Source organism: Amycolatopsis sp. 2-15 (assembly GCF_030285625.1).
GTDB classification, from domain to species: Bacteria; Actinomycetota; Actinomycetes; order Mycobacteriales; family Pseudonocardiaceae; genus Amycolatopsis; species Amycolatopsis carbonis.
In genome coordinates this window covers 4,033,509-4,091,179 of the sequence record NZ_CP127294.1, presented here as the reverse complement: position 1 = coordinate 4,091,179, position 57,671 = coordinate 4,033,509, and the positions used below count along the sequence as shown (strand labels likewise).

Here is a 57,671-nt window from a genome sequence, read left to right as displayed (position 1 = left end):
GCGGGCCGGAGAACCTCACGCAGCTGCACCGGTTCCTGTCCGACACGCTGCTGCTGACCGGCGACAGCTTCGAGCCGCCCGCGCAGCTGCCGTCGTGGGGAGTCCTGGAGCGTGCTTCTTCGGGTACCGCCGACGGGCCGGTGGTCGGGATCCTCTACTACCGCGCGCACCACCTGTCCGGGAACACCGCGTTCGTCCACGCGCTGGGCGACGCGATCGAGGCCGCGGGCGGGCGGGCGCTGCCGATCCACTGCGCGTCGCTGCGCAACCGCGAGCCGGAGATGATGGCCGAGCTGGGCCGCGCCGACGCGCTGTTGGTCACCGTGCTGGCCGCGGGTGGCACCCGCCCGTCGGAAGCCGGGGCCGGTGGCGACGACGAGGCCTGGGACGTCGCCGAGATGGCCGGGCTCGACATCCCGATCCTGCAGGCACTGTGCCTCACCAGCGACCGCGCGACGTGGTCGGCGAGCGACGACGGCCTGTCGCCGCTGGACGCCGGCAACCAGATGGCCGTACCTGAGTTCGACGGCCGGCTGATCACGGTGCCGTTCTCCTTCAAGGAGTTCGACGAAGACGGCCTGCCCCGGTACGTCGCGGACGCCGAGCGCGCCTCGCGGGTGGCCGGGATCGCGCTGGCGCACGCGCGGCTGCGCCACACGCCCCCTGCGTCGCGGCGCATCGCGTTGATGCTCTCGGCGTACCCGACGAAGCACTCGCGGGTGGGCAACGCCGTGGGGCTGGACACGCCGGCGTCGGCGATCAAGCTGTTGCGGCTGATGCGTTCGCAGGGTTACGACCTGGGCGCCGACGCGTTCCCCGGCGTCGAGCCGACGGGCACCGACCAGCCGGACGGCGACGCGTTGATCCACGCGCTGATCGCCGCCGGCGGGCAGGACCCGGAGTGGCTGACGGAGGAACAGCTGTCGGGCAACCCGATCCGCGTCCCCGCGGCGCGGTACCGCGCGTGGTTCGCCGCGTTGCCCGCGGAGCTGCGCGAGGCGATGGAGGAGCACTGGGGGCCGGCGCCGGGTTCGCTGTATGTCGACACATCGGCAAATCCCGAGGGCGACATCGTGCTGGCGTCACTGCAGTCGGGCAACGTCGTGATCATGATCCAGCCGCCGCGCGGCTTCGGCGAGAATCCCGTGGCGATCTACCACAATCCCGATCTGCCGCCGAGCCACCACTACCTCGCCGCGTACCGCTGGCTGGAGGAGGAGTTCGGCGCGCACGCCGTGGTGCACCTGGGCAAACACGGCTCGCTGGAGTGGCTGCCGGGCAAGACGGCGGGCCTGTCCGCGTCGTGCGCGCCCGACGCCGTGCTGGGCAACCTGCCGCTGATCTACCCGTTCCTCATCAACGACCCGGGCGAGGGCGCGCAGGCGAAACGGCGGGCGCACGCCACGATCGTCGACCACCTCATCCCGCCGATGGCGCGCGCCGAGTCCTACGGCGACCTCGCGCGGCTCGAGCAGCTCATGGACGAGCACGCGAACATCGCCGCGATGGACCCGGCCAAGCTGCCGGCCATCCGCGCCCAGATCTGGACCCTCATCCAGGCGGCGAAGCTCGACCACGACCTGGGTGTCGCCCAGCGTCCGCACGACGCGGAGTTCGACGACTTCCTGCTGCACATCGACGGCTGGCTCTGCGAGGTCAAGGACGCGCAGATCCGCGACGGGCTGCACATCCTCGGCGAGGCCCCCGTCGGCGAGGCGCGCGTGAACCTCGTGCTGGCGATGCTGCGCGCCCAGCAGATGTGGGGTGGCAAGCAGGGCGCGGTGCCGGGGTTGCGTTCGGCGTTGGGGCTGAAGGAGAACTCCGACGCCCCGATGTCCGAAGTGGACGCGATCGAGGCTTCCGCGCGTTTGCTGGTCTCCGCGATGGAGACGCGTTCCTGGGCTGTTTCGGCCGTGCCTGCCGTGGTTTCCGAGGTGCTGGGCGCTGCGGACGCGGAAGTCTCGCGGGTGCTGACCTTCGCGGCTTCCGAGATCGTCCCCCGGCTGGCGGGTACCTCGGGTGAGATTTCCGCGGTGCTGCACGCGCTCGACGGCGGTTACATTCCCGCCGGTCCGAGCGGTTCGCCGTTGCGGGGCCTGGTGAACGTGCTGCCGACCGGACGGAACTTCTACACCGTCGACCCGAAGGCCATCCCGAGCCGCCTGGCGTGGGAGACCGGCCAGGCGCTGGCCGACTCGCTGCTGCGCCGCTACCGCGAGGACACCGGCTCGTGGCCGACGTCGGTGGGCCTTTCGGTGTGGGGCACCTCGGCGATGCGCACCTCCGGCGACGACGCCGCGGAAGTGCTGGCGCTGCTGGGCGTGCAGCCGGTGTGGGACGAGGCTTCGCGGCGCGTCACCGGGCTGGAAGCCATTCCGCTGGCCGAGCTGGGGCGTCCGCGCATCGACGTCACCGTGCGCATCAGCGGCTTCTTCCGCGACGCTTTCCCCCACGTGATCACTTTGCTGGACGACGCCGTCCGCCTGGTGGCTGCCTTGGACGAGCCTTCGGACCAGAACTTCGTCCGGGCCCATGTGGCGGCGGACTTGGCCACGCACGGTGACGCTCGCCGCGCGACCACTCGCATCTTCGGCTCCAAACCGGGTGCCTACGGCGCCGGCCTGCTGCCGCTGATGGACTCCGGCAACTGGCGCGACGACAAGGACCTGGCCGAGGTGTATGCGGTGTGGGGCGGCTTCGCCTACGGCCGCGACCTCGACGGCCGCCCCGCACGCGAGGACATGGAGAGTTCCTACAAGCGCATCGTCGTGGCCGCCAAGAACACCGACACGCGCGAACACGACATCGCCGACTCCGACGACTACTTCCAGTACCACGGCGGCATGATCGCCACCGTTCGCGCGCTGACAGGCTCCGCGCCCGCGTCGTACATCGGCGACAGCACCACCCCGGACGCCGTGCGCACCCGCACCCTGGGCGAAGAGACGGCCCGCGTGTTCCGCGCCCGCGTGGTCAACCCGCGCTGGCTCTCGGCCATGCGCCGCCACGGCTACAAGGGCGCCTTCGAACTCGCCGCCACGGTGGACTATCTCTTCGGCTTCGACGCCACCGCCGGCGTCGTGGGCGACTGGATGTACGAGAAGCTGTCCGAGTCGTACGTGCTGGATGCGGAGAACCAGGAGTTCCTGCGTCAGGCCAACCCGTGGGCCCTGCGCGGCATCATCGAGCGCCTCACCGAAGCCGCCGACCGCGGCCTCTGGTCCGAGCCCGACCCCGCCCTGCTGGCCCAACTGCGCGACGTCTACCTCACTCTGGAAGGCGACCTCGAAAGCCAGTAACCCGCTCCACCGCGGCCCCGACGGTGCGGCCCTCACCTACCGCTCCGTCGGGTCTGGCCGGACCGCCGTCATTCCCGGCGGCCGATCACCCAACTCGCCCATCCTCCGCGCCTGGCCGGACCGCCGTCATTCCTGGCCAGGCCGATCACCTGACTCGCGCATCCTCCGCGCCTGGCCCCGGACCGCGTCGATCATGACCCCGCTCGATTGCCGGCAGTTCGCGCTTCACCGTGTCGCGCAACCAAGCCCCGCACTCCACTTCCCAGTCCGCCTTGGCGTTCGCGATCTTGCTCGCCGTGCGTCGCGGTCTTCCCGCCGGGCAGGCGCCTCCGTCGCACCCGCGTGCCCAAGGCGCGCCACCTCGGAATGGTGCGCGCTGTCCGCAGTGGACCAGCGGGGCGGTTGGTCCGCGTCCGGTCGGGGTGGGCGCGTTGGGCCGCCAGGGTGAACACTGGCGGCCGATCCCGGCATTTCGCCCGTAGTGGCCCGCCGATCGTCGGGTGGTGACTTGACTACGCATTGGTCTAGTCCAATGCTGAGCGCACCCCGCTCGTCAGCTGGAGGACAGATGCAACGAAGCAGACTGGCCGCCGTCGGGCTCGCCGCCGCCGTGCTCGGGACAGCCGCGACCCTGGCCGCCACGGCCGACGCCCAGCCCGCGGCCGCCGCGGCCCTGAGCAACAACTGGTACGCCTCGGCGCCGTACCTCATGCCCGTGAGCAACAACCCGCCCGACCCGGTCACGGTGATGAACGCGACAGGGCAGAAGGCGTTCCAGCTGGCCTTCATCCTCGCCCCCGACAGCGGTGGCTGCAGCCCGACGTGGGACGGCAAGTCGGCCGTGTCGTCCGACACCGCGGTCGCCGGCGTCGTGAACCGCTTCCGGGGCAACGGTGGTGATGTCTCGGTGTCCGTCGGCGGCTACGGCGGCACGAAGCTGGGCCAGACGTGCGGCACCGTCGACGCGACAGCCGCCGCCTACCAGCAGGTGGTGACCAAGTACGGCCTCAAGGCCATAGACTTCGACCTCGAAGAACCCGAGTACGAGAACACCGCGGCGGTCGCCAACGAGCTCGGCGCCGCGAAGAAGCTGCAAGCCGACAACCCGGGCCTGTTCGTGTCCGTCACGATGCCCGGCACCTCCGCCGGCACCGGCTGGTTCGGCACGCAGCTGCTCGACCAGGCCAAGTCCATCGGCTTCACGCCCGACAACTTCTCGATCATGCCCTTCGACGGCGGCTTCAACGGCTCCTCGGCGCAGGTCTCCGCGCTCGAGAACTTCCACGGCCTGTTGGAAAGCCACCTCGGCTGGGACAGCGCCACCGCGTACTCGCACGAGGGCTTCTCCGGCATGAACGGCCGCTCCGACAACGCGGAGATCTTCACCCTCGCCGACTTCCAGACCGTCTACGACTACGCGACCGGCCACCACCTCGGCCGCTTCACGTACTGGGCCGTCAACCGCGACCGCCCCTGCACCACCACGACCGACAACGCGGTGTGCTCCAACGTGACCCAGAACGACTGGGACTTCACCAAGTTCACCACCCGCTTCGCCGGCGCGACGCCTCCCCAGACCGGCCCGCCGACGAGCCCGCCCACCAACCCGCCGGGCACCTGCACCGCGCCCGAGTGGCAAAAAGCATCGGTCTACGTCAGCGGCAACTCCGTCTCCCACAACGCCCACAAGTGGACCGCCAAGTGGTGGACCCAGGGCGAAGAACCGGGCACGACCGGCCCCGACGGGGTCTGGTCCGACAACGGCCCCTGCTGACCGCGTTCCCTCTGCCGCCGGGTGGTCCACGGTGAATCCACTGTGGACCATCCGGTGTTCCACGTTCGGTGGTGGGGTCAGGGGCGGATGCCGGGCAGGTGGGTGTTGGCGCGGCGGACCTCAGCGGCCAGCGCGGGCACCTCGACGACCTTGCGGCCCGCGGCGGCGAGGAGTTCGACGCCCTCGGCCTCGACGAAAAGGGAAGGCTCACGCCAGGCGATGACAACGCGCGGGATGGGCGTTTCGAGGATCAGCTGCGTGCAGCTCTTCGGGTGCGACGCGCGGGAGCTGCACGGCTCGAGTGAGCTGTACATCGTCGCGGTGGCCAGGCGCGGGTCGTCCGCGCGGAGCTTGGCCAGGGCGGCTTCCTCGGCGTGGTTGTGCGGCTCGCCCTCGCCGGAGTGGCCGGTGGCGAGCACCGTGCCGTCGGGCGCGGCGATGACGGCGCCGACGCGGAACGTCGAGCTGGGCGGGCATTCGTCCGCCAGCGCGATCGCCTGGCGCAGGCGCAGGACGTCGATCGGCGTGGGCTCGGCGGCCGCGCGGTAGTGGAGGACGGCGACGTCGCCGAGCTGGCGCAGTTCGGCCAGCTCCAGCGGCCGCGGGAACGCGCCGGGGCCGAGGAAGCGCGGCGCGCGCGGGTCGCCGACCACCAGGGGCGCGATGGCGAGGCGCAGCTCGTCGGCGAGGCCGGCTTCGAGGAACTGCGTGTGGACGGCGCCGCCGCCCTCGACGAGGAGCTGGCGGACGCCGCGTTCGCCGAGGTCGTCGAGGATGCGCTCGAGCCGGGGCGGGGTGCCGGCGTCGATGATCGTCGCGACGTCGCGCAGGCCGTCGACCGCGACCGGCGGCGCGTAGACGAGCTTCGGCGCTTCGCCGACTGTGAAGAAGCGCGAAGCCGGATCCAGCTTGCCGCTGCTCGTCACAGTCACCTTGATCGGCTGCTCCGGCCGCCCGGCGGCGACGCGCTCGCTGCGCAGGTCCGCCGAGCGCACGAGCAGCCGCGGGTTGTCCGCACGCACCGTGTTGGCGCCGACGAGGATCGCGTCGGCGTCGGCGCGCAGGCGGTCGACCTCGGCGAAATCGTCCTCATTGGACAGGATCAGCCGGGTGGTGCTCGCGTCGTCGAGATAGCCGTCCAGCGACTGGGCGGCGGACAACACAACGTGGGGACGGCTGCTCATGCGGGTTGGACCGCGTACTGGCGCACATACAGGTCGGTGTAGGTCACCGGCCCGCGCGGCCCCGGCACGCGGTCGAGGTTGATCCCGGTCTCGGGCACGGCGAGCAGCTTGAAGCCGTCGAGCAGCCGCGTCGGCGCGTTCCAGAAGACGCCCGTGCCGGTGTAGCCGTCGAAGAACGCGCCGGCCGCCGCCTCGTCCTCGGTGGCGATGCCCGCCGCGAGGCCCGAGGTCCGCTCGTTCGCGATCTCCACGGCCTCGTCGAGCCCGCTCACGCGCTCGACCGTGACGGTCGCCTCGCGGTCGGAGTCCAGCGCCCACTCGTAGCCGATGGCGTGCTCGTGCGGCGCCAGCGACGCCGTGACCCCGCGCTCGGCCAGCGCGGCGGTGATCGACGGCCACACTGCGTCGTGCACGTCGTCGTGGATGAGCAGCAGGTTGAGCCGGTTGCACACGCCGAGGCGGTCGAGGCTCGCGGACACGAGGTCGCGCACCTTGCCGGCGTCGGCCGCCGCGTCGACGTACAGCACGCCGCCACCATCTGCGTGCGCCAGCGTGCGCACGCCGTGCACGGCCGCCTCGGTGGCCAGCGCGCGCGTGCTGTCGCCGCTGCCGCGCAGGATCACCAGCGGCACGAGCCCCGGCAGGCGCACCAGCGCCGACGCGGCCTCCCGCTCCACGCGCGGCACCAGCTGCACCACATCCGGGTCGATCCCGGCCTCGGCCAGCGCCGGCGCGATCACCGTGTTGCGCAGCCGCTGGGCCGAGCCCAGTGCGGCCGATCCGGTGCGCAGCACCCCGGCGTTGCGCGACTTCACCAGCTGAGAGGCGACGTCGACGGTCACGTTCGGCCGCGCCTCGTAGTTCGCGCCGATGACACCCACGGGACGGCGCCGCTCGATCAGCCGCAGCCCACCGTCCAATGTGGACACCTCAACGGACCGCTCCTGATGCGGCGCGCCGGCCAGCAGCCGCAGCTGCTCGGCCATGCCGTCGAGGCGCTCGGGCGTGATGGTGAGCCGGTCGAGCAGGCCCGCGCTCATCCCGTCCGCGCGCGCCTTGGCGACGTCGGCCCGGTTGGCGTCGAGCACCTCCTCGCGGTGCGTCTGCAGGCGCTCGGCCATGCCCAGCAGCGCCGCGTCCACGGCCTCCTCGGTGGCCCTGGCCAGCGACGGCGCGGCCAGCTTCGCCGCTCGCGCGCACTCCTCGACGGCCTTCGCGACCTCGTCCATCGTCGTCTCCCTCCGCGCGTTCGGCAGAGGACCAGTTTGCCGCACCGCCCACATCGGAGGACGGCGGGCTCACCCCTCGGGACGCCCGTCACACACCCGCGGCCCATCCCCAGGGCGCTCAGGCGACAACCGGCTCCAGCAGCCACAGCGCACCGGCCAGCAGGCAGCTCACCGTGAGCACCACGAACACCAGCACCCACAGCACGGCGGGCACCGCGGTCAGCCGGCTGAGCTGGTCGGCGTCGGAATCGCGCGCCTGGCCACGGTGGCGCTTGACCTGCAGCTCCACCACCGGCCGGACACCCCCGAACAACAGGAACCACGTCAACAGGTACGCGAACGGCGCCTGCACCACCGGCGGCGCGACCAGCGCCACCAGCCCCAGCACGACCGCGCTCGCGACCACGGTGAACACGCCATACACGTTGCGCACCATGATCAGCACGCCCAGCAACAGCAACGCCACCAGCACCAGCACCGCCGTGATCAGGTCCTGCCCGACCAGGCCCGCGAACAGCAGCCCCAGCACCGACGGCGCGACATAGCCCGCCAGCGCCGTGAACGCCATGCCCGGCCCCTCCGGCTTCCCGCGCGACACGGTGACGCCCGAGGTGTCCGAGTGCAGCTTGATCGACCGCAACCGCCGCCCGACCAGCACCGCGGCCAGCGCGTGGCCCGCCTCGTGCACGATGGTCACCACGTTGCGCGCGAACCGCCACGGCGCGCCGCCCACCAACACCACCAGCAACGCCACGCCCCCGGTGACCAACGTGATCGCCGCCGGCGTGTTCGCCTGCGTGAGCGCCACCTCGACACTCCCGGGCGCGCCGACCGCACGCCCCCACCCACCAGCCACGGCTTGGCCGGCGACCACGGACGAGACGTCGAACACACGCGAAATCACGCGCACACCTCACCACAAGCGACATCTGGCCACTGTTAGTGCCCGTTGCTGGGTGAAGTGGTTGGGGTCGGTATGGCGGGGTCAGTTCATGGGATCTCCTTTCTTCGTCTTCAGTATCTGTTGCATGGGACGCGGCGCTGTTGGCCGCCGTTGACCACCTCCTTCACTTGGCCGCCACTGCACGGCGAGGACTGAACGGGCTTGCGGCTCCGGCTACGCCGCCCGCCGCGGCCGGCCCGGCCCGGCACCGGCCGCGACACGGCCTGGCCCACAGAGCACGCCGGCAGACGACCCCTACGCCAGCGGGGCTGCCTATCCTCCGGCGCAGGGCGCGCCGTTGGACCCCGCAACCGACTGAACGTGGCTGACTGCAATGAGCCAGGCCGCCACCAGGGGCCAGCTCGGCGACTACCTCCCTTCCGAGCGCATTCGCGGCGCCCTGGCAAGCCACCAGCGAGCACCGGTCCCCTTACGTCCGGGCCGAAAGCGAAAGCGATTGCGGCAAGACCAAGCCCAAACCCGGCTCCGGTGCGGAGCCAGGAAACGCCTGCACGCCGGGCCGCACAGCTGTAAAGGAACGGCCACACGAACCCCCCCGCAGATCGCCCTCCGCCGAGCAGCACGGCACCACCACCGCCAGGCGCCATTCCGTGGCCGAGCCGTGGCCGACCTCCGGGCAGATCGGCACAGCCGCCGAAGCCGCATTTCCGCGCGCGCCACGTCCGTCGGGCACGCACAGCCAGGCGTCACACCTCAGCCGAAAGCCTCGACATCCATTCGCTCGGCGTTGCAGCACCATCGCAGCCAGCCGTCGCTCAGCGCCCGAGCCGACAGCCACCTCGTCGCCAGACAGCAACCCCGCTGGAGCGGCACACTCCGCGAGGCCGCAGCCCACTGGGCACGCACAGCCAGGCGTCACCCCTCAATCGAAGCAGCCTCGACATCCAGCGGCACAGCGTCGCAGCACCAGCACGGCCAGGCCTCGGCCGACACCCGAGCCGCCAGTCACCTCCCCCGCCAAATGGCCCAGCCACAGCCGGATCGCCGCATCCACGCGTTCGACGTCGCGAGCCGCAGGCAGCCGGGCACGTGCGGCGTCGGATCGGGCCGGCGTCACTGTGCGGCCGCAGCCGTGACCACCTCCTCGGCCAGGGAAGCCGCGTCGGGGTCAAGTGAGACGGCGTCGAGGGTGGCGCGGAACAGCAAGGCGATCCAGCTGCGGTAGGGGCGCCAGTCGTCGGCCAGGGGGATAAGTTCGGAGGCGGGGGTGGTGGCGGGGAGGGAGTAGGCCTCGCGCATGGATTGGTGGAGGCGGCCGTCGGCGAGGGGGAAGAGGTCGGGGTGGCCGGCGCCGCGCAGGAGGATTTGTTCGGCGGTGAAGGCGCCGATGCCGGGGATGGTGCGGAGGTGCGCGAGGGCGTCGGGGATGGGGAGGGCACGGAGTGCCATCGGGTCGAGGCGGCCGTCGGCGGCGGCTTGGGCGATGGCCCGGAGGCGGGCGACGCGGAAGTCGGCGAGGCCGTCTTCCGACGCCAGTTCGGCGAGAACCGCGGGGGCGGGGAACGAGACCACTTGGTACTCGCCGACGTCGATGATGGCGCCGTGGCGTTCGGCGAGCAGGCGGCGCCGCCGCACGGCCGTGGTGAAGCGCATGCCTTGGGAGAGCGCCGACCAGCAGGCGGCTTCGTAGGGCGAGGAAAAGAGCACGGGGCGCAATCCCGGGTGCTCGGCACGCAAGCGGGCGGCGGCGGAGTCGCGCAGGTCGATGTCGGGCAGACCCGAGGCATCGACGTCGAGGGACAGCATGCGGCTCACCTGCCCCATCACGCGCGCGGCGAGCTCGACCGGTGCGCAGACCTCGACTTCCACCGTGCCGGGCGATCTCTGCCGGATGGCGGCGCCGGCGTGGGTCCACACTCCGTCCACGGGAAAAGCGAGGCGCAGCACGCCCGGCTCCGAGGCGGCGTCGGGCCGCGCGGCGGGGCCGAAGCCGGCCAGGTAACGGCTCGCGGCGGACAGGTCGAACGGTCCGCGCACGGCGATCTCGCCGGTCGGCACGTCGATGGGCAGCAGGATCGGTGCGGTCATCGGGATGTCCCTCCTCTACGGACTCCGCGGGTCGGAGAACCGTGGCAGCGACGTTAGGAAGGGGGGCCGACAATCCGGGGCCTCGAACGCGTGATCGGCGAGATCTTCACCCGATCGTGGAAGACGGAGCTTTGGCATACTGCCGGTAGACCTGAAGGGGGAGAAAACCGGTGGTCGAGCACCCGACAGCCCAGGACCGTCTCGCCGAGCTGCTCGACGCGCCGGCCAAGACCACGGGCGCCGGCTACCTCGACGTCCTCGGTGACGCACCGCAAGCCGGTCCCACCACGGGAATCACCCAGCGCGTGATGCGCACGACACTGCTCCCCCAGGTCTACGAACGCTTCTGGCGCCCCGCGTTCGGCCGGCTGTTCAAGGGCCCGTTCGGCCCCGGCATGGCCGGCGAAATCCGCCGCGCCACGGAACTCCTCGCACTCGAACCGGGTCGGATCGTGCTCGACGTCGCCTGCGGCACCGGCCGGTTCACCCGCACTTTCGGTGCGGCAACAGGAAACCACGGCCTGGCCATCGGCCTCGACGGCGCGCCCTCGATGCTCGCCCGAGCTGTCACCGAAACAACAGGAACCCACGAAGACGGAGTCGCCTACCTCCGCGCCGACGCCGTCGAACCACCCTTCCCACCCTCCACAGTGGACGCCATCTGCTGCTTCGCCGCCCTGCACATGTTCGCCGAGCCCGAACGCGCACTGGACTCGTTCGCGCGGATCCTGCGCCCCGGCGGTCGCGTCGTGCTGCTCACGAGTGCTCGCCGCGACTGGCAACCCGCGCGAGTCGTCGACACGGCGGGCGGGATCCTCAGCGGACAGCGGATGTTCGACCGCGGCGAGATCGCGGCCGCCTTGCGCGCCCGGGGTTTCCGCATCGTCGCCGAGCGGTTCGCGGGCGTCACCCAGATCGTCGCCGGCGAGCTGGCCGGGGCGAACTGATCCACTTTGTCGGTGCCCGGGGATAGCATCCCCGCATGACCGACGCCGCTCCCGTCCCACCCGACGACTCCCACCTGCGCGCCCTGATCGAAGCCACGGCCGAAGCCGTCGCGGCCGCCGAACCCCTCGGCTCCGACCACACCGGAGCCGAGTCCGGCGTGCGCGCGGCCGTGGAACGAGAAGTGCTGGCTCGTGCCGGCGAACTCGTTGCGCTGAGCCAAGACCTGCACGCCCACCCGGAAGAGGGCTTCACCGAGCACCGGTCCGTCGGCGCGCTGGCGGAGCTCCTGCGCGCCCACGGCCACGAGGTCACGGTCGGCCTCGGCGGCCTCGACACGGCGCTGCGCGCGAGCACGCCGGACAACGGCGGGCCGCACATCGCGGTGCTGTCGGAGTACGACGCGCTGCCCGGGCTCGGTCACGCGTGCGGGCACAACGTCATCTGCACCGCCGGCGCCGGCGGCTTCCTGGGTTCCGCGGCCGTCGCCGAGCAGGTCGGCGGGCGCGTGTCCCTCATCGGCACGCCCGCGGAAGAGGGCGGTGGCGGCAAGGAGACGCTCGCGCGCGCCGGGGTGTTCGACGACGTCGATGCCGTGATCATGCTCCACCCGTTCAGCCACGACATCGCGCTGCACCCGTTCCTCGGCCGGCGGCAGCTGGAGATGGTGTTCCACGGCGTCGGGGCCCACGCGTCGGCGCAGCCGTTCATGGGACGCAACGCGCTCGACGCCGCCGTAGCGGCCTACCAAGGCGTGTCGATGCTGCGGCAGCAACTGCCGTCCACCGACCGCGTGCACGGCGTCTTCACCGACGGCGGCGCCCGGCCCAACGTGATCCCCGAACGCGCAGCGCTGCTGTTCTACCTCCGCTCGGCCGACCCCGAGACGTTGCGCGACCTCGCGAAGCGGATGACCGCGATCGCCCACGGCGCCGCCGAGATGACGGGCTGCGGCGTGGAGCTGACGTGGGACTCGCAGCCGGCGTACCTGCCGATCCGCTTCAACACCACGCTCGCCGGCCGGTGGTCGGTGAACCAAGCGGACACGGGCCGCAAAGCGCTGCCGCCGGGCATCGTGCCGGAGTTCCTCACCGGGTCGACCGATCTCGGCAACCTCTCCTACCGGATGCCCGCGCTGCACCCGATGATCGCCGTCTCCGGGCCGACGGTTGCCTTGCACACCAAGGAATTCGCCGAAGCCGCCGGCTCGCCCTCCGGCGACAAGGCCGTGGTCGACGGCGCGCTCGGCCTCGCCCTCACGGCCGCCGACTACCTCGCTGACAAGGCGCTGCGCCAAGCCGTGCACGACGAGTTCGAAGCCTCCGGAGGTGCCCTCGACGTCCCGAAATTCTTCGACTGAAAGCCACCAGCCCAGGCTGAGGAAGGCCTGAGGATTCTCAGCTGATTATTCTCAGCAAAGCCGAAGGGATTTCCACAGGGTTCTCACAACCACGGCCGCGAACCTGGTGTCATGACCGAGAACGCGAGTCGGCCCGGCCCCGCCTCACCCGGTGGGCACCAGCCGCACCAGACCCACCCGATCGCTGCTCAGCAGAACGCCCAGCAACACACCCAGCCGCAGTACGGCCCGTACGCCCAGCACGGGCAGTACGGGCAGTACGGCCACCAGCACCAGGCCGCGCCGAACCCGCTCTTCACGCAGCAGCCGCAGGCCCAGCAGGCGACGCAGCCGAAGCGACGGGGCGGCAAGCTCGCCGCCGTCGTCGGCGCGACCGCGCTGGCCGCGGCGCTCGTCGGCGGGGGCGCCGGTGCGGCGATCGTCGGGCTGACCACCACGTCGGTGGCCTCGCCCGCGTCGTCCTCCGCGATCGCCGGGCAGACGGTCAGCAACACGACCTCCACCGGCGACGTCAGCACGGTCGCGGCGAAGGTCCTGCCGAGCGTCGTGCAGGTCAACGTCGACACCGGCCAGGGCGAAGCCATCGGCTCGGGCGTCATCCTGACCTCCGACGGCCGGGTCCTCACCAACGCCCACGTGGTCGACGGCGCGGTCGGCGACGTCACGATCACGACGGCCGACGGCAAGAAGTACCAGGCCAGCGTGGTCGGCGCCGACACCAAGGGCGACATCGCGGTGCTGCAGGCCAAGGACGCCAGCGGCCTCACCGCCGCCACCCTCGGCGACTCGAGCAAGCTCGTGGTCGGCCAGGAAGTGATCGCCATCGGCTCGCCGGGCGGGCTGCAGAACACCGTGACCACCGGCATCGTCAGCGCGCTGAACCGGCCGCTGTCCGACGTCGGCGGGGGCGAGCAGCAGCAGTCGCCGTTCAGCCGCACGTCGAGCCAGGCGGACAACGGCCCCAGCTACACCGCGATCCAGACCGACGCCTCGATCAACCAGGGCAACTCCGGCGGCGCGCTCGTCGACGCCCAGGGCCAGGTCATCGGCATCAACTCCGCCCTCTACAGCCCGTCGGCCTCGGCAGGAGGCTCCGCGGGCAGCGTCGGGATCGGCTTCGCGATCCCGGTCAACGACGCCAAGACGATCGTGAACCAGATCGTCAACGGCTGACCCGGTCGCGGACGGACCGCGGTCGGGGCGGCCCGTCCGACTTTCCTCGCTCGTAATCGGGGTGACGGGGAAATCACGGTGAAAGCCGCTCTCCCAGGGTTTCGGGGCCCTGAGAGAGCGGCTTTCACACTGCCGGGAGCTCGTAGGTCAGCGTGAACGTGTGGTTGCCGGCCTCGTCCTGTGTGATGGCGGCGGAGCCGGAAATGCCGGTCAGCTCTCCTGATCCGGAGCCCGCGAGGATCAGCAGCGACAGGCCTTCGTCACCCGCGGTGTGCCGCAGCACGAACGAACCCTTGCGCCCGTCGACGGACACCGACAGGCGTTCGAAGGCGACGTACGCGCGCGAAGTGGGATTCGACGCCGTCAGCATCTCGACGGTGCTGGCGCCCTCCACCGCACCCGTGAACGTCTTCGCGATGGCCACCCGCGCGAACTCGGTGCCACCGGTTTCGTCCTGGGCCTGCGGCTCCCACTTGTCCAGCTCGAACGTGGCGGTCGCGGTGCTGGTCATGACTCGTCCCTTTCGATCGGATGCCCTCAGCCTGCCCGCCATACCTGCCAACTCGTGTCAGGTATTTCTCACCGCCGGCGGTTGCCGAACAGCCCCCGCGTGATCTCCCGCCCCAACGCGGACGCGGCCGAGCGCATGAACGACTTCACCGCCGGGTTGCTCATCGCCTGCGAGATCAGCCCGGGATCCTTCTTCTCGGCCTTCCCCGCCTGAGCCGGAGCCGGGGCCCCGGCCGGAGGCGGCGCGTCGGCCGGCGCCGCGACCCGAGCTGCCAGCTTCTCGTACGCCGACTCCCGGTCGATCGTCTCCGAGTACTTCGTGTGCAGGTCGGACAACGCGACCGCCGCGGCCACCGCCTCGTCCCCGATCGAGCCCATCTTCGACCGCGGCGCCCGCAGCCGCGTCCACGCGACCGGCGTCGGCGCACCCCGCTCCGACAGCACCGTGACGACCGCCTCGCCGATCCCGAGCGACGTCAGCGCCGTCTCGAGGTCGTAGTGAGGTGTCTTCGGATACGTCTTCGCCGTCCTGGCCAGGGCTTTCTGGTCATCCGGCGTGAACGCCCGCAGCGCGTGCTGCACCCGCGCGCCCAGCTGCGACAGCACGGCGTTCGGGATGTCCGTGGGCAGCTGCGTGCAGAAGAACACGCCGACGCCCTTCGACCGGATCAGCTTCACCGTCTGCTCGATGCGCTCCAGGAACACCTTCGACGCGTCGGCGAAGAGCAGGTGCGCCTCGTCGAGGAAAAACACGAGCTTCGGCTTGTCGAGGTCACCCTCCTCGGGCAGCTCCTCGAACAGCTCGGCCAGCAGCCACATCAGGAACGTCGAGAACAACGCCGGTTTCGACTGCAGGTTGTCCAGCTCCAGCAGCGTCACCACGCCTTTGCCGTCGACCTGTCGCATGAGGTCGTGCACGTCCAGCTCGGGTTCGCCGAAGAAGTCCTCGCCGCCCTGGGCCTCCAGATTGGACAGTGCGCGCAGGATCACCCCGGCGTCGCCGCGGAGACGCCGCCGATGCCCTTGAGGTCGGCCCTGCCCTCGTCGCTGGTCAGGTGCGTGATCACCGACCGCAGGTCCTTCGTGTCGAGCAGTGCCAGCCCGCGCTGGTCGGCCCAGTGGAAGATCAGGCCGAGTGTGGACTCCTGCGTCTCGTTCAGGCCCAGCACCTTGGCCAGCAGCACCGGGCCGAAGCTCGTGATCGTGGCGCGGATCGGCGAGCCCTTGCCGCCCGTGCCCAGCGACAGGAACTGCACCGGGCTCGCGGCCGGCGTCCAGTCGTCACCCAGCTCCTGCGCGCGTTTCGTGAGCTTGTCGTTCGCCTCGCCTGCGGCCGACAAACCCGAAAGGTCGCCCTTCACGTCGGCCAGCACCACCGGCACACCGGCGGCGGAAAGCTGCTCCGAGATCAGCTGCAACGTCTTCGTCTTGCCGGTGCCGGTCGCGCCCGCCACCCGACCGTGGCGGTTCAACGTGGCCAGCGGCAGCCGCACGGCCGAAGTCGCCTCGGCCTGCCCGTCGATCACCACGGCGCCCAGCTCCACCGCGGCGCCCTCACTCACGTAACCCCGCGCGATCTCCGCCGCAGGCCCCGACCCCTGCTCGGCCACTGGCCGCACCCCGTTCCGAGTCCGAAATCACACTCATTCACCTGGCTGCCCGAGCGTAACGCGCCGAATGCGCAGGTAACCCGGCTGACATCCCCGTGTCGGGTTAGGCTTGTCCGGGTGACCGACCACCTAGTCTGGATCGACTGCGAGATGACGGGGCTCGACCTCGGCAAAGACGCGTTGATCGAAATAGCCGCCCTCGTGACCGACGCCGACCTCAACGTCCTCGGCGAGGGAGTCGACATCGTCATCCACACCGACGACACCACGCTCGACGGCATGCCGCAGGTGGTCCACGACATGCACGCCAAGTCCGGGCTCACCGAAGAAGTCCGCGCCTCCGCGGTGACGCTCGCCGAAGCCGAGCAGCGCGTGCTCGACTACATCCGCGAGCACGTCCCCGACCCCGGCACGGCCCCCCTGGCGGGCAACTCCATCGCCACCGACCGCGGCTTCATCTCCCGCGACATGCCGGCCCTCGACAGCCACCTGCACTACCGCATGGTCGACGTGTCGTCGGTCAAGGAACTGGTCCGGCGCTGGTACCCGCGGATCTACTACGCAAAGCCGGAGAAGGGCCTCGCCCACCGCGCGCTCGCCGACATCAAGGAATCCATCGGCGAACTCGACTACTACCGCAACGTCGCCTTCGTCCCCCAACCCGGGCCGACCAGCGAACAAGCCAAAGCCGCGGCCGCCGAAGTGCAGGAACGCCACCGAAGCTGACCCGGTGAAAACCCCTCGCGAGGGCACGCTACGATATCCCGTAGCAAGGTGATCGCAACGATCCCTCGCAGATGGTGGGCGTAGCTCAGCTGGTAGAGCACCTGGTTGTGGTCCAGGAGGTCGCGGGTTCGAAACCCGTCGCTCACCCCAATACCCCAGTTCGGTCGGTCCCTGGCGGGACCTTTCCCGAACTGGGGTTTCGCCTTTTCCTGGGGGTCGAACCCCCAGACCCCCGCCAGGGGGCGAGCCCCCTGGACCCCCATCCCGCGTGGTCGCCTTGGGCCGAGGGGTGTGGGCGCCCGGATTCCTATCCCGTGGTGACCCTGGGGCCGTGGGTGTGTAGGCGCCCGGATTCCTATCCCGTGTGGTGGCCCAGGGGCGTGGCCGCCTGGGCCCTCACCCATGTGGTCGCCTCGTAGCGGTGGGGTGGGGTGGCGCCTCGATCTGGTGTCGGGTGGGGTCCTTTGTGGAGGGTTAGGAGTGGAGGAGGGCGTCGCGGAGGATGGTGAGGGCCGCGATGAGGAGGGCGGTGGTGGGGTGGCGGCGTGGGCGGGGAGAGGCGTCGCGGCCCAGGCGGGAGAGTTGTTGTTGGTGCCAGGAGGAGTTGAGCAGGTCGTCGAGGAGTTTGTGGCCGATTTTGGGGGTGGGGGCAGTGCTTCGGGCGGTGGGGTCAGCCAGAAGACGGTGGGGGAAGGTCGGGTCGTGGGTGATGGGGCGGGCCAGGCCGATGAGGTCGACGGAGCCGGAGGTGAGGGCTTCGGCCATGGCGGCGTGGGAGCGGAAGCCGCCGGTGAGCATGAGGGGAATCGTGAGCTCGCGGGCGAACTGATCGGCGAAGTCGAGGAAGTAGGCCTCGCGGGCGCGGGTTGAGGCACGCTCGGGAGTGCCGTCGACGACGGCGATGCTTTCGTAGGTGCCGCCGGAGACCTCGAGGAGGTCGACACCTTCCAGCTCGAGAGCTTTGGCGACCACGAGGGCGTCTTCGGGGGCGAAGCCGCCGCGTTGGAAGTCGGCGGAGTTGAGCTTGACCGACAGGATGAACGACGGCGGCGTGCCGGCGCGGATGGCGCGCACGACGTCCAGCAGGAAGCGCATCCGGTTCTCCAGCGGACCGCCCCAGCGGTCGTCACGGCGGTTGACGAGCGGGGACAGGAACTGGTTGAGCAGGTAGCCGTGGGCCGCGTGGAGCTGGACGCCCGCGAAGCCCGCTTCGGCGGCGACGTACGCGGCGGTGGCGAAGCGCTGGACGAGCGTGACGACTTCCACGTCGGACAACGCACGCGGCTGCCGGAAGAGCCACTTGCCCAGGCCCAACGGCACAGCCGAGGGCGCGACGACATCTTGCTGCCGCCCGGCGAGCTTGAGACCGCGCATCGACTGCCGGCCGGCGTGCGAGAGCTGCAGGAGCAGCTTGCTGTCGGTGCCGACGGTCGCGGCCGCCCAGCGGCGCAGCTCGGGCAGGTGGCGGAAGTCTTCGATCACCACGTTGCGCTGAGCCTCCAGCGCCGAGCCGTCGACCATGACGTTTCCGCTGATCAGCAGCCCTGCACCGGAGTGCGCGAGCCGTCGGTAGGCCTCCGCGAGCTGCCGCGTCGGCGCGCCGCGCCGGTCGGCCAGGTGCTCACTGGTCGCAGCCTTCGCAAGCCGATTGGCCAGGACGGCGCCGTTGGGCAGCGTGAGGGGGGTGGCGAGGATATTCTCCTGTACGTCGTACATGAGACCAGAGTTACCTGTACTTCGTACAGTTGTCAACGGCCGGTTCATCACCTCGGCGGGCCCCACAACAGCCCCCGATCTGTCAGACTGGGCGGGAACGCGCAGCTAGGAGCCCTCCAGCCGCCGCGGCGACTATCCGCGCGCAGCTATGGGGACCCCCCTGAAACGCGGCTTGAACAGCCTGCTAATCTTTTCCACGTCGCCGAGGGAAACCAAAGCGGCGAGCAACACCAAGCGCCATTAGCTCAATTGGCAGAGCAGCTGGCTCTTAACCAGCGGGTTCGGGGTTCGAGTCCCTGATGGCGCACCCTCACTCCCCAGGTTCGGATCACTTCCGGCCTGGGGATTTGTGTTATGTGGCCGCATTTCTTCCACTTGCCCATCGTCCTTTGTGGCCTGTTGCGAGCCCGAGGCGAGCCCGAGACTGCGCGCCGACTGTCGAGGGATGATCGCGGCCGTCGCTTCGGCCGCAGCGAACGCCACCTGTGGCAGCACGCTCGTATAGGTGTCGGAGGTCACGGTGATCGACGAGTGCCGAAGCATGTGCTGGACAACCTTCATTTCCACGCCCGCAGCCAGGGCCAGCGTCGCCGCGCCGTGCCGGAGATCATGCAGGCGGATTGGTGGCAGCCCGCCTCGTGCGACGAGTTCGTAGAAGGCCTCGGTCACCTCCGCCGGGTGCAACGGACTGCCATCCGGTCGAGTGAACGTGAGGTCGTGCTCGTGCCAGTCACTCCCCAACCGCACCTTGTCCGCATCCTGGATCGCCAAGTGCCGCCGAAGCACCAGCACCGAGTCCGCATCCAGCGCGACGACGCCCTCGGAACTCGTCGTCTTCGGCTTCGTCTGAGCCGTCTCCCAGCCCCACTGCACAATCTGATTCGTCACATTCAGGGTGCCTGCCGCCAGGTCGGTCTCCGAGCGCCGCTGCCCACACGCCTCACCGCGCCGAAGCCCGACGTGCGCAATCACGTGGAACAGGGGATACAGCGGATGGTTCATCGCGGAGTCCAGGAACCGCCCGGTCTGCTCCGGTGTCCACACCATCACCGGCCCGGGCTTCCGCCCGGTGCGACGCCACAGCTCAACCCGCTCGGGAGTCCACACCAACGGCTTCGGCCGCACCAACGCCGGCAGCTCGACAAGCTTGGCCACATTCACCAGCAGCAGGCCTTCCTTGACCGCGGGACTCAGCACCGTCTTCAACGTCCCGTTGATCTTGTTGATCGACGTCGGCCCCACCGGCCGCTGCCACTTCACCGCTGCGATCTTCGCCGGATCACCGCTCTGCCGGAACTCGGCGATCCGCTCGTTGTGCTCCAGAATCGCTTCGTACATCGAATCCAAATGCCTTACCCGCAATTTGCGATGCCTGATCCGGCCCAAATGCGGACGTAGGTAAAGCCGGTCGTGCGACTCGTAGGACCTGTAGGTGTTCCGCGCCAACTTGCCGAGACTCACGGCCGTCTACTTCGCCGCCAGGAACGCCACCAGAACCTCCGCCATGAGCGGATCGTCGGCGACGTCGGCACCGACCTTGACCAACCGCCTCGTCTCTTCGACATCCGGCAGCTTGGCCTTCCTCGCGATCGCCTCGGCGATCAAGTCACCGATCTTCCGGCGAGTCTCATCGTCGTCCTCTTCAGGAATCGCCAGAAGATCACGAACCTGGTCCAGCTGGTCCTGCGCCTTGGTGGCGCTTTCGAATCCGGCGCGACGACGCGGTCGGCGGGTACCGTTCTCATCCGGAGGCAGCTCGATCCGGAAGGCCCATTGCCCGTGTCGGCTGTTCTTCAGCTTGGGGCAGGCTGCCCCAAGCTCCCGCCCCGCTTCATCCCGGCACGAGCATCGCCGGTACGTGCTTCCTAGGGCCATGCCTGGGTTTCCTTCCATTCGTGGAACCAGCGGTTTCGCTGGGGACCCGCATGCTCGCGCCGCGACCAGGCACAAGGGAAGCCCGAGACACCCACATCTCACCCGATGTGATGATCGAGACCGAGGACACGGAGGATCTCAACCGTCGGTATCCGGTATGACCCACCCACGCGCAGAACGGGACACGGGAACGACTCCGTCCGCGCCAGCATGTATGCCGTCGTGCGTTTGATCCCCAGCGCACGCGCCGCCGTCTTCAGATCCACTACAGCGGGCAGGGCCGCGACCTCGGCGAGAGTGAGGGTCTCGGCCTGTTCTCGATGGGCCGTCATCGCAGTCTCGCCTTCGCGAGACGCGCTGACGCCACGCGTTCCCACTGGGGATCGACGTCGATGCCCACGTAGCCGCGTCCGGACTCCAGAGCTGCCACACCCGTCGTCCCGCTCCCGGAGAAGGGATCGAGCACCACGCCGCCGGGCGGGCAGCTGAGGCAGATGCAACGCCGAGCGATCTCCACTGTGCCGACCGCGGGATGGCCTGTGCTTCCGCGGTCCCCGCTGACGCGCCAGACGTCCGATGCAAGATCCTCACGAACGAACGACCAATGATCGCAGCGGCGGGCGAGCAGGAACACCCACTCATACCGCTGGGCAAACCGGTCTCTGACGCTCTCCGGCCGGGCGTTCGGTTTATGCCAGACCACGGCGCGCCGCAGGAACCAGCCGCGACTCTGCATCGCGAACACAGTCCGCCACGGAGCGCCGACCAGGTCTTTCTGCCGGTGACTCGACTGCGGTGGCCGGTGTACCCCGTGTCCTTGGGCGAGGCGCGTTAACGAGGTCGCGGCATTGGAGCCGGTTGCCACGTAGTTGCCCCAGGAGCCACCGAAGCTGTCGCCGAGGTTGATCCAGACCGTGCCCCGCGGAGCCAACACGCGCGCGACTTCGTCGAACACCACCGCGAGACTAGTCGCGTAATCGTCAACGGAAGTCTCTCCACCGAACTGGCCGATCACCCCGTAGTCCGGGAATCCCGGCCACGTGCGAGGGCGTCGCCGAGTCTCCGCCCGAGCCCCAGCTCAGCGTCACGATCAGCGCGCCGCCGAGCACCATCACGCAACCGAACACGACAACGAGCAGCGGCGCCACGACGAACAGTTTCCAGCGCAGTGGGTGTTTGCGCATGTCGTCGCGGATGGCGCCGGCGAGGTTGAGCAGCAGCAACGGGTTCACGTCAGGCTCCTCGGTTCTTCGTGATGCGCTCACGCAAGCGCTTGCTCCAGGCGGCCGGCGGCGCCAGCATCCCGGGCGGCAACGGCGAAGCGGGCTTCACGTCTGCGGCGAGGTCCGTGCCGGTGAACTTCGGAGGGGCCGCGGCGCGTCGTGGTGTGCGCGCGGCGACGTGCGGTGCGAGGTGCAGATCCGGCTTCGCGGCGCCCTTCCGTGCTTGGAGCGCGGCCGCGGCGGTCGTGACGGCTTTCCACATGGGCGTCGCACCGGTGGCGGTACCGAGCGCGCCGAGGTAATCGGCCCCGTAGTTCTTCGCGGCCGCGGCGCGCTGGCCGAGTGCAAGCTTCGCGGCCTTGCTCTTCTCAGTCAGGGCGGTGGTAGCGCGGCCGGCGGCGGCCGGCCACGACACCGGGGCGCCGGCGGTGTACTTGAGGACCTTGCCGCCGGCCCGTGCCCCGATCTTGCCGGCCGTGACGAGCCGGTCCTTGAGCTCCTTGGCCGGTGCAAGCGACTCGGTGAACGCGCTGGCGCCCGCCTGGATGGTGCGGCCGATCCGGTTCGGCCCCGGCGGAACGATCGGCGGCGGCAGCGACTTCGCCGCGCCGCGTGGCCGGGCGAAGCGCTGCAGCCCGCCACTCACCTGCGACCGCACCCGCTGCAGGCTGGTGCCCAGCCGCTTGCGGAACAGGAACCCGGAGAACACCACGAGGTCGATCACCGCGAACCGCACCAGCTGCGGGCCGAGGTCGGCGGTCATCAAAGACCGCAGCAGCACCGTCATGATCGCGACGAACAGCATCCCCATCATCAGCCGCGCCACGGTGGCTGCGACCGAGCTGATCCGGAACGCGAGCTGGTGCTGCCAGGCCGGCACGATCGCGGCCACCAGGGCCAGGCCGAGCAAGAGGCCTTCGAACAGAAGCAGGTAGGGCGCGAGAACCTGGATGGCGTTAAGGCAGACGGTGAGGATCGCGAACAGCACCATGGCCACTGCGTAGCCCCAAGCTCCGAACGCGCGGTCTCCGTCGGCGACCTCGTTGTACTTCCCGTAGTCGCCCGGACAGCCGTCGAGCTCACGGGCTTTGGTGCTGTCGTCCTGAGTGGACCACGGGCCGGCGTCGAGGACCTGCTTCACCGAGTACTGGCAGGTGCCGCTGACATCCTTCGCCCCGGTGATCGGGGTGCCGTAGTTGAGGATCTCCCACGGGGTGATGAGCAGGTTGTCGATCAGTCCTTGTCCGATCGGCGCGGCGGGATTGCCGGTGCCGCCGGGTTTCTGGCCCATGACCACGCTGCTGACGTCGGCGCCGAAGTCGCGGCTGAGGCTGAGCACACCGCCGTCGCCGACGAGGAATGCGACGGGGTGGGTGACGACGGCGATGGCCAGGACGTTGATCGCGATGGTCGACATCGTCTCGCGCCACGCCCGCGTGGTCAGGCCGCGGAGGAACAGTAGGCCGAGGTAGCAGGTGGCGATGAGCAGCGCGATCTCGCGCAGGTGCAGACCGCCGATGACCGAGGTCTGCCACACCTGCTCGAGGCTTTCGGCCGGCGCCTTGACCCAGGAGATGACGTTGGTGCTCATCGACCATTCGGTGAACCAGACGGAGAACCCGAGCGCGTATTTGCCGACGGTGAAGCCCATGTTGCCCAGCCAGAGCCAGATCGTGGGCATGGGGTCGTCCAGCAGCCACGGCGTGTTCGCGAAGAGGTCGTAGTTGTGGAGGTCGCGGCCGTAGCCGTCGTCGATGTCGAACAGGCCGTCCGCGTGCGTTTGGTGCCCTTGATCGTCCTGCAGCGGCAAGGGTGGTGGGCTGGTGGCGGGGTCTGGTTTGTCCAGCGACGGTGGCGGGGTCGAAGGGGGAACCAGGGGCAGCGGCAGGGTCACGCACATCGGATACGGCTCGCAGGAGTGCGGTGTCGGCGGGGTCTGCGCTGCCGCCGGGTTCGCGCACACGATCGTCAGGCCGAGGCCGGCGATGAGGACGACGGTGCTGGACAGCCGCCGGAACGCACCCTGCATTCTCCAGACACGCCCACCCACGCACTCGCTTGATGCGCCGGTCACCGCCTGGTGCCGCCGCGGTCGATTCTCGGTGTGGTGAGCACGGATTTGGGCAAGGTCCGGTAGGGCTGGGTCATCACTTTGACCCGTCCGACGCGGCCCGCATGGTCGCGGACCACGAATTCGCCCGCGCGGGCGCGGCGCTCCGCCTCTCCCCCGGCCGGGTTCAGCGGGGAGAGCTCGCGGGTGACGATCTCGTGGTAGTGGCTGTCGGATGGGTCGATGCCTAGCCAGGCGAGGCCTTGCCGCGCGAGGGCGTCGTCGCGGTGGCGGCCGAGGAACCTGACGGCGATCAGTCCACGCAGGACGTCGTCGCCGAGGTCCTTCGCCGCGTGGGAACCGAATGCGGCGTCGGCACCGTGCTTGCGGCCATCGCGCACGAACTCGAGCGCGATCTGCTGGCCCTCGGGGGTGCCGGTGACGTTGTAGGCCTCGTCGCAGATGAACTCGCCCCACCGGTCGGTGCCGAAGCAGATCTCCTTCGCGATCGCCGCGATCAGCAGGTGGAAGGCTCGCCCGAACAGCTTGCGGGGCGGCACGCGCGCGGCCATGCGCTCGCTGCTCATCTCCAAGGCGCTCGGCAGCGGGATCTCGTGAGTGCAGAACACGACCATGTCCGCGTCGAACAGGTCCACCGGCGGCAAGTCCGGGTCGAAGATCGGGCGGGTGATCGGGTCCCGCCGCAACCGCTGCAGCCGCGTGGCGAGAGCCCGGGCGGCGGGATCGTGCTTGCCTTGCCGGGCGAGCATGTCGACGAGGGCGTTGCTTGAGGCGCCGGCGGTTCCGCTCACGGCGTCCAGCCCGCGGCCCAGCGCGTCGCGTTCGGCGGAGTTGGACTCAAGGTCGAGCCACGCGGCGAAGAAGATCTCGGCAATACCGGTGCTGGTCTTCGCGTTGCCGCCGAACACCCGCAGCGGATCGCACGAGTACCGCAGCTCCGCGGAGTTCGCGCGCTCACTGTCCAGGGTCGGGTCGACGACGTCCACGACCTGGCTGTTGCCTGGCAGCGCCCCGGCGACGGGGACCCATTCCCGGCTGCGGGTGCGATCGACGGCAATCACCCGGCCGTCGAGCATCAGCCGAACGACCGCGGCGACGTTCTTTAGCACGACGGACTTGCCGGCGCCGAGCTCGCCAATCACCGCCAGACCGCCGGACGAGTCGTGCGTCGGGCCGTAGGTCGGGTCGAGCAGGTAGGGCGCGATCGCGCCGCCGTCGAGCACCATCCCGAACAACGCACCGGTCGGATCTCCGAACTCGGTCGCGGACACCGGCAGCAACATCGCCGCGTCGGTGGCCAGCAGGTTCTGGCTGCACTCCCGCAACACCAACGGCGTCCGATACCCAGGCAGCAGCGCCTGGTACAGGTGGCGCTGCCCGCCGAGCGGACGCTCCCACTTGTACTCACCGCCCAGGAACGCCCGTCGCAGGACCTTGGCGCGGGCGTCGCACTCGTCGGCGGTTTCGCCCCACACACACGCGACCACCCCGACCTCGAGGTCCAGTTCAGTGGAGCTGGCGCCGAGCCGGGCGTTCTTGTGCTGGATCTCCTCCTGCGCCGAATGCACATCCGCCGGCACACCGGCCGCGTCCCCGCCGTGCTCCTCGTCCTGGCTCATCAGGTCACGGGTCCGGCGCCGGTTGCTCGCGCGCGCTTCTTCGTTGGTCGTCGCGGTGATCCGCAGCGCGTAGTCCACGCCGAACCCGATGTCAGCCAGACGCGCCAGAATCTCGTGACCGGGAAAGGTGAACGCGCGCGGCATCTCCGCCAACACAAGGTAGGCCTGGTAGCTGGTGACCAGCACGTCGTCACGGGGGGTCACGCATTTGAGGAAGCGCCGGTTCAGCGTCGCCGGCGGACCCAGCAGACCGCCGGCGCGATCAGTTCGTCCGCCTTCGTCGAGAACGCTGCCGCGGAGCGTGGCGAGACTGGCCCGGCCGCTGCGCGAGACCGAGATCCCGGTGTTGTGGACGGTCTCGCTGGTCTCGAGCTGAGGCTCGTCAACCCCACGGACCGGCGCCCGACACAACCACCACAGCAGCTCCGCCTCGCTCGCCGGCCGGATCGGGATCGACCCGTCCAAGTCCTGGCCCGCGACCCGGACACGCTCGCGCGCCACGGCGATCGCGCTCGCCGTCGCAGGGCGCGCCGACAGACCGAGACTGGCCGCGAGAGCCGCCCCGGTCGCACGCAACAACCCCTGCGTACTCTCGCGCCAACCCTCACCATCCAACGGCTTGGCAATCCAGTAACTGCGACCCAGCACGTCCAAGGTCTCGAGCTGATCCCAGGCATTGTGCACGGTCTCGGCCCAATGCGGATTGGCATCGAGGTCGACACCGTCGAGACACCGGCGCACGATCGCGTGCGGCTGCACCTGCTCACACAGCGACGCGATCATCACCTCCCCACGCAGCGACTTCATCAACGTCACCGTGCGCTCGTAGAGCTGGCGCAACTGCTTCCCGGTCGAGCGCGCACTCTCCCGCGGGAACACCCGCCACACGCCCCACGTCGAACCGTCCGCGCAGAACAGCACGTTGCCGGCGATGTCCAGGATCTGTCGGTCCATCAGGCACTCCCCCGCTTGCCGGCACCCGCGAGGATGCGCTCCAAAGGTGCCGCGTTGGCACGATCCTGGACAAGGTGCAGATGGATCTGCTGCTTGCTCCACTGTGGACGTGGTGCACGGTAGGGCCGATTCCCGAGCAAGCCCGTGGCCGGGGCAAGCAGGCACATCACCAGACCGGCGAGCCAGCCCAACGGCGTCCGCGACTCGATACGCGCGCGGCGCACGAAAATCGCCCCGAGCGGCAGCCCCCACCGCGCCGGCCCCAGCCAGTCGAACGCCGACACCTTCCAGACGATCACCAGCAGCCCGAGGAAGAGCACGCCCTGCGTCAACGTGTACGGGCCGCCCGGCAGATAGCCGCCGTCGCGGCCCGGCATCCGCCCGAACATCCGCGGAAACCGGCGAGACCGCGTGTAGGACCGTCCGATCAGGACACCATCGCCCGACTTCTGCCCGGCCATCAGTGCGTGAACCAGGCGCCGAACATCCCCGACACCGCATCGAGATTCAGCAGAATCCCGAGGAAGATCGCGGCGATCACGCCGTACTTGATCGACCGCGTGAAGTTCCCCCGCGTGCCGATCAACAACCCGATCCCACCCACGACCGCCGCCAGCAATATCAGCCGGCGCACCGTCTGATCACCCCACGACAAGTTGGTGTCGATCCACGACTTCACGTCCGCGGCGAGCACGATCGTCATCACGAGCCTCCTCGGGTCACACTGCTGGGGACCGGCGAAGCGACGGACGGAGTGACCAGCAGCGGGCTCGCATCGACGCTGCTGACTTCCCAACGCCCGGCACGAGCGGTGAGGGTCAGCGCGTAGTCGACCGCGGTGTTCTGACCAGTGGCGTCATAGCCGAGCGCGCGGGTCAGGACGTGAGTCTGGGTGCCGTCGAGCGGCCGTGCGGCCTGCCCCGGCTCGAAATCCTCGTGCGTGCGCAGCTGCTGCAGCTGCACCGACATGTAGGGCGCTGGCACGACCGGGGCAAGGCTTGCCCCGGGGCTGGTGTACCGGTCGAGCTGCCCTTGCCCCACCAGGTAGGCGGTCAGGAACCCGCCGACCGACTGCCCGATCGGCCCGGTCAGATCCGCGGACTGGTCATAGGCGAGCTCGACCGGCGCCAGCGTGCCAGGGCAGGCCACCGGCGACGGCAACTCGGTCGCGACGTACGCATCGCGGCCCCCGACAAGGCTGACCTGCTCACACGTGATCTTCGACGGATGGCTGCCGTCGGGCTGCTCGGTCAGCAGGTTCACCGCGACCACAACCGACCAGGTCCCGGGCGCCGGCGAGACCACCGAGACCACCGCGGTGTCCACCGGGATCTGCGTGCCGACGTCGCGCTGCGACGCCATCCCGTCCGGATAGAACGCGGCCAGCCCTGCCGGGTCGTCTCGGCTGGCTGCGAGCCACGAGCGCACGTACATCTCGGTCCAACCACGCGGATCTCGCTGCTCGGTCTCGACGTGAGCGCTCGGCGACGAGACCGGTGGCGTCGGACGGAGCACAATCAGCCCGCCGAGCGTCACTAGCGGGCTCGCCACCACGACGCACCACGCCAGAATCCGCCCGCCGCGATGCGTCGCGGAAGGGAGCGCCGGCTCGACCGGAGCGTCCGGCAACAGCCTCTTCAGCAACCCGGCCCGGCCCTCGCGCCGGCTCACGAGCAGTCCTCGGCGGAGCCGATGCCCAGGACCAAGTGCAGACGGTGGCGCAAGGCGGGGTCGGAGCGTTCGCTGAGTTCCTCCAGCGCATCGCAGGCCCGGAACCCGACGTCGTCGAGGAACTGCTGCAGCTCGACGTACAGGGCGCGGTCGACCAGCGTCGAACTCAGCCGGTTGGCCAGCAGGCGGGCACGGATCCGGGCCCGCGCGATCGTTGCCTCACCCGGGTCAAGGGCAGCGTGAAATCCAGTCACAGGTGCTCCAACCTGCAGAAACGGCGAGCGGACAGCCCCAGACACGGGACAGCCGGTTGGGTTTGATTCAGCTCGCCCACCGGATCCCACAGCCGGGGAACTCCCGCGCCGCCTCGGCCAGCTGCTCGACCGCCCGGTTCCGCCGCCGCGTCACCGTCGGCTGACTCACCCCGAACAACTCCCCCACCTGCCGGTCCGTCGCCACCCCATCTCGACCGACCCGATCGCCGAAGTAGCGCGCGACCAGGATCGCGCTCGCCTGTTCATCCAGACGCTTCTGCTCCACCGCCCACGCCAGCAACTCGAGCAACTCCTCCGAAGCATCCACCTCGGCCGTTGACTGGGTCACCCCGCCGTGGAAGTCGTCCACGTCGATGCTCACCACGTCGGCCACCGCCTGCGCATAATCGACACCGAGCGCACGCAGCGCCGCCCGCTGCGTCTCCCGCACCAGATTGGCCGCCACATGGTGGCACCGACGCAACGGATAGCAGCGCACTTGCTCCCACAGGTGACCGATCACCGTCGCCTGGATGTCCGCGTTGTCCTCCGACGCGGAGACTCCACCCCCGGTCACTCCGCGACGCGGCCCGAACGCCCCCGCCGCCGTACGGCTCGCCCGGATCACCCGGCCGGTGATCCCCGGGACCGCCGGCAACATCGCGTTCAGCACAATCTCGGCCGCCGTCACACCGTCGCTCCCCAACGTCGCCGCGCGGCGCAACAACGCGAACAACACCTCGTCGTGGCGCGCGTACTCCCGGGTGGCCAACACCGCGGATAAGCACTGCGCACTCTCGATGCCCGAGAGATCGGGATCTTCCCGAGACCAGTTTCGAAGCGCGAGATCAAACCTCGTGACAACCGACGACTGCCGAAGACTTCGCTGCAGCACCGAAACCGGACTCGAAGAACCAGGACTGGCAAGATGATGAGCAACCACGACCGCTCCTTCCGCTGTGACGACAAGATCGCCACGAGCGTCGGGAGAAGCCCTTGCCAGCTTGCTGTGCCACTCCCTTGCCCCTGAACTCGGGCAAGGTCAGGTTCGCTCGATCGGCGGAAGCGTGCGCCAGCCTAGTGCCGCGGCACCGCCCGCATGACACGCTAAGAGATGTCTCGTAACCCGGTGAGGGTCGGTTGGGGGTGTTGGTTGATCATCGTGTGGTGCAGGTGATTTCGGCGTCGCGGTCGGAGTGGATTGCCCCGTTCACGGGGTTGGAGCCAGGTCAGTTCCGCAAGTTGGTGAGCGTCGTGGCGAAGCGTGGTGGTGATGAGATCGCTGATGGCCGGCCTGGTCGTCAGTGGCGCCTGGATTTGGCCGATCGTGTGTTGCTGGTGGCGACCTATTGGCGGACGAACCTGACGATGCGCCAGATCGGACCTCTGTTCGGGGTGTAGCATTCCGCGGCGCACCGGGTGATCGACACGATCGGGCCGCTGCTGGCGCTGGCCCGGTCCGCAAGCGGCGGATCGACTCGGTTGCGATCGTGGACGGCACGCTGGTGCCGACGCGGGATCACCGGCTGGCGGCGCCGTCGAAGAACTACCGGTACTCGGCGAACGTGCAGGTCGCGATCGACGCGGACACCCGGTTGGTGATCGCCACCGGGGACGCGCATCCGGGTAACCGCAATGACTGCACCGTCTACCGCGCCTGCGGCATCGAGCAGGAGTTGGCGGGGCGCCCGGTCATGGCCGACGGCGGCTACCAAGGCAACCCGGCCGTGATCATGCCCTACCGCAAACCCCGCGACGGCCGCGATCTACCAGATTGGCAGGAAGATCTCAATGCCGGCCACCGCAAGATCCGTGCCCGCGTCGAGCACGCGCTGGCCCGGATGAAGTGCTGGAAAATCCTGCGCGACTACCGCCGCGCCGCCAGCACCCTGAACGACACCGTCTCCGGAATCGCGCACCTGCACAACATCCTCCTCACCGCCTGATCCACAACACCAACCCCACCAACCACAACACCAGTTACGAGACATCCCTTAGCTGGTGCAGATTTAAACATTTCCGATATGGATCAGCAAAATTGATTGGCCGGCGTCCACGCATGAGATGCAGCGTTGTTCTCCATGCTCTCCAGGTAGCCAGGCTCCGGATTGTCCCCTTCATAATCGAACGTGTACCGACCTGTGGTGAGGTCCCACGCTATCCCCTGACCAAGGAAAGCGCCGGCACCTCCATAGCTGGTTCCCCAGAAGATTTCCACGCAATCGTAGGTTTCAAAATACCCGTTGTTCTCTACCCAGATGTCGTTATTTAGACAATTGGCTCCATTTTGGGAGTAACTCCAGTCCGCGCCATTTCCACTCCATGAACAAAGATAACCTTGATCAGCCTCAGCATAGAAATACCCGTTTGCCGAATCGGGGGTGGCGACCGCCTGACTAGACTGTCCCTGACGAACAAGGGGCGATGGTGCACCCACTATCGGCGATGCTGCAAATGCAGCCGGTGGCATTGAAACAAATATCGTGATGAGTGAAGCGAAGAGTGCCATGGATCCGATATGACGTCTCATGATCAGTGCCTTCCTCCGCCTTCATTTAGCCGCGCCTGACGATTTCATGAGACCGACCAAGTGCGGCCACCTCCATTCGATCTTTCTGGGCAAGCACGCTTCGATACCGCACATTTAGCATCTGTCGATACTTCGCATCGAGATCTCGAGCAGTGGTCCCTAAGGGATGTCTCGTAACTGACCGTGTGGTTGGTGGGGCTGGTGTTGTGGATCAGTCTGCGAGGTGGATGTTGTGGAGGTGGGCGATGCCGGAGACTGTGTCGTTGAGGGTGCTGGCGGCGCGGCGGTAGTCGCGCAGGATTTTCCAGCACTTCATCCGGGCCAGGGCGTGTTCGACGCGGGCACGGATTTTGCGGTGGCCGGCGTTGAGGTCTTCTTTCCAGTCTGGGAGATCGCTGCCGTCATGGGGTTTGCGGTAGGGCATGATCACGGCCGGGTTGCCTTGGTAGCCGCCGTCGGCCATCACCGGGCGCCCCGCCAACTCCTGCTCGATACCGGAGTCGTGGTAGACGGTGCAGTCATTGCGGTTACCCGGATGCGCGTCCCCGGTGGCGATCACCAACCGGGTGTCCACGTCGATCGCGACCTGCACGTTCGCCGAGTACCGGTAGTTCTTCGACGGCGCCGCCAGCCGGTGATCCCGCGTCGGCACCAAGGTGCCATCAACGATCGCCACCGAGTCGATCCGCCGCTTGCGGACCGGAGCCAGCGCCAGCAGCGGGCCAATCGTGTCGCTTCCCCCGGTGCGCCGCGGAATGCGACACCCCGAACAATGGTCCGATCTGGCGCATCGTCAGGTTCGTCCGCCAGTACGTCGCCACCAGCAACACACGATCAGCCAGATCAAGACGCCACTGACGACCAGGACGACCATCAGCAATGTCGTCACCACCACGCTTCGCCACGACCCGCACCAACTTCCGGAACTGACCCGGCTCCAACCCCGTGAACGGAACAATCCACTCCGACCGCGACGCCGAGATCACCTGCACCACACCATGATCAACCAACACCCACAACCGACCCACACCGGGTTACGAGACATCCCTTAGGCTCGTTTGTTCGGAGCAGGAGGCCTCGGCCGTCGCGGTTGATATTTCGAGCGCCCGCTGCTCGACTTGTCGGGTGGGAGTAACGGCAGGCCCAATGAAGGCCGCCATGGCCTCGCTCGGACTGACGTGGTGATAGCCAGTCCTGTCCATACAGGAAGCCCAGCGTTTGACTGTGGCGACGTAGGTTGCATCGTTGATCACCATCCGGTAGCGAACCATATTCAGACTAGCGCCAGTGGCGTCCACACGGAACCAATCAGCCAAGTTGCCGTAGAGCTCCTGCTCGGATTCAGAAGTACAACCTTGCGTACTCCGTGACATCGATCCGCCAGACGGCACCGCGACTGTTACGCGGCTTGCATCAGATGACAGCAAAAGTGGCCCGTTAAGGGCAGTTGTGGCACGCTTCCTGTCAATGTCGGACAGTCCCGAGAAATAGCGGACGTTTGGGTCGGCCGCAGCAGTCTGCGCGTTGGACTGTTGAATGTCACTACCGAAGCCATGCCGGCGCGCCCACTGAACATCATCGATCACATATGGGTACAGATTCTGCGGAGTTGCCGCCAACTTGACCCGAGGCCAGGTTTGGAAACCAGCGTAAATCATACATTTTTCGACGAGAAGCTGCTCCGCGTTGTTTTCGAGCTCCTCGTCTGCTGGCGTAATCAGGTCCGAAGAACCTGTATTGGTATGAGAAGCTTGCGCGACGCTTCCCCCTATGCCTGAGTACCCAGCAACGACGACGCACGCCACCGCGCAGACTGCCACGATGCACAATACAAAGTGGCGTCTTTGTGCTTGAATCATCACTTCAGCCCCCCATAAGCGCCACATAGCGGCGCTGTGCGTCTTCTTTGGGCCGCCCGCGCATGCTCGATTCGGTGGCCGGCGGGAAAGAACCCTGAAAATCGTATGTTCCTCAAGGCTTCCGCACGAGCGCCGTTCGGGTGGTATCGCGGCTAGGGCGCTGGTGACGAATCGGCTGATTGTCAGCGTTGGGCACAGAATGCCCCACGGTCGACACTTAAAGCTATTTCTACCGCCGGGTGTCGAGATGTCCGTTAGTTGGAGGGCGTCTGACCCGCTTGGTCGACGATCGCGACCCTGGCTACCGATGACGCACCCTCGGTCCCGTTGTCGGCGCTAGTCGTGACGCCGAGGAACGTGTAGGTGCTGGGGTCGAAGACGAGCTGATTCGTGCTTCCGTAAGTCCATGAGATGCCGATCCCTTGGCGTCCCAGCGAGTCTGACGCGGTCGTGTCGAGGTGGAGGCCGGGCAACGTGGCAATGGTCTTGAAGAGCGCGGCGCGGGTGGCCGGAGTGAGGTAGGTGGTGTCGAACAGCTCCATCGTTCCCTTCGCCACCCGGTTCACGTCGCCGGGCCGATCCGCGCTGTAGGGTACGTTGCCGTTGAGGTAGGTCAGCAACGCGGCGGGGTCCGTCGGTAATCCTGGCTTATACGCTGCGCCTTCCGCGGAGCACGGGGTGGTCGTGCCCGGAACCTCTTGGCCGGCCTTGTCCACGGCACTGGCCTGGCCGTCACTGCACCCGGGAGTCACGTCCCGAGATCCGTCGCTGCGCTGCACTAACCCCGTGTGCCCGCCATCGACCGATCGCCACACCTGCCGTCCGTCGGTGTATTGGGTGTAGACGTACTGATCGGGACGGGGCGGCACGTTCGGTAGTGCCAGCGCTCGTTGTGCGGCAGTGTTGAGGATCTTCACCACATCGACAGCTCGGACCACGCCTGGCGAGACCGCAGCCGGCGAGGCGGCCGACGGGACAGGCTCGCGCCCGGCGGGGCTGGGCGCAAAAACCACACCGACCACGACTGCAGCCGCAGCTGCCGTCGCCAGGGTGCCGGTCAGTACCCAGTATCGGGATGGCTTGGGATTCCTGCGGCCACGCGACTCCTGCGTTGCGACCGTGATCAGCTGAGCACGAGCAGCGGTCAACGTGGCGTCGTCGGGCAGTTGTCGCGGTGGCCGACCGGCCTTGATCATTTCAACCTCGTCCATGATCTCACTCCTCATCAACAGTCACTACTGAATTCGCAGCCAAGATCGCACGGACCTTGCGACGTGCCCGGTTGAGCCGGGACCGGACAGTCCCTAACGGAATCGCCAGCACTGCGGCAACCTCCTCGTAGCTCAGCTGCTCCCATGCGATCAACAACAGAACGTCCCGATCGCCCTGCGACAAGCCAGCCAACGCCGCGCTCAGCAGCGGCCGCATCGCCTGTGCAGCCAGCTCTGCCGTGACTCGATCGTCATGCCCGCCGTCGTCGTCGCGCGCCGCGGCAGAAGTGAGCCGGTGGCGCCGCACCTCGTCGCGCCGATGCCGCGCGATCATGTTCGTCGCGATGCCGAATAGCCAGGGACGTACGCCGGCCCTGGCCGAGTCATAACGTTGACGCGCACTGAACGCCGCCAGGAACGTGTCGGCCAGCAGATCGTCGGCAATCTGCTGGCCCAGCCGACTCGCTAGGTACCCGTAGACCGATGCCGCATGCCGATCAAAGATCACGGCGAACAGGTCCGGGCGATCAGCCGACGCAGCGATCACCTCGCCGTCATCGGCCACCTCATCAACCACCTGCGATCCCGTCTGCCGAAACCCCTGAACCATCGACGACCCCCTTCGGGCCCCAACCTATCCATATCTATTCACCCAACCCCGGCGTCGAGTTCACGCTCCATGCCAGCCGATTTGCCTGCGCAGCAACACGGCACGCTCAGGTTGACAAACAGTACGACATACCCGCCAACGGGATTACCAGGAGATTTCAGAACGAAGGCTTCCCGAGCTGCGGACCGGACATGTGACGCAGGCTCGGGCCTGATCGCGGACAGAAGCGCCAACTCCGGCAAACTGATCGGTCGCTGCAAGTGCTCCCTAACCGGTCATTCACTACCGAACCGGTCACGTCACATCGACCCGAGTTGACGCAAGACAAGCGAATCTCAGCTAAACCTCGCCGCAACGGGTGTTCCTGCCCTACTGTTGAGCGGAGATCGCTCAGCCCCTGCCCTAGTCAACCTTCACCCGAGGCTCCGGCACGCGTTGGCGGCGCAGTGCCCGTCACTCGCACCACCGAACCACGGGCACCCACGTATCGCCCGACCCAGAACTGACTGGTCGACAACGGCTGGACCTCCTCCCGCAGCGTCCACAGGGCGCGATACTCCGTGCGAACGTCATCGGCATCGCGTGCGAACTACCTCGGTGTGTCGACGACTCCGAACCTGCGTTTGGCGACCATGGCGCCACTCCGACACGCTCATGCCACCAAGCACACTCATCAGCACCTCGTGCGGCGCATCCGGCTGCACCACCCGAATATGGCGACTTGTTCACTTTCTTGGCAAGATTCGAGGAGCGGTTCGCCAAAGTCGACGCCAATGGTTTTGGGCAGGACCGGCACGACCGGCCAGCCTCAGTCCGTGGCCGACCGATCGTGTTCGATAATCTGTTCCCCTGAAGCGCCGTCCAGAATGCCGATATACCACCGATTAGGCCGCGGATGACGATCTAGTGGCTTCAAGGAATAGGTCGTGTAGCACCACGACACGAGTATCTGCCGAGGTTGGAGAGCCACCTCTCGAATCAAGGCGACCTCCTTGCCCGCGTCGCTGACCACAAAGCTGAGGCGATGGCTTCCCGGAGCGAGATCGACCCAGCGCACCGACCGGTCGCCGACGTTTCCGACGAACAATTCGCGTCGGCCCTCGCGGATGAAGACCGACCGAAGGTACCGATAGCCGTTCCGGTTGCTCGACGGGATGACCGCATAAGCCAGCATGCCGGTTCTTCCTTCGCGGCGGGCTTTTCGCAGTTTCCGGCGCGCACTCCATTTGAGCTGCCGAGGCTCCAGAGGACGTGCCTCGCTGGTGTCGGTCATCCGGTTCGCTTCCTTCGGCGGCTGCGGTGTGATCCTAACGGTTCAGCAGGTTCGGGTCCTGGGAGGTGTCAAGGTTGCAGCCGCCCGCGATCGAATAGCCTAGCGACGCGATGTTCTGCAGCCAGGCACCGATGTTGAGGCCGCGTGACGCCTGGCGGTAACCCCATCGGCCAATCGCCGAGCCGGCGCTGCCAGCCAGCTTTCCGGCCGCTCTCGCACCGGCGCCGAAGGCATACCCCGCGGCACCCGTCGCAACGCTCGCCACGCCGACCGCGCAACCGGCCGCGCTTCCTGTCTGGCACGTGTATCTGGCGTCCGCGATGGACAGCGCTGTGTCCGCGTAGAACAGGCCGTTGCCGAGCATCGCCGCGCCTTCGCTGACGCCTACACCGATCACTGTGTCGGCGAGCAAGGTGCCGCCTACGAATTCGCCAACCACGGGAATGGCCAGCGACGCGACCGCGAGTCCCACCTCGAAGGCGGTCTTGTGCTCCCAGACGAAGTTCGCTGCGGCACAGGCCCAACCGAACCCAGACCAGCACATCCCGGACAAGTCGGTCAGGTTGACCGGATTGCCCATCACGTAGCCGTACGGGCTGTGCGTGCTGTCGACCTGTGGATCTACCGTGAGGAACAGGGCGGTTGCCGGATCGTAGAACCGGGCGCGGAGATAGACCAGTCCGGATTCCGCGTCCGTGTACTGTCCGGTGAAACGGAGTGGTGTGTCGGCGGAGCCCGACGCAGTTGCGGCCCCGTACGGCGTGTAGGTGTAGCTGCCCGCCACGGCTCCTGCGCCATTGAGCAGTGCGATGGTCGAGCCGACCTGATCGTGGACGTACCAGAACGAACCGTCAGGTCCGACCTGCTCGATGGGGAGGCCATCTGGTCCGTACAGGTAGTCGTTGACGGAGTCGTTGAGGACGTTCGGGGTTGAGCCGGCATCCCAGACGAAGGTGGCTGTCGTCCCGCCGGATGTCTTCGACATCCGCATACCGTCCCCGTTGTACCCGTACGTCGCTGACACACCTCCTCGGCTGAACGCGGTCAGCCGACTTGCTTGGTCGTAGCTGTAGGTGGCTGAACCACCCGTCTTGCGCTCGCCGGACGAGCTGAAAGTGTAGCCCGTGGCACCGGCCGGCACGGTGCCGCAACTCGGGGTGGTGACCGAGCCGCTCGGAAGCGTCCAGCAGATCTGCCCCGCAGAGTCGAATGCCTGAGTGGCGGCGGCGATCTGTACCGGATTGCCCGCCGCATCGACGGTGTAGGTGTTCGTGCCGTCGGAGCTGAGCTGCTCCCTGGCGTTGTATCCGAAGGTCTGGGTGGCTGATCCGATCGTCCTGGACGACAGCTGGCCGATCGGGTCGCGGCCGTAGTTCGCGGACAGCGCGGTTATGTTCCCGGTGCCGGCGGACGTGCTGGTCAGGTGATCGCTGTCGTCGTAGCCGTTGGTGATGGTCGCGCCGTTCGGATACTGGGTCGTATTGACGGCACTGTCGCCGTCGTAACCGAAGGTGGTCTTGTTCCCGGACCAGTCAGTCACGGTCTTGAGCCGCTCGGCGTCGTCGAAGGTCCGGGTCACCGGGTTGGTGTGGTCCGGGTAGGTGATGCTGATCTGGTTGCCGTTGTCGTCATAGCCGTACTCCACGGTCGCGCCCGAACCCTGGGTCTGCGAGACGACGTCGCCGAAGGCGTCGTAAGTCCAGGTTGATGTGCCGGTCCCGTCTGTCATCGACAGCCGGTGACCCGCGGGGTCGTAGCTGTACGCGGCCATGGGCGTCTCGCCGTCCGAGTAGGTCATGGAGGTGAGCTGCCCCGCCGGATCGTAGCCGTTGGTGGTCACCCGGCCGCCCGGGTCGGTTGCGGTCAGCACGCGCCCCGCCGGGTCGATATGCAGGGCCGATTTCCGGCCGGCAGGATCTGTGCGAGAAGTTTTTCGGTCTTGTCCGTCGTAGCCGTACACCGTCTTCTCAGCGAGGCCGTCGATCGTGTCGGCCACAGTTCCATCCGGGTTGTAGTCGGTGATCTGTGTGGAATTGTCGGGCTGGGTCACCTTCACCGGTTGCCCCGCCGCATCGAACGTCGTGCTCGTCGTCCGGTGGTTGGCGTCAGTGGCCGACGTCTGGTGGCTATCGGCATCATAGTGCGCGGAAGCGACGTGGCCAAGCGGATCCGTGGTGAGGGTGACGTTTCCGTAGGCGTCGTGCCCGTAGGTGGTGCAGCCCTTGGCCGGCGGGATGCAGCTGGGAACGACTCCCGCCGCCGTCCCGTTCCCGTCTACCCTCGCGACAAGCCAGCCGGTCGCGGTGTCGAATCCTGACTGGGTCTTGTCCCCGGCGGCGTCGGTCACCGATATCTGATCGCCGTAGGCGTCGAATGCGACGCTGGTGGTCTTGCCGTTGGGATCGACCGCTCTTGTCAGATCGGCTGGGTGGGCGGGGTCGTCATAGAAGAACGTGGCGGTACGGGTCGGAGCCGGGCCGAAGTTGCCGGTCGCGGATTCCACTACGTTGTTCGCGCGGGTGACCGTTCTCGAGGTTAAGTCCAACCCTCCGCCGGTCCCCGCCGGGACGTGCCCCGCCTGGTCGTACTGGTTGACCGTCGCCACGCCGTCGGGGTCGATGGTCTCGAGAAGGTTCGCGGCGTCGTCGTAGACATAATCGGTCGTAAAGCCGAGCGAGTTGGACTCGGAGGTCTTGTTGCCGTGGTCGTCGTAGGTGTATGTCTGCAGGCCGCCGTCGGGGTCGGTCTGTGCGGACACGCCCAGGGTGACCGGATCGTAGGTATAGGACGTGGTGCCGGCGTCGGCCGTGCCGTACCCCAAGGTCTCTGCGGTCAGCAGCCCGTTCTGGTAGGTGTCCAGTTTCTTGTGGCCTGCGGGATCGGTCACCTCAGTCTGTCCGGCGGCGAGGCCGCCGTCTGGACCGTAGGTGAACGTCGTCGTGTGTCCGTTGGCATCCGTCTGCGTTTGCACCCGTTCAGCGCTGTCGTACACCATCGACGTTTTCGCCGTGGCAGGGCCGCCGAAGTTAGCTGGGGACCGCATTGATGTCATCAGGTGGTTGCCGTCGTAGGTGTACTGCGTGTGGTCGTCGTCCTGGAGGGCGGGAGTCCGGGTGGTCCCGATTCCGTAGACGTCGGTGAGATTGCCGTTCGTGTCGTATCCGTAGGTCACCTGGCGGCCGGCAGTGTCGGAAACGCCGATGATGTGGTTTCCCGTCCAGCTGAGCGTGTATTTCCGGTTTGCGGGGTCGGTGATCGTCGACAAGTGACCGGCGCCGTCGTAGGCCAAAGTCGTCTGGTAGGGCGGGGACGCTTTGCTTCCCGCCAGGTCAGTCTCCGCCGTCAGGCGTCCGCTCGCGGCGTCGAACGTGAAGATTTCCTTGCCTCGCCGGGTGTATTGGTAAGACGATCCGGACGTCGTCAGTGTCGCGTCGTACCTCGGTGCGACCGGAGTGAAGGTGCTTCCGGTGGCATTGAAAACGACTGCCGAACCGTCCTCCTGTCGCACCGTCACCTGGCCGGTAGCCGCGTCGTCGACAGCGGTCAGATTGTACGAGTACGTCCAGCCCCAGCCGAATGGCCCGTCGGCCGCGAGAGTTTTGTTGGGACCGTTGGGATCGGCGATGCTCTCAGCGTAGCTTCGGGTGAACGTGAGCGGCATCCCGCGGCCAGGCGTGGTCAAATCATTGAATTCGTCGCCGAAATAGCCCGTCGCGGTGTCGACGGGATCGCCCGCAGTGCGGCGTGCGCAACCACAGGCGATGAAAGCCGGATTGCTGCCGCGGGGTTCGTCCTGGATGCCGGGCGGCCCGCCGATCGGCTGGCCGGGGGTACCGCCTTCGGGGACGAACGCGACGGCGTCGAAGGCGACGTCGAAGTCCGAATAGCCGTAGCCGCCGTTGTCCTGGGAGCTGCCGTCGTTGGTGAGGGTGACGTTGCCGCCGTTCTGCATGGCGAAGGTGCCGATAGTGACCCATTGCTCGGAGTTCCAGGCCTGGTTGACCCGGATCTTCCACGGTGCGACGCCCCCGCCGGGGTTGATGTTGTAGACGACGTTCGTGGCTTCGGCGCCGAGGCCGGGCAGGTGCAGTTTGACCTTGTAGTACTGCAGTGAGGGCAGGTTCGGCGTCCACACGCCGGTGTTGATTAGTGAAGGATTCGAGCCGTCCTCGGTGTGGGTGAACAGGACCCGGCCGCCGAGGCCGGTGCCGAGCTGGTGAGTGTCGATCGCGCCAATCGGGTCACCGGCGGAGTTGGTGCCGTAGGTGTAGGTGAACGTGCCGTTGCTGGACCAGTTCGCGCCGCCGCAGCCCTGCAGGTTCAGCCGGTTCGGTTCGTCGTCGACGATGATCGAACCGCCGGGCACCTTCGATGTGTCCTGGCTGCAGGTAGGCGGGTTCTGGGTCGGGTTCGCCGGTTCCGACCCGCCCGAGACCGCGTAGGGACTGGTCGCACACGTTGTGGCACAGCTGGGGATCCACGTCACCGGGTTGTGCCACCAGCACTCGAAGTCATCGAGCATGCAGTGGCTGGCGCCCGGGATGGACGTGTTGGTGGCGTTGGGGTCGCACTGGTTGCCCACGAGCGAGCACATCGCGGTGAACGGAGCGGGCTGCACCCAGCGCTGCCCGCCGTTGTAGGTCGGCTTCGCGTACGCCTGGCTGCCGTAGCGGATCAGCGGGCTCGCGGTCCAGCCCAGCACGCGCTCCTGGTACGGCCAGCTCGCCGGGTGCGCCGCGTCCGCGTAGGTGTCCTGCAGGTACGGGTCGCGGTTCGGGGGGTAGTCCAGGTTGGCCGGGTTGTTGGTCCAGCCCAGGCCCCACGTTCCGTGCGGGCTGGTGCAGGAAGGGCCGGGGGTGCAGCCAGTGGTGTTGCCGTTGGCCGCGTTCGGTTGGATGCCCGAGTTGTAGGCCCAGGCGGCGAAGTACCAGTTCTCCAGGTAGCGCGGGTCGCCGTTGTTCGCGGTGATACCGGCGGCGTAGAGCTGGTTCCAGGTCGTCTCCAGGATCTGCAGGCCGGCGGCGATGTTCTCCTGGTAGTCGACGGCGACCTTCCACTGGCCGTGTTCGGACAGCGAGTGGTCGCCGATGTGCATGCCGTCGGTGACCTGGCTGATGCCGTAGCCGCAGTCGGAAGCGGCATAGTTGATCGAGACGATGTCGCCACCTGCGCCGTAGTAGCTGGAGATCAACGGGTCACCCGCCGTACCGGCCGGGGCGTGCCAGGAAGCCTGCGACCAGTTCGACTCCTGAGCCATGATGCCCTCGAAGATCGAGCGCGGCACGGTGTTCGTGCCACCCGAAGGGTGCGACAGCGGGATCAGCGGGAAGTCGCTGTTCGGCGCGTAAGCGACCAGGCCCAGGTTGTCGAACCCGGCCGGTCGGGTATAGGCACTGCCGGTCAGCAGATCCTGCTCAGCCATCTGCACCGCCCAGTTGACCTGCGCCGGGTTCGGCTGCATCACCTGCCGGTTCGCGTTCAGTGGCGGCACGGCGCACTTCGGCGTCTGTACCTGGGTGGCGTTCGGCGTTGTGGTGGCCGTCGGGGCCGCGTCTCCCTTCGGGCTCAGCCGGTTCTGGTGCGGGGCTTGGGCAGGCTTCGGCGCAGCGGAGTAGGTGGGCACGGCGGTAGTGGCAGCGCGGGTGGCGGCGGGTACCGCGGGGGCGAGCAACTTACCGGTCTTCGTCGCCAGCAGTACGGGTGCGGATTTGCGGCCGTCGGCGTCCGGCCCGAGGAGCGCGTCACCATCCAAAGAGGACGATTCGGCGCCGTGTGCAAGACCACGGTCGGCGACATCGCGGACGCCTGCCGCCCCCAGCCCGCTGGGCGCGGTGGGGGTGGCGCCGGACAGTACAGCGTGTCCGGCGCGGCCTTGGAAGAGCTGTACCCGGGTCAGGTCGCCGGAGCCGAGTGTGGTGACCGTGTCGGCGTGCTCGTGCGCGGCGGTCGCGGTCCGGGTGCCCGGCTTGGTGTGCAGGAAGCTGACACCGCCATCGGCGGCTGGGCGCACGTCGTAGACGTCACCGGGCAACGTGGCCAGCACGGCGAGTTTTCCCTTGACGGACAGGGAGAGCAGCCGATTGCCGGCGACGCCGACGACGCCGGAGCCCGTCGGGACGGATGAGGTGATCTGCCCCGGGACTGTCACGTCCGCGTCGATCTTGCCGGTGGACAGATTCGCGGTGAGCAGCCGGGTCTGCCCGTCGAGGGCGACGGTGAACGTCGCGGCGTCTCCGATGCCGCAGCCGGGCGAGTAGTACTTGAGGCCGACGCCACCGGCCAGCGCGCGCACAGTGCCGGTGCCCAGGTCGATCGAGTAGGCGAAGGCGCCGTGGTCGCGCGCGGCCTGGGTGTTCACCGCCGAGCCCGGCAGGATCGCGACCGCGGCGTACTTCCCGTCGCCGGACACACACTGGTAGCCGGTCCACGAGTCGTCGTCGAACCCGGCCGGGTGGATCAGCGCGACCTCCTGCCACGCGAACCCGGCAACCTCCCGGCCCAGCTCGACGTGATAGCCCTGCGCATCGCCGTAGCCGTCAAGCGCGACATCGGCGGATTTCGCCGCGTCAGGACCGAAATCGGCGGGTTTCGGCGCCGCAGCGGATTGAGCGGGCAAAGCCGGCTTCGGGGCCGCACCGACCACCGAGGTGGTCGCCCCCAGCAGTGCGAGCACGCTGAGCAGAACCGTCACCATCCGGAAACCGGACAGTCTTCGACCACGAACGACCCCACCGGACACGGCAGACCCTCCCCTGAACGAGCGGCCACCTGAATTCCGGGCGCCACGGGGAAATCTAAACCGCCCGCCTCCTTCTACCCATCAGCCGTTGGAGTGATATTCGGAACGGCAGGCACGGAATCAGAAATTACCACTTCTTTACGTTCGAGTACCCGGTCGACATACCAAAGCATGAAAGCCCTGAAGTGGATATTTCCGACGCGTTGACCCGACTGCTGGCGTGCCCGTCGGGATCGCGACCACCAAGTCGATGACTTCGACGCGCTCTCGTGGTTGAACGGGTCTCAACCCCTCGTTACTGCATCTTGCCCAGCTACGGCGGGTCTCGAGTGCGCCGCTGGAGCTGCCGTCCGGTGGACTGGTTGGCGGTGCTACTGCTCCGTTGGGTTCAAAGTTGGGGGAGCCAGCCGATCAGACGTCAGTACTGATGGCTTGCCGGTGTCACCGGTGGACTTCTCAACGGACTGCCAGCCCCTTAGAGAATTTTCCGCCAATAAACTGAAAGGGGTGCGCAGCCCGGAAAAAGGTACTACGTGGCGTCACTTGCAGTAGCCCTCGTTTTGCTGATCGTCACGCTAGAATTCAGCGGGCACCAAACGTGGCTAAAGCCGCTGCTGGGAACGGCGACTGGAGACCTTGCCGTTATCAGTATCGGTGGAATATTCCGATGGCGCAATAGAGTCACCCAGGGCCATTCTGTGCAGGTCGGGCGGCATTTTTTGTCGGCGTTGATGCCGGGCAGTGCCGCGGCGTGTCGGGTGCTCTGTGAGCAATGGAGCCCAATCGGAGACCGGCATTATGGCGACGACGCCATAATGCCGGGGGTTCGGCGCCGGCGACGCGGACGAGAGTTTTGTGCAGCCAAAGTGGCAACGAGGCAAGGCCGATACCTGGGCACAGCCCGCGATCCGTCCACGTACACGCGCCGGGTGCGTCCGCGAAACTGCTCGCAACCGCAACCGGCCATTGGAGAGATCGACCCAGTCCACCTTTCCTAGATACTCAGCAACCCGGTCTGCGTCACGGACCTTCCGCTCCGTCAAGCTCAGGAGATAGGCGATGTTGGTCTTGAATAACACTGATTGATACTCGGCCCCCTGCGGGTCCTGCTCGCGCGCGATCGCGTCGAGCTGCGTCGAGGACGGGTCGACGCCGTTGTCGTTCAACAACCGGAGATATGCCAGTGCGCGCCGGACGTGCGCCGAAACCAGTTCCACGACGCCAAGCCTGCCACCCCTACCCCGACCGACCAAACATATAACGCGAACTCGGTCACGGCGCAGGCTACGGCCTCCCGCGTCGCAACGGGGCATCCAGTGCTCGCCCCATGCTTTCGTGCGAACGTCAGCATCCGCCTTGCACCACCTGTTGTGACCACTAAGGTGTCGAGACATTGCCACTGAGCGGCAGAGATTCCGTTATAGGGATCGCCTCATGCTGGCTTCCCCCCGCCACCTCGCTTCGCCACGACCCGCACAAGTTTGCGGAACTGACCTGGTTCCAACCCCGTGAACGGGGCAATCCACTCCGACCGCGACGCCGAGATCACCTGCACCACACCATGATCAACTACCGGACAGGCCAAGCCCACACCGGGTTACAAGACATCCCTTAGCGAACGTTGGGGTGTGTCAAGGTTCTTGGACGGTCCTCGGTGGGTTGCCTCAGGCCGCGCTCGCGGTGAGGTGATCACGGTAGGCCTCGACCGGGGTGCGGTAGCCGAGGCCGCTGTGGAGTCGTTTCCGGTTGTAAAACACTTCGATGTAGTCAGCGACAGCGAACCGCGCACGGACCCGGGTCGGGAACATTTCGCGGTGATACATCTCGGTTTTCAGCGATGCGAAGAACGACTCGGCCGCTGCGTTGTCCCAACACACCCCGGTTCGCCCGACACTGGTTCGAACCTGATTGTCCATGCAGAATCGGAAAAACTCGGCCGAGGTGTACTGCGTTCCGCGGTCGGAGTGGAACACTGCGCCCGGGCTGACATGGCCGTGGGTGATCGCCATGCCCAGGGCGTCGGTGATCAACGATGTTCGCATGTGATCAGCCAGCTGCCAGCCGACGACCATCCGGGTGGCCAGATCGATCACGGTCGCGAGATACAGCCAGCCCTCACTGGTTCTCAAGTAGGTGATGTCGCCGACCAGCCGTTGACCAGGCATGTCCGCGGTGAACTCACGGCCGATCAGATCGGGACTGTGCACGGGTTGTTCCCCACGCAGGGAGGCGCGTTTGTATGCCCGGGGCTGGCAGCCGGCCAGCCCGAGTTCGCGCATGAGATCGGCGACCAGCCCGACGCTGCACGGGTGGCCTTTGCGGTTGAGCTGGGCCTTGACCCGTCGGCGGCCGTAGGCACCGCGTCCCTCGGTGAACACCCGGGACACATGTTCCCTCAGTAGGCGGCGCCGGGCTTGGGTGGCTGTCTCGGTGGAAACCCGGTGCCTCCAAGCGTAAAACGACGACCGCGGCACCCGTAGTAACCGGCACATCCAGGTGATCGGATAGTGGGCCTTCTCCGCATCGATGACCGCGCAGCGCTCGGCTACTGCGAGGTCCGCGCGAAGAAGCGCCGCGGCTTTTTTCAGGAACTCGTTTTCCATCCGCAGCCGGCGGATCTCGTCTTCCATCTCCGCGACCCGGGCATGCTCGGACGGGCTCACCGGTCGCGCAGGTCCAGGGTTCTCGCGCCGCCACGCATTGACCCAGTTGGCCAGTGTGCCGGCGTTGATGTCGAGATCCCGGGCGACCTCGGCGACAGGTTTACCGGTCTCGATCACCATCTGCACAGCCTCGGCCTTGAACTGAGTGCTGAATCTCCGACGCTGCTCGGGCATACACCCATCCTCTCAGACAGGAGGCCCTGTCCAAGATCCTTGGTACACCCCAGGCCGTAGCGCGCTGGCCGGCACGTAAGCCTCGATGCTACTTCCGGCGTAGCTGCTACGCCGGAAGTAGCATCCGGGTTGCCACGATATGGGCACCGCGGGGGTCGAGCGGGCGCCACCGCGGGGCCGCGGCCGCCGCCTGGGCGGGCAGAGCCGGCCTTCGCCGACGGCTGTGTGCAGCGCCGTGGCCGTGGTTTCGCGCTCGGCGTCGGAACAGCGGATGCCCTCGGGCGACTGCTCCGTACGGGGCTCGTCTGCGGTGATGGTCCCTCCCGGCCGAGGTGGTGTCCGAAGCTGTCGCCGAAATTCTACACGAACGTAGTAGCCAAACTCAGGGCTCGAGTGGCAGCAGCAGAGTGAAGACGGGGGGCCGCGGGCGGGTCACGCGCAGCCGCCCGCCCTCGGCTTCGGCGAGGCGGCGGGCGAGCGCGAGGCCAATCCCCGTTCCCCGAGCGCCCGGGGAACGGCGGTGGAACACGTCGGTATCCGGGGTGATCCCCTCGCCTTCGTCGGCGACGTCGACGGCGAGCACGTCGCCGGCGTCGCGGGCGGTGACCGTGACCGCGCCGGCGCCGTGGCGCAGTGCGTTGTCCAGCAGGACGGTCATGATCTGCCGCAGCACCGGGCCGGACAGCTGCGCGCCCGCGACGACGGGTTCCACGGTCAGCACGAGCCCGCGCCCGTGGCCGGCCAGTGCGGGCGCCCATTCCAGTCCGATGGCGGCGAGTTCGTCGGCCGCTGCGGTGGCCTCGCGGACCGGCGGGGTGTCGCGGGCCAGGGCGAGCAGGTCGGTGACGGTCCGGTCGAGCCGGCCGGTGGTCGCGACGCCCGCCTTGACCACGTCACGCAGATCGGCCTTTGGGTTCTCCAGCGCGGCCTCCAGCTGCAGGCGAAGTCCGGCGAGCGGGGTGCGCAGCTGGTGGGACGCGTCGGCGGAGAAGGCGCGTTCGCGGGCGAGCAGGTCGTCCAGCCGGACGGCGGTGGAGTCGAGGGACTCCCCGACGGAGTCGATCTCGGGGATCCCGGCCCGGTCCGCGCGGATGCTGAAGTCGCCGTCGCCCAGGTCCCGCGCGGTCGCCGACAGCTTCTCGAGCGGACGGGCCAGCCGGCGCGCCTGCCGGCGGGCCACCAGGTAGGCCGACAGCAGCGCGACGACGGCCAAACCGGCCATGCCGAGCCAGGTCAGGCCGGTGTGCCAGTAGACCTCGGTGCGCGTGGTGGCGGCGCGGACAAGCGCGACGACCGTTCCGTCGTCGTCGAGGGGCACGATCACCACGAGGTCGTCGTCGGTGTCCGCGGCGACGACGCCGTCCGCGCCCGCCGCTTCCCCGGCCTGGGCGAGCGTGGCCGGACCGGCGCCGGCGAGCAACGCGCCTTGGGGGCTGTACACCGCGACCGCGGTGGGATCTTCGGTGCTCGGCGTCCGGTCCGGGGTGCGGTGGCGCAGGATGTCGCCCGAGACGTCGAGCGCGTAGGAGTCGGCGGCGCGTTCCAGTTCGGCGCGCTCGGCCGTGACGAAGTATCGCGCCACGGCGACGGCCAGCGGGACCCCGAACAACCCGATCGCGACCAGCGCGGCGAGCACCGTCGTCAGGACGATGCGGCGACGCACGCGCTCACCCTTCCGGTTCCTCGAGCCGGTAGCCGTGCCGGCGCAGGGTGGCGATCTCGGGCATCGGACCCGGCGTGCGGGCGTCGGCCAGCTTGCGCCGCAGCGTGGCGATGTGGACGTCGAGCGTTTTGGTCGAGCCGAACCAATGCGCGTCCCAGACGTCGGCCATCAGCGTCTCGCGGCTCACGGCGTTGCCCGGTTCCTGCGCCAGCCGCAGCAGGAGCTCGAACTCCTTGGCCCGCAAGGCCAGCTCGGCACCGTCCACAGTGATCCGGCGCGCCGCCGGATCGATCCGCAGCCGGCCGAGGGTGATCTCGCCCAGGGCCCGGTCGGTCGAATGGCGCCGCAGATGCGCCCGCAGCCGGGCGTGTAGCTCGCCGAGCGGCACGGGCTTCACGAGGTAGTCGTCCGCCCCCGCTTCGAGGCCCACCACCACGTCCATTTCGTCGGCGCGCGGTGAGCATCACGATCACGCACGCGGGCAGCGCGCCGCGCAGTTCGCGGCAGACCTCGGTGCCGTCGAGGTCGGGCAGGCCGAGGTCGAGCAGGACCAGGTCGCACGGCTGCTTCGCGGCGTCGTGCAGGGCGGCGCGGCCCTGCGTGTGCCACGCGACGTCGTGCCCGTGCTGGGTCAGGCTCGTGTGCAGGACCTCACCGATGGTGCGGTCGTCTTCGACGAGGAGGACTCGGGCCATGCCCCGACAATATCCGCATTCCCGGATTCCGGTGCGCACCACGATCATTTTGCCTTCCGCTAACCTGGGCGGAATGTTTTCTTGCTTCCCACCCGGTGAAATCGGTTCGTGTTCAGCGGCGAATGCGTTTTTTCCTCTCCCTAACCCGCGGCTTTCCGGGCGCGCACCGGGCCCGGAATAGCTTGCGGGCATGTCCGCCGATCAGCTCTTCCCGCACCCGGTTCCGCCGCAGCCTGTTCCCCCGCGACAGGCGACCCGGCAGCCACCCCTGCCGCCGCGGCCGAAGCGCCGGCGGCGCCGGGTCGTGCCGCTGGTGATCGCGGCCCTGCTGGCTTACCCGGTCGGCACCTACGGCTACGCGCTGACCTATCCCGGCGACGCGAGCGTCTCGGTCCGGACCGTGGATTGGCTGCGGGACATCGGTCTCGGCGGTGTGGTCAACGCCGTCGAGAACTGGTGGTTCACCCGGCACCCGCCGTCGAGCGCGCCACCGTCGGCCGGTGACCTGCCCTCGCTGGGCGGGCCGGCCGGCAACGGGGCCGGGCCGCGCCCGCGGAACCTGCCCGTCGGCCCGTCGGCGGCGGCCGGTGCGGGCGAATGGCTCCCGGGCGCGCGCAGTGCCGGCGGCCAGGTCGCCGAATACACGACGTTCATCCAGCCCGATCCCGCGCACGCGAGTGTCGTGGCCGGAGTCGCGTGGCTGAACCAGTCGCTGGTGCGCACGCAATTGTTTTCCGGCACGAAAGACCCGGGCGGGCCCGGCCCGGCCGCGATTCCCGCCGAAATGCGCGGCTCGCTGGTGGCCGCATTCAATTCCGGTTTCAAGCTGAAGGACTGCAACGGCGGCTACTACTACCTCGACGGAACCACCGTGGCACCCCTGCACAACGGCATGGCGTCAGCGGTGATCGACGACACCGGACGCGTCTCCGTGGCGCAATGGGGCCGCGATGCCACGATGAACCCGCACCTCACCGCCGTGCGCCAGAACCTCGACCTCGTGATCGACCACGGCGCCCCGGTCCCCGGCCTCGACCTCAACCCGGCGGGCCACTGGGGCAGCGCGTCCAACCAGTTCCAGTACACCTGGCGCTCGGGCCTCGGCACCGACCGCGCCGGCAACCTCCTCTACATCGGCGGCACCGGGCTCACCCTCCACACGCTCGCCGGCGCCATGGTCCAAGCCGGCATCCAACAGGGCATGGAGCTCGACATCCACTCGCCGATGGTCACGTTCACCAGCTACCGGCCCGACGCGCCGGGCGTCGGGCCGGACAAGCTCCTGCCCACCATGCCCGGCAACCTCACTCGCTACCTGCAGGCCGACCAGCGTGACTTCTTCGCCACATCGCTCCGGTCCCGTCCGCCGACCGCACCGTGAACTACGACACCGGTGTAGATTCAGAGCATGCGCAGGGGACCTGGTGAGCTCGAGGCCGAGGTGCTGGCCGTGCTCTGGCAGCACGGGGCGGCCTCCGCGGCGGACGTGCGGCAACGGCTCGGCGACGACACGCTCGCCTACACCACCGTCGTGACGATCCTGTCCCGCCTCTACGAGAAGGACGTCGTCACCCGGGAGAAGCAGGGCCGCATGTTCGTCTACAGCCCGGCGGAAGACGCCCCGGGCCTGGCGGCGCGGCGGATGCGCGCGGTACTCGACGGGGAGGCCAACCGCGAGAGCGTGCTGGCCCGGTTCGTGTCGAACCTGTCGGCCGACGACGAGCAAGCGCTGCTGCAACTGCTCCGGCACGACCGCACAGGCGACTGAGACCGTGGGCATCGGCCTGCTCGTTCCGCTCGTCCTGCCGGTGGCGTCGTGGCCGGTGGGGCGCTGGCTCGCGCCGCGCTTGTCACCTCGTGGTGCGACGCAGCTGCTGACGTTTTTCGCGCTGGTGTTCGCCGTGGGCAGCACCGGCGCGTTGGCCGTGGGCGCGCTCGCCGGTCTGTCGCTGGTGCCGGTGGTCGCCGAGCTCGGCGACTTCTCCCCCGCGACGTTCACCGCCACCGTGCCGACGCCGGTGGCCATCGCCTGCTGCGCGCTGCTGATCGCCGCAGCCTTCGCGGCCGTGCGCGCGATCCACAGCCACTGGCGGTGGTACCGGCGGGTGCACGCCGAGCTGGACGAGCATTCCCGCGAAGGAGGGGTGGTGGTCCTGCCGGGCGCGGAGCCCGTGGCCTTCGCCATCGCCGGACGGGGCGGGCGCATCGCCGTGTCCGCCGGGATGCTCGCCGCGCTCGAACCCGGTGAACGGGCCGCACTCCTGCAGCACGAGCGAGCGCACCTGCGGCTGCGTCACCCTGCCTACGCCGCGGTCGGCGTTCTCGCCACGGCGCTCAACCCACTCGTGCGCCCGCTGACGACGGCCACGAGGTTCGCGATGGAGCGCTGGGCCGACGAGACCGCCGCTTCCGGAGTCGGTGACCGGCGCCTGGTCGCGACGGCGGTGGCCAAGGCCGCGCTGGCCGACCGCGGCCGCGGCTCGTACGCGCTCGCCGCCGGAGGCGGGCCGGTGCCGCAGCGGGTGCGCGCGCTGCTCGACACCCCCGCGTCACCTCCGCGCCGGCGCGGCGTACTGACCGCGAGCGCGGTCGCCGTGGTACTCGGCTGCTGCGGCTGGTCCGCCGGCGCCGGGGCGCAGGCCGCGATCGCATTGCACACCGACATCGAAGCCGCCCAGCAGGCCTCGTGCGCGTCCCACTCCGTGCTCACGCAGCGGTCCCACAGCGAGACCGCGTTCCGCGCAGCCGGCCAGGATCGCCGGAAGAGCGCCGAGCGCTGACCGCCACGAACCGACGGTGGAGGCAGCGACGTCCGAGTCGTGCAGCAGGATCGTGCCACCGGGGCGAAGTCCCTTGTGGACTGTCGTGGCCACCGACGCCGGAGTCGCGCGGGCGGCCCAGTCGAACCCCCAGGCCGTCCACAGCACCGGCCGCAAACCCAGCTCCCGCGCCGCGACCAGAGAACCGGCCGAGAACACCCCGTAGGGCGCGCGCAACCACCGCGGCCCCTCGCCGGCGACGTCGGTGATCAGCTCTACCGTCCGCGCGAGGTCGTCGTGCAGAGCCGCCGGGAACCGGCGCAGGAAACAGCGGTGGTCCCAGCCGTGCACCGCGAGCTCGTGCCCGGCGGCGACGATCTCGCGCCCGAGCTCCGGACACCGGGCGAGCTCCCGCCCGAGGACGAAAAACGTCGCCCGCGTGCCGGTTTTCGCCAACAGGGCCAGGAAATGCGGGGTCGAACGCTGGTGCGGGCCGTCGTCGAAGGTGAGCGCGACGTGGCCGGGGTCGCCCACCCCGGCGAACGCGTCGGGACGCAGGGGCGGCAGGAACAACGCGGCCGGGGCGGCGTGCGCCACGAGCGCACCCGCCGCCGCGACGCGGATCACCCGGCCACCTCGATCGGCAGGGCCGGCGCGGCTTCACGGGCCAGTGCGGCACGCAAGGCCGGGCCGAGCGCGTCGGGCGTCCGGACCCACGGCACCGTGCCCTCCTGGTCCAGCACGGCGGCGTTGGCGCGGCCGTGGCCGGGCAGGCAGCGGTAGGTCAGTACCGGCAACCCCGTCGCGAGGGCTTCGGAAGTCGTGAGCCCTCCCGCGTTCTGGACCACGAGGTCGCTCGCGCGCATCAGGTCCGCCATCGGGTCCACCCAGCCGAACACGTGCCGGAGCCCCGCGTTGCGCAGGCGTTCGCGCAACGCGTCGTTGCGGCCGCAGACGACCACGGGCTCGGCCGAACCGTCGGCGCGCAGGTCGGCCACCGTCCGTTCGACCTCACCGACGCCCCAGGACCCCGAGACGACCAAGGCCAGCGCTCGATCCGCGGGCAGCCCGTGCGCGAACCTCAGCCGCGTCCGCTCGGCCGCTCCGGCCACCGGCCGGAACGCGGGCGCGACCAGCGGTGGCGCGACCAGCACCCGCCCCGCGCCCCAGGCTCGCGCCTGCCGTGCCGCGGTCTCGTTGGGTGCCACGGTCAGATCGGCCTGCGCGCTGACGCACAGACGATGCACCGACGGATCCGTCAGGTACGCCACCAGCCCCGCCGCGAGCCGCCCGCGCGCCCGCAGGTGCGCCGCCGCGTGGGTCGCGAGCGGGTAAGTCGACACGACCAGCCGGGCGTCGTCGCCCACCACCTCAGCCAGCCCGGCGGACGCAAGCGCCGCGAGCCGCCGGGCGAGCGCCGCGAGCGCCGGTGAGCCGAGTGCCCCCAGCAGCCAGTCCCAGCTGCGCGGGGCGACCTGCAACTGCCGGTGGTAGGCGCCGCACAGCGTCTGCCCGAGCCGGCCCGGCAGCAGGTCGAGAAAGTCGACGCGGTCGGCGCGCACCCCGCGCTCGGCCAGCCACCGGGCGAGCTCCCGCGCCGCACCGTCGTGCCCGGCGCCGACCCGCGCGGACACGATCACCACGCGGTCGCCATCCGAAATTTCTACAGGCATGTAGTAAATCTACATCCATGTAGTCGGTCGGGTCCTCCGGGTGCACCGGCGCCGGTTTCGTCCGGTGTGCGGCGCCCGCACTCGCGGTGCGGGCGCCGGCCCCGCTACCGGTCAAGTTCCGGCAGCGCGCGGGTGCCTTCCGCGCGCACCGCGGCGAGCGAGCGCGGGTCGAGGTGCAGCAGCCGCAGGATCGTCGGCGCGATCTGCGTGGTCTCCACCGCGCCGCCGACGCTCCGCCCGCGGCCGGTCCCGCCAACGACCAGGGGGACGGACCGGTCGTCAGCGGCCGCCCCGCCGTGCTCGGCGATCTTCGACTGCCCGCCGGTGAACACCACACCGGGCACGGTGAGGCCGACGAGGTCGGGCACGCGGGCATCGCCGGGGCGCACGCCGAAGTAACGCGCGGCGTCCGCTCCCGCGTGGACGGTCGTCAGTCCGGAGTGGACGAACGGCTTCGGCGCGCCGGTGGCCCCGTTGCCGGTGCCGGACTGCGCGAGGAGGTAGTTCTTCGCGAACGTCGTGGCCGCAACCGAACGATCGGTGAGCCACAGCAGCATCGCGTCGTCGTCGGTCGACTGGGCCACGAGGTCGGCCGCGCCCGGGTGGGCCGCGCGCCAGGCCGCGTTGAGACCGTCGAGCAGGGCGCCGTCGTCGATGCGGGTCAGCTTGGTCGGGTCGATCGGCGACTGGCCGTGTTTGGCGGACAGCACGATGGTGGTGCTCTGGTCGAGGTGGCGGTGCTGGAGTTCCGCGGTGAATGCGCCGAGCTGGCGGTCCACGAAGTCCAGTGCCGAGCGCACGACCGGCCCGGGCGCGCCGCCGGCTGTGTACCCACCGGCCTGGCCGCCGGAGACGGGGAGCTTCTGCGCGGTCGACACCGACTGGAGGTTCAGCCCGAACACCGCCGGCGTGCCGACCTTCGTGGTGCCGCTGTGGTCGTAGCCGTCGATCTCGTTGAGCACCGCGCGGGCCTTGTACGAGTCGTATTGCTGGGTCGCCGCGTTGTCCGTGGTCCAGTCCCCACCGGACGGGCCGCCGGGCACCTGGCTGTTGATCTCCGGGGTGAACAGGTCCTGGATACCGGTGCCGGACGGGCCGTTCAGGAGCTCGTAGGCGGGGTGCTTGTCCGACCACGCGGTGCGCAACCCGGCCTGGCGAGCCACCTCGAAGACCGTGTTGACCTGCAGATACTGGTGCGGGTAAACGGGTTTGCACGTCCGCGGGTCGACCGGCAGCTTCGCCGGGTCGATGAGCGTGCGCGGGTTCCCGGTCATCTTCAGCACACTGGCTGGCAGACCCGCCAGGCCCTGCCCGGCGTCGACGGAGTCCTTGTTCCGGTCCAGATCCTCGGTGTAGTCCACTCCCGTGCCTGGCTTCACGCCGGCGCAGCTGGTGGTGCCCACGGGCAGCAGCGCGCGGTTGTAGGTGGCGTCGTAGTACACGCCGGTCGTCGCGGGGTTCCCGCCGGTGACCTGAGCGACGAGGCCAGGGAACGAATCCGAGGGCACGGGGGTGTTCGCGTGCGTGTACTGCGTGCCGTGCGCCACCAGGCTCGCGAGCGCCGAGTGCGGGTGGGTCGCGGTGTACCAGGCGAGGTCCGACTGGTGCATGCCGTCCACCGAGACGAGCAGCACGTGCCGCTGCTCGGGCTGTGCGGTGGCGGCCGGGGAGACGGTCGCGAACAATCCCGCGGCGGCGAGAAGGGCGAACAAGGGTGTGCGGGTTCTCGACACGGATCTTCCTCCTGTGGTCCGGCATCCGCCGGCTGCGGCGCCCGGGGTATTCCAGGCCCCCGAAGAGGACTCCGGGGAAAACCCGAAAGAACAACGTGTGAACTGAATTTCCCTTCACAAGAGGGAAAACCGGCGACAAGATACCGCTTCGAAGGTTAGCCGAAGGTTTACCCGCGGCAATTTTTCCGCAAGCGGAAAACCGGCAAAATGAGCATCGAGAACACCGGCGGAACAATCATTCCGACGGCCCGGAGCACGCCGGCACCTGGGAGAATTTCCCCATGACGACAGCGGAACTGAGCGGCGGCGGTCCGCGCACCGGCCGCCGCACCGCGAGCAAGGTCCCGGAGGTCACCGCGCTGTTCTGGGTGATCAAGGTGCTCACGACGGGCGTCGGCGAGACGACGAGCGATTTCTTCGCCCACACCGTGGATCCCGTGATCGTGGTGGCCGTGGCGGGACTCGTGCTCGCCGGTTCCCTCACCGCGCAGTTCCTTTCCCGCGCCTACCGCCCGTGGCTGTACTGGACGACAGTGGTGCTGGTGAGCGTGTTCGGCACGATGGCCGCCGACGCCGCCCACGTCGGTTTCGGTGTGCCGTACGCGGTGTCGACGGCGGTGTTCGCGATCGTGCTCGCCGCGGTTTTCCTGCGGTGGCACCGGCTCGAGCGGACCTTGTCCATTCACGACATCACCACCCCGCGGCGCGAGGTGTTCTACTGGCTCGCCGTCGGCACGACCTTCGCCCTGGGCACCGCGCTCGGCGACCTCACCGCGACGACCCTGCACCTGGGCTACCTCGGCTCCGGGGTGGTGTTCGCCCTCGTCATCGCCGTCCCGCCGCTGGCCCGACGCCTCGCCGGACTCGGCTCCGTCGCGACGTTCTGGGCCGCGTACGTCGTGACCCGGCCGCTGGGGGCCTCGTTCGCCGACTGGCTCGGTGTCGGACCCGACCGTGGCGGCGTGGGGCTGGGCACCGGCCCGGTGAGTGTCACCTTGCTGCTGGTGATCGCGGCACTGGTCGCCTTCCTGGGCGTGACGCAGGCGTCCGGCCGGCGGGCCCGGTAAGGCCATGCGCATCGCGTTCGTCACCGAGACGTGGCTGCCCTCGACCGACGGGATCGTGACCAGGCTCGTCGCCACCGTGCGCGAACTGCACGCGCGCGGCCACGACGTCCTGGTGATCGCCCCGGAAGCCGGCGGCCCGAGCACGCTGGCCGGCGCGCGGGTGCGCACGGTCCGGGCGGCCGGCGCGAAGTTCCTCTACGGCGGCAAACGCTGGGGGCTGCCGCTCCCCCGGGTCGGCCGGTACCTGCGCGAATTCGACCCCGACGTGGTGCACCTGGTCAACCCGGCGTTCCTGGGAACCGCGGGACTGCTCGCCGCGCGGAAGCAGAACCGCCGCACCGTCGCGTCGTACCACACGGACATCGCCCGCTACGCGCGTCACTACCGCCTCGGCGCCGCCGTACCGCTGATCTGGACGCTGCTGCGCGCCCTGCACCGGCGCGCGCACCTCAACCTCGCCACGTCGAGCGCGTCCGTCGACGACCTGGCGCGGCACGGCATCGGCCAGGTCCGCCTGTGGCCGCGCGGCGTGGACCTCGAGCGCTTCCGCCCCGCACCGAGCCGGCGCACCGACGGCCGCCCGGTCGCGCTCTACGTCGGCAGGCTCGCCCCGGAGAAGGCCTGCACTGGCTCGGCCCCCTGGCCGCGCCGGCCGGCGGCTTCCGCCTCGTGTTGGTCGGCTACGGCCCGGACCGCCCCTACCTCGAACGCACCCTGCCGCCGGGCACGGTCTTCACCGGCATGCTCCACGGCGACGCCCTCGCCGAGGCCTACCGCACGGCAGATCTGTTGTCTTCCCGTCCACAACGGACACTCTCGGCCTCGTGCTGCTGGAAGCGCTCGCCAGCGGCCTGCCCGTCCTTGCCGCCGAAAGCCCCGCGGCGCGCTCGACGCTCGCCGGCACCACGGCCGCCGAGTTCTTCCCCCGTCGGCCGGACCGCCGACCTGCCCGCCCACGCCCGCGCCCTGCTGAGCGGCGACCACCGCGTCGAGGCGCGCCGTCATGCGGCCGGATCCGGGTGGGACACCGCCACTGAACACCTGCTGGCCCTGTACACCGAGACACTCAGCCCGGCAGGCCGCTGCCGTACCAGTTGGTAGCAGCTGAAGATCATCCCGGAGTCCATCGGGCATCGCCGCCGCCGCAACGGAAGCGTTTGCCGCGGAGGGTTTCGCGCGGCGCGGTTCCGATCAGGACGACAGCACGCCCGACGCCAGCGCGGCCAGCAGCGCGACGCCCACGACGAGCCGGTAGATCACGAAAGCCGTGAACGTGTGCGCCGCGACGAACTTCAGCAGCCACGCGATCGCCGCGTAGGCCACTACGAACGACACGACCGTCCCGACTACCAGCGGCAGCACGTCGACGCCGCCGCCGAGCGCGTCCTTCAGCTCGTAGAGGCCCGCGCCGGTCAGCGCCGGGATCGACAGGAAGAACGACAACCGCGTGGCGGTGACCCGGTCCAGGCCGCGCAGCAGGCCGGTCGAGATCGTGGCGCCGGAGCGGGAGAACCCCGGGAAGAGCAGGGCGAGGATCTGCGACGAGCCGACCAGCATCGCGTCGGCGAACGTGGACTCGGACTCACCGCGTTTGCCCGTCCCGAACCGATCCGCCGCCCACATGATCGCGCTGCCGGCGAGGAGCGAGATCGCGACGACCCACAACGACGCGAGCGGCCCCTTCACCAGCGACTGGAACAGCAGCCCGGCGACGACGATCGGGATCGTGGCGAAGATGACCCACCAGGCGAACTTGTAGTCGTGTTCCTGGCGCGCCCGGGGATTGACGAGCCCGCGCCCCCACGCCGCCGCGAACCGCACGATGTCGCGGAAAGAAGTACACCAGCACCGCGGCGATGGCACCGACCTGGATCACCGCGGTGAACCCGACCACCGACTGATCGTCGACCGGGATGCCCAGCAGCCCCTCGGCGATCTTCAGATGCCCAGTGGACGACACGGGCAGGAATTCGGTCAGGCCTTCCACGATCCCGAGGATCACCGACTGGCCGAGATCGATCGCGCTCAACTCATTTTTCCTTTGCCGAGGGACGAGAACATCAGGAGCCGGCTCCGCGGCGCTGCCTGCGGCTCCGGAGGACTTCGAGCGCCAGCGGGATCAGCGAGACGACAACCACGAGCGCGATGATCGGCAGCAGGTACTGGTCGATCCCCGGAATGCTCGCCCCAAGAAGATACCCGGCGACCGTGACACCGACCGACCACAGCAGCCCGCCGAGCACCTGCCACAGGGTGAACGTGCGCGCGGGCACGTCGAGGATGCCCGCGAGCGGGTTCAGCACCGTGCGCACGACCGGGATGAAGCGGGCGAGCACGATCGCCTTCGCGTGGCCGTAGCGGGTGAACAGCTCCTCGGCCCGGGTCATCCCCCGATGCAGGTGCGCGTTGCTCGTGCGCGCCAGGAGCGCCCGGCCCCCACGGCGACCCAGCACGAACCCGGTCTGCGCCCCCAGCAGCGCGCCGGCGACCGCAGCCACCAGCACCAGCGGCAGGGACAGGTGGACAGTGGCAGTGGCGCTGGTGGTGCAGAACAGCCCGGCGGTGAACAGCAACGAGTCACCAGGCAGGAAAAACCCGATCAGCAGACCGGTTTCGGCGAACAGGACGAGGAACACCCCCGCCGTCCCAAGGCTCGACAGCCACGACATCGCGCTCAACGGATTCATGCAGGAGACCGCCTTCCCCGGAAGTCCAAGTCTTCGACAACGATGTAGTATTTCTACAATATTGTCGTTTTACGACGCGATCAGCCCCGGCGTTCAGGTGCTTGGCGCATCGGCTCAGGCGTCCGTGCCGGCCCCGGCGAGCCGCCTCCA

At 68.7% G+C, this 57,671-nt stretch carries 40 protein-coding genes, 2 tRNA genes and 8 pseudogenes (1 of these 50 only partly in view); 14 read left to right on the top strand and 36 right to left on the bottom strand.

The window, feature by feature from the left end; genetic code table 11:
* Positions 1-3,299 carry the 3' portion of a cobaltochelatase subunit CobN gene (gene cobN, locus QRX50_RS20315; protein WP_285974514.1) on the top strand. The gene continues 310 nt to the left of window position 1, outside the view, so only the last 3,299 of its 3,609 coding nucleotides appear in the window; the start codon falls outside the window, past its left edge; it ends in the stop codon at positions 3,297-3,299.
* A gap of 568 nt (positions 3,300-3,867) precedes the next feature.
* Positions 3,868-5,073 (top strand): chitinase, encoded by a 1,206-nt coding sequence (locus QRX50_RS20310; protein WP_285973500.1) that lies wholly within the window; start codon positions 3,868-3,870, stop codon positions 5,071-5,073.
* 77 nt (positions 5,074-5,150) lie between these two features.
* Here the strand turns inward: QRX50_RS20310 and QRX50_RS20305 are convergent, their stop codons facing one another.
* The 4 genes from QRX50_RS20305 to QRX50_RS20290 all read right to left on the bottom strand — a co-directional run bounded on the left by QRX50_RS20305 (position 5,151) and on the right by QRX50_RS20290 (position 10,478).
* Positions 5,151-6,257, bottom strand: coding sequence for a dihydrofolate reductase family protein (locus QRX50_RS20305; protein ID WP_285973499.1), 1,107 nt, complete (start codon positions 6,255-6,257; stop codon positions 5,151-5,153).
* The gene (locus QRX50_RS20300) at positions 6,254-7,486 is read right to left on the bottom strand and encodes an aldehyde dehydrogenase family protein (RefSeq protein WP_285973498.1); all 1,233 of its coding nucleotides are present in this window, start codon (positions 7,484-7,486) and stop codon (positions 6,254-6,256) included. The genes QRX50_RS20305 and QRX50_RS20300 overlap by 4 nt, the downstream gene beginning before the upstream one ends.
* Positions 7,487-7,604: 118 nt before the next feature.
* Positions 7,605-8,294: a M50 family metallopeptidase gene (locus QRX50_RS20295; RefSeq protein ID WP_285974513.1), complete on the bottom strand. Its 690-nt coding sequence runs from the start codon at positions 8,292-8,294 to the stop codon at positions 7,605-7,607.
* A gap of 1,209 nt (positions 8,295-9,503) precedes the next feature.
* Entirely contained in the window at positions 9,504-10,478 is a 975-nt protein-coding gene (locus QRX50_RS20290) for a DNA-3-methyladenine glycosylase family protein (RefSeq protein WP_285973497.1), read from the bottom strand.
* 170 nt (positions 10,479-10,648) lie between these two features.
* Between QRX50_RS20290 and QRX50_RS20285 the strand changes: the two genes are divergently transcribed.
* The 3 genes from QRX50_RS20285 (at position 10,649) to QRX50_RS20275 (ending at position 13,956) form a co-directional block, all read left to right on the top strand.
* A complete protein-coding gene (locus tag QRX50_RS20285; RefSeq protein WP_285973496.1) occupies positions 10,649-11,425 on the top strand; it encodes a class I SAM-dependent methyltransferase in 777 nt (258 codons plus the stop codon).
* Positions 11,426-11,460: 35 nt separating this feature from the next.
* Complete coding sequence (locus QRX50_RS20280; RefSeq protein WP_285973495.1) at positions 11,461-12,783, top strand: M20 family metallopeptidase; 1,323 nt, start codon at positions 11,461-11,463, stop codon at positions 12,781-12,783.
* A 111-nt stretch (positions 12,784-12,894) separates the two neighbouring features.
* Positions 12,895-13,956: a S1C family serine protease gene (locus QRX50_RS20275; RefSeq protein ID WP_285973494.1), complete on the top strand. Its 1,062-nt coding sequence runs from the start codon at positions 12,895-12,897 to the stop codon at positions 13,954-13,956.
* 124 nt (positions 13,957-14,080) lie between these two features.
* Here QRX50_RS20275 and QRX50_RS20270 read toward each other — a convergent pair whose 3' ends face one another.
* Together QRX50_RS20270 and QRX50_RS20265 are read right to left on the bottom strand one after the other, a co-directional pair.
* On the bottom strand, positions 14,081-14,467 hold the full coding sequence (locus QRX50_RS20270) for a DUF3224 domain-containing protein (protein WP_285973493.1): 387 nt from the start codon (positions 14,465-14,467) through the stop codon (positions 14,081-14,083).
* Positions 14,468-14,535: 68 nt separating this feature from the next.
* Positions 14,536-16,076 (bottom strand): annotated as a pseudogene (locus QRX50_RS20265) (helicase HerA-like domain-containing protein).
* Between the two features lie 117 nt (positions 16,077-16,193).
* Here QRX50_RS20265 and orn point away from each other — a divergent pair.
* Together orn and QRX50_RS20255 are read left to right on the top strand one after the other, a co-directional pair.
* Entirely contained in the window at positions 16,194-16,802 is a 609-nt protein-coding gene (gene orn / locus QRX50_RS20260; RefSeq protein WP_285973492.1) for an oligoribonuclease, read from the top strand.
* A gap of 74 nt (positions 16,803-16,876) precedes the next feature.
* Positions 16,877-16,952 (top strand) — tRNA-His (locus QRX50_RS20255).
* 324 nt (positions 16,953-17,276) lie between these two features.
* Here QRX50_RS20255 and QRX50_RS20250 read toward each other — a convergent pair.
* Positions 17,277-18,518 carry an NADH:flavin oxidoreductase/NADH oxidase family protein gene (locus QRX50_RS20250; protein ID WP_285973491.1) on the bottom strand — a complete coding sequence of 414 codons (1,242 nt, stop codon included), beginning with the start codon at positions 18,516-18,518 and terminating at the stop codon, positions 17,277-17,279.
* 234 nt (positions 18,519-18,752) lie between these two features.
* Here QRX50_RS20250 and QRX50_RS20245 point away from each other — a divergent pair.
* Positions 18,753-18,825, top strand: a tRNA-Lys gene (locus tag QRX50_RS20245).
* A 242-nt stretch (positions 18,826-19,067) separates the two neighbouring features.
* Here the strand turns inward: QRX50_RS20245 and QRX50_RS49595 are convergent.
* The 11 genes and pseudogenes from QRX50_RS49595 to QRX50_RS20190 form a co-directional block, all read right to left on the bottom strand.
* Positions 19,068-19,520, bottom strand: a pseudogene (locus QRX50_RS49595) (tyrosine-type recombinase/integrase); the annotation flags it as partial.
* Between the two features lie 465 nt (positions 19,521-19,985).
* The gene (locus QRX50_RS20240) at positions 19,986-20,393 is read right to left on the bottom strand and encodes a hypothetical protein (RefSeq protein ID WP_285973490.1); all 408 of its coding nucleotides are present in this window, start codon (positions 20,391-20,393) and stop codon (positions 19,986-19,988) included.
* A 328-nt stretch (positions 20,394-20,721) separates the two neighbouring features.
* Positions 20,722-21,348, bottom strand: coding sequence for a DNA-methyltransferase (locus tag QRX50_RS20230; RefSeq protein ID WP_285973489.1), 627 nt, complete (start codon positions 21,346-21,348; stop codon positions 20,722-20,724).
* A 25-nt stretch (positions 21,349-21,373) separates the two neighbouring features.
* On the bottom strand, positions 21,374-21,625 hold the full coding sequence (locus QRX50_RS20225; protein ID WP_285973488.1) for a hypothetical protein: 252 nt from the start codon (positions 21,623-21,625) through the stop codon (positions 21,374-21,376).
* Between the two features lies 1 nt (position 21,626).
* Entirely contained in the window at positions 21,627-23,645 is a 2,019-nt protein-coding gene (locus QRX50_RS20220; RefSeq protein WP_285973487.1) for a hypothetical protein, read from the bottom strand.
* A gap of 41 nt (positions 23,646-23,686) precedes the next feature.
* Positions 23,687-26,260 (bottom strand): ATP-binding protein, encoded by a 2,574-nt coding sequence (locus QRX50_RS20215; RefSeq protein ID WP_285973486.1) that lies wholly within the window; start codon positions 26,258-26,260, stop codon positions 23,687-23,689.
* Positions 26,260-26,721, bottom strand: coding sequence for a hypothetical protein (locus QRX50_RS20210; RefSeq protein WP_285973485.1), 462 nt, complete (start codon positions 26,719-26,721; stop codon positions 26,260-26,262). The genes QRX50_RS20215 and QRX50_RS20210 overlap by 1 nt, the downstream gene beginning before the upstream one ends.
* Positions 26,721-26,963, bottom strand: coding sequence for a hypothetical protein (locus tag QRX50_RS20205; RefSeq protein WP_285973484.1), 243 nt, complete (start codon positions 26,961-26,963; stop codon positions 26,721-26,723). Before QRX50_RS20205 ends, QRX50_RS20210 begins: the two co-directional genes overlap by 1 nt.
* Positions 26,963-27,931: a conjugal transfer protein gene (locus tag QRX50_RS20200; protein ID WP_285973483.1), complete on the bottom strand. Its 969-nt coding sequence runs from the start codon at positions 27,929-27,931 to the stop codon at positions 26,963-26,965. The genes QRX50_RS20205 and QRX50_RS20200 overlap by 1 nt, the downstream gene beginning before the upstream one ends.
* Complete coding sequence (locus QRX50_RS20195; protein WP_285973482.1) at positions 27,928-28,185, bottom strand: hypothetical protein; 258 nt, start codon at positions 28,183-28,185, stop codon at positions 27,928-27,930. The genes QRX50_RS20200 and QRX50_RS20195 overlap by 4 nt, the downstream gene beginning before the upstream one ends.
* Positions 28,186-28,252: 67 nt before the next feature.
* Positions 28,253-29,128, bottom strand: a complete 876-nt coding sequence (locus QRX50_RS20190; protein ID WP_285973481.1) for a sigma-70 RNA polymerase sigma factor region 4 domain-containing protein — start codon at positions 29,126-29,128, stop codon at positions 28,253-28,255.
* A gap of 224 nt (positions 29,129-29,352) precedes the next feature.
* On the opposite strand from QRX50_RS20190, the pseudogene QRX50_RS20185 reads away from it, so the two are divergent.
* Positions 29,353-30,131, top strand: a pseudogene (locus QRX50_RS20185) (transposase family protein).
* An 83-nt stretch (positions 30,132-30,214) separates the two neighbouring features.
* On the opposite strand, the gene QRX50_RS20180 reads toward QRX50_RS20185, so the two are convergent.
* From QRX50_RS20180 to QRX50_RS20125, 12 genes and pseudogenes are all read right to left on the bottom strand, one after another.
* Positions 30,215-30,694, bottom strand: coding sequence for a hypothetical protein (locus QRX50_RS20180; RefSeq protein ID WP_285973480.1), 480 nt, complete (start codon positions 30,692-30,694; stop codon positions 30,215-30,217).
* A 232-nt stretch (positions 30,695-30,926) separates the two neighbouring features.
* A pseudogene (locus QRX50_RS20175) lies at positions 30,927-31,707 on the bottom strand (transposase family protein).
* 42 nt (positions 31,708-31,749) lie between these two features.
* The gene (locus QRX50_RS20170) at positions 31,750-32,577 is read right to left on the bottom strand and encodes a hypothetical protein (protein ID WP_285973479.1); all 828 of its coding nucleotides are present in this window, start codon (positions 32,575-32,577) and stop codon (positions 31,750-31,752) included.
* Between the two features lie 251 nt (positions 32,578-32,828).
* A complete protein-coding gene (locus QRX50_RS20165; protein WP_285973478.1) occupies positions 32,829-33,785 on the bottom strand; it encodes a CU044_5270 family protein in 957 nt (318 codons plus the stop codon).
* 4 nt (positions 33,786-33,789) lie between these two features.
* Positions 33,790-34,362, bottom strand: a complete 573-nt coding sequence (locus tag QRX50_RS20160) for an RNA polymerase sigma factor (protein ID WP_285973477.1) — start codon at positions 34,360-34,362, stop codon at positions 33,790-33,792.
* Positions 34,363-35,203: 841 nt separating this feature from the next.
* The gene (locus tag QRX50_RS20155; RefSeq protein WP_285973476.1) at positions 35,204-35,668 is read right to left on the bottom strand and encodes a hypothetical protein; all 465 of its coding nucleotides are present in this window, start codon (positions 35,666-35,668) and stop codon (positions 35,204-35,206) included.
* A gap of 34 nt (positions 35,669-35,702) precedes the next feature.
* Positions 35,703-42,362 carry an RHS repeat-associated core domain-containing protein gene (locus QRX50_RS20150; RefSeq protein ID WP_285973475.1) on the bottom strand — a complete coding sequence of 2,220 codons (6,660 nt, stop codon included), beginning with the start codon at positions 42,360-42,362 and terminating at the stop codon, positions 35,703-35,705.
* Between the two features lie 647 nt (positions 42,363-43,009).
* Positions 43,010-43,624: a hypothetical protein gene (locus tag QRX50_RS20145; RefSeq protein ID WP_285973474.1), complete on the bottom strand. Its 615-nt coding sequence runs from the start codon at positions 43,622-43,624 to the stop codon at positions 43,010-43,012.
* A 233-nt stretch (positions 43,625-43,857) separates the two neighbouring features.
* Positions 43,858-43,962, bottom strand: a pseudogene (locus QRX50_RS20140) (IS5/IS1182 family transposase); the annotation flags it as partial.
* 109 nt (positions 43,963-44,071) lie between these two features.
* Positions 44,072-45,244 (bottom strand): IS3 family transposase, encoded by a 1,173-nt coding sequence (locus QRX50_RS20135; RefSeq protein WP_285973473.1) that lies wholly within the window; start codon positions 45,242-45,244, stop codon positions 44,072-44,074.
* Positions 45,245-45,626: 382 nt separating this feature from the next.
* Positions 45,627-46,907, bottom strand: a complete 1,281-nt coding sequence (locus tag QRX50_RS20130; RefSeq protein WP_285973472.1) for a sensor histidine kinase — start codon at positions 46,905-46,907, stop codon at positions 45,627-45,629.
* A gap of 4 nt (positions 46,908-46,911) precedes the next feature.
* Positions 46,912-47,602, bottom strand: a pseudogene (locus QRX50_RS20125) (response regulator transcription factor).
* Between the two features lie 190 nt (positions 47,603-47,792).
* On the opposite strand from QRX50_RS20125, the gene QRX50_RS20120 reads away from it, so the two are divergent.
* Genes QRX50_RS20120 through QRX50_RS20110 form a run of 3 tightly spaced genes read left to right on the top strand, consistent with a single transcriptional unit; the run spans position 47,793 to position 50,382 of the window.
* A complete protein-coding gene (locus QRX50_RS20120) occupies positions 47,793-48,983 on the top strand; it encodes a phosphodiester glycosidase family protein (protein WP_285973471.1) in 1,191 nt (396 codons plus the stop codon).
* Between the two features lie 27 nt (positions 48,984-49,010).
* Positions 49,011-49,370, top strand: a complete 360-nt coding sequence (locus QRX50_RS20115) for a BlaI/MecI/CopY family transcriptional regulator (RefSeq protein ID WP_285973470.1) — start codon at positions 49,011-49,013, stop codon at positions 49,368-49,370.
* A gap of 4 nt (positions 49,371-49,374) precedes the next feature.
* A complete protein-coding gene (locus QRX50_RS20110) occupies positions 49,375-50,382 on the top strand; it encodes a M56 family metallopeptidase (RefSeq protein ID WP_285973469.1) in 1,008 nt (335 codons plus the stop codon).
* Between the two features lie 207 nt (positions 50,383-50,589).
* Here QRX50_RS20110 and QRX50_RS20105 read toward each other — a convergent pair.
* From QRX50_RS20105 to QRX50_RS20095, 3 genes and pseudogenes are all read right to left on the bottom strand, one after another.
* Positions 50,590-50,895 (bottom strand): annotated as a pseudogene (locus QRX50_RS20105) (polysaccharide deacetylase family protein); the annotation flags it as partial.
* An 89-nt stretch (positions 50,896-50,984) separates the two neighbouring features.
* Positions 50,985-52,034, bottom strand: a complete 1,050-nt coding sequence (locus QRX50_RS20100; RefSeq protein WP_285973468.1) for a glycosyltransferase family protein — start codon at positions 52,032-52,034, stop codon at positions 50,985-50,987.
* A gap of 104 nt (positions 52,035-52,138) precedes the next feature.
* The gene (locus QRX50_RS20095) at positions 52,139-53,767 is read right to left on the bottom strand and encodes an alkaline phosphatase family protein (RefSeq protein WP_285973467.1); all 1,629 of its coding nucleotides are present in this window, start codon (positions 53,765-53,767) and stop codon (positions 52,139-52,141) included.
* A 281-nt stretch (positions 53,768-54,048) separates the two neighbouring features.
* Between QRX50_RS20095 and QRX50_RS20090 the strand changes: the two genes are divergently transcribed.
* Both QRX50_RS20090 and QRX50_RS20085 read left to right on the top strand, forming a co-directional pair.
* Positions 54,049-54,834, top strand: a complete 786-nt coding sequence (locus QRX50_RS20090; RefSeq protein WP_285973466.1) for a COG4705 family protein — start codon at positions 54,049-54,051, stop codon at positions 54,832-54,834.
* Between the two features lie 4 nt (positions 54,835-54,838).
* The gene (locus QRX50_RS20085; protein WP_285973465.1) at positions 54,839-55,807 is read left to right on the top strand and encodes a glycosyltransferase; all 969 of its coding nucleotides are present in this window, start codon (positions 54,839-54,841) and stop codon (positions 55,805-55,807) included.
* A gap of 218 nt (positions 55,808-56,025) precedes the next feature.
* On the opposite strand, the gene QRX50_RS20080 is transcribed toward QRX50_RS20085, so the two are convergent.
* The 3 genes and pseudogenes from QRX50_RS20080 to QRX50_RS20070 all read right to left on the bottom strand — a co-directional run bounded on the left by QRX50_RS20080 (position 56,026) and on the right by QRX50_RS20070 (position 57,521).
* Positions 56,026-56,655, bottom strand: coding sequence for an undecaprenyl-diphosphate phosphatase (locus tag QRX50_RS20080; RefSeq protein WP_285973464.1), 630 nt, complete (start codon positions 56,653-56,655; stop codon positions 56,026-56,028).
* Positions 56,656-56,731: 76 nt separating this feature from the next.
* Positions 56,732-56,794: pseudogene (locus QRX50_RS20075) on the bottom strand (hypothetical protein); the annotation flags it as partial.
* A 100-nt stretch (positions 56,795-56,894) separates the two neighbouring features.
* Positions 56,895-57,521, bottom strand: coding sequence for a DedA family protein (locus tag QRX50_RS20070; RefSeq protein ID WP_285973463.1), 627 nt, complete (start codon positions 57,519-57,521; stop codon positions 56,895-56,897).
* Positions 57,522-57,671 lie beyond the last annotated feature (150 nt).

Coding starts and splice junctions, on each gene's coding strand:
- QRX50_RS20150 (WP_285973475.1), bottom strand. CDS start 42,362: ATGGTGACGGTTCTGCTCAGCGTGCTCGCACTGCTGGGGGCGACCACC.
- QRX50_RS20305 (WP_285973499.1), bottom strand. CDS start 6,257: ATGAGCAGCCGTCCCCACGTTGTGTTGTCCGCCGCCCAGTCGCTGGAC.
- QRX50_RS20155 (WP_285973476.1), bottom strand. CDS start 35,668: ATGACCGACACCAGCGAGGCACGTCCTCTGGAGCCTCGGCAGCTCAAA.
- QRX50_RS20120 (WP_285973471.1), top strand. CDS start 47,793: ATGTCCGCCGATCAGCTCTTCCCGCACCCGGTTCCGCCGCAGCCTGTT.
- QRX50_RS20205 (WP_285973484.1), bottom strand. CDS start 26,963: ATGACGATCGTGCTCGCCGCGGACGTGAAGTCGTGGATCGACACCAAC.
- QRX50_RS20165 (WP_285973478.1), bottom strand. CDS start 33,785: ATGGACGAGGTTGAAATGATCAAGGCCGGTCGGCCACCGCGACAACTG.
- QRX50_RS20240 (WP_285973490.1), bottom strand. CDS start 20,393: ATGGCCCTAGGAAGCACGTACCGGCGATGCTCGTGCCGGGATGAAGCG.
- QRX50_RS20310 (WP_285973500.1), top strand. CDS start 3,868: ATGCAACGAAGCAGACTGGCCGCCGTCGGGCTCGCCGCCGCCGTGCTC.
- QRX50_RS20090 (WP_285973466.1), top strand. CDS start 54,049: ATGACGACAGCGGAACTGAGCGGCGGCGGTCCGCGCACCGGCCGCCGC.
- QRX50_RS20085 (WP_285973465.1), top strand. CDS start 54,839: ATGCGCATCGCGTTCGTCACCGAGACGTGGCTGCCCTCGACCGACGGG.
- QRX50_RS20270 (WP_285973493.1), bottom strand. CDS start 14,467: ATGACCAGCACCGCGACCGCCACGTTCGAGCTGGACAAGTGGGAGCCG.
- QRX50_RS20220 (WP_285973487.1), bottom strand. CDS start 23,645: ATGCAGGGTGCGTTCCGGCGGCTGTCCAGCACCGTCGTCCTCATCGCC.
- QRX50_RS20180 (WP_285973480.1), bottom strand. CDS start 30,694: ATGGCACTCTTCGCTTCACTCATCACGATATTTGTTTCAATGCCACCG.
- QRX50_RS20250 (WP_285973491.1), bottom strand. CDS start 18,518: ATGTACGACGTACAGGAGAATATCCTCGCCACCCCCCTCACGCTGCCC.
- QRX50_RS20210 (WP_285973485.1), bottom strand. CDS start 26,721: ATGGCCGGGCAGAAGTCGGGCGATGGTGTCCTGATCGGACGGTCCTAC.
- QRX50_RS20135 (WP_285973473.1), bottom strand. CDS start 45,244: ATGCCCGAGCAGCGTCGGAGATTCAGCACTCAGTTCAAGGCCGAGGCT.
- QRX50_RS20215 (WP_285973486.1), bottom strand. CDS start 26,260: ATGGACCGACAGATCCTGGACATCGCCGGCAACGTGCTGTTCTGCGCG.
- QRX50_RS20300 (WP_285973498.1), bottom strand. CDS start 7,486: ATGGACGAGGTCGCGAAGGCCGTCGAGGAGTGCGCGCGAGCGGCGAAG.
- QRX50_RS20115 (WP_285973470.1), top strand. CDS start 49,011: ATGCGCAGGGGACCTGGTGAGCTCGAGGCCGAGGTGCTGGCCGTGCTC.
- QRX50_RS20100 (WP_285973468.1), bottom strand. CDS start 52,034: ATGCCTGTAGAAATTTCGGATGGCGACCGCGTGGTGATCGTGTCCGCG.
- QRX50_RS20290 (WP_285973497.1), bottom strand. CDS start 10,478: ATGACCGCACCGATCCTGCTGCCCATCGACGTGCCGACCGGCGAGATC.
- QRX50_RS20275 (WP_285973494.1), top strand. CDS start 12,895: ATGACCGAGAACGCGAGTCGGCCCGGCCCCGCCTCACCCGGTGGGCAC.
- QRX50_RS20070 (WP_285973463.1), bottom strand. CDS start 57,521: ATGAATCCGTTGAGCGCGATGTCGTGGCTGTCGAGCCTTGGGACGGCG.
- QRX50_RS20280 (WP_285973495.1), top strand. CDS start 11,461: ATGACCGACGCCGCTCCCGTCCCACCCGACGACTCCCACCTGCGCGCC.